Below are 55,173 nucleotides of genomic sequence, written 5' to 3'. Positions count from 1 at the left end.
ATCGCGGTAGGTCTCGTCCACGATCAGCGCCAGGCCATGGGCGCGGGCCAGGTCGAAGAAGGCGCGCAACGTTTCCGCGGGGTATTCGACGCCGCCGGGGTTGTTGGGGCTGACCAGCACGATGGCCCGGGTGCGGCCGGTGATCCGGGCCGCGGCCGCCGTCGCCTCGGGGATCAGGCCGTCGCCCGTCGGCAGGGGCACCAGGCGCACCCCGGCCATGTCGAGCCACATCGCGTGGTTGAAGTAGTAGGGCACCGGAACGATCACCTCGTCGCCCTCGCCGCAAAGGCTGGCAACGGCGGCGGTGAAGGCCTGGTTGCAGCCGCTTGTAATGGCGACGTTTTCCGGCGCGATCCCCCCGCCGTAACCCGCCGCCCACTGGCGTGCGACCTCGGCGCGCAAGTCGGGCAGGCCCAGCACCGGGCCATAGAGATGGCTGCCCGGGTCCTCGACCACGAGGCGGGCCATTTCCCGGCGCAGCGCGTCCGGCGGCGGGGCGACCGGCGCGGCCTGGCTGACGTTGATCAGGGGGCGGTCGTCGGGGAAGGTCACGCCATGGGTCCAGCGGCGCGCCTCCATCACTGGGGGCGGGAAGGTGGCGTCGGTTCGCGCCGCGCTCAATCGCGGCCCCGGTAGGGTTCGACGTATTGCAGCGCCATGTCCCAGGGAAAGAAGATCCAGGTGTCTTGGCTGACCCCGGTTATGAAGGTCTCGACCTGCGGCTCGCCCTCGGGCTTGGCATAGACGGTGGCGAAATGCGCCTTGGGATACATCTGGCGGACCAGTTCCAGCGTCTTGCCGGTATCGACCAGGTCGTCGACGATCAGAACGCCCTCGCCGTCGCCCATCATCGCCGCGTCGGGGCTCTTGAGCACCTGCGCCTCGCGGCGCTGGTCGGCCTTGCCACCGCCCGAGAGGTAGGACTTGACCGAGATCGTGTCGACGGTGCGGATGTCCAGCTCGCGCGCCACGATCATCGCCGGGGCCATGCCGCCGCGGGTGATCGCCACGACCGCCCGCCAGGACCCGGCGTCCGGGCCGTAGCCATCGAGCCGCCAGGCCAGCGCGCGGCTGTCGCGGTGCAGCTGGTCCCAGCTGACGTGAAATCCTTTCTCGTGGGGCAGGCGGTTGTCGGCCATGGCTCAGCTCTTGTCGATGTCGGGGGCGTCGACGGCCTTCATGCCGACGACATGATAGCCGGCGTCGACGTGGTGCACCTCCCCGGTGACGCCGCCGGCCAGGTCGCTGAGCAGGTAGAGCGCCGCGCCGCCGACCTCGTCGATGGTGACGTTCTTGCGCAGGGGCGAGTTCAGCTCGTTCCACTTGAGGATATAGCGGAAATCGCCGATGCCGCTGGCCGCCAGCGTCTTGATCGGCCCGGCCGAGACGGCGTTGACGCGGATACCGTCCTTGCCCAGGTCCTCGGCCATGTAGCGCACCGACGCCTCCAGCGCGGCCTTGGCAACGCCCATGACGTTGTAGTGCGGCATGACCTGTTCGGCGCCGTAATAGGTCATGGTCAGGGCGCTGCCGCCCTGCGTCATCATCTTCTCGGCGCGCTGCATCACGGCGGTGAAGGAATAGACCGAGATGTCCATGGACATGGCGAAATTGGCGCGGCTGGTGTCCACGTAGCGGCCGCGCAGCTCGCCCTTGTCGGAATAGCCGATGGCGTGGACGACGAAATCGAGGCTGTCCCAGTGCTGGCGCAGCCCGTCAAACAGCGCGTCGATCGAGGCTTCGTCGCCGACATCGCAGGGCAGCACGATGTCCGAGCCAAGCTCTGCGGCCAGCGGGCCGACGCGTTTTTTCAGCGCCTCGCCCTGATAGGAAAACGCAAGCTCCGCCCCGGCGCCGGCCAGCGCTCTGGCGATGCCCCAGGCGATCGACTTGTCATTGGCCAGCCCCATGACAAGCCCGCGTTTTCCTTGCATCAGGTTCGAAGACATCCTTAACTCCCGCCGCGTCGCCCTTTGATGCGCTTGGTGTAAGCCAAGCGTCACAGCGCATCAAGCCGCCTTTGACAGGGACCGCGCCGTGCTATGTTCCGCGCCGGACGGCCCCGTGTGCGAGGGCCGAGAACAGGCAGGAGACCGACATGACCGACCGCACAGGCATATTCGCGGGCGATGACCCGTTCGAGATCGCCCGGCGCTGGCTGGCCGAGGCCGAGAAGACCGAAGTCAACGACCCCAACGCCATCGCCCTTGCCACGACCGACGCCGAGGGGATGCCCGATGCGCGCATGGTTCTGCTCAAGGATATCGAGGACGACGCCTTCATCTTCTACACCAACTACGGTTCGGCCAAGGCCGCCGCGATCGAGGCGACGGGCAAGGCGGCCTTCGTGATGCACTGGAAAAGCCTGCGCCGCCAGATCCGCGTGCGCGGCACGATTACGCGCGAGGCGGGCGCAAAGGCTGATGCTTATTACCGCAGCCGCAGCCTGAAAAGCCGGCTGGGCGCCTGGGCCTCGCAGCAATCGCAGCCGTTGTCCTCGCGCAGCGCTCTGCTGGCCGATGTGGCGCGGATCACCGCCGAGAAGGGCACCGATCCCGAGCGGCCCCCGTTCTGGGGCGGCTACCGCATTGCGCCTGTGCAAATCGAGTTTTGGGCCGACGGTGCCTTTCGCCTGCACGACCGGTTCCAGTGGACGCGGGACGGCGAAAAAGAGTGGACTGTTCAGAGGCTTAATCCCTGACGGAAGGTGAAACCCGCGCCGGAAATGGCCCGCGGCGCTGCATTTTCGACAAAAGAACTGGGTTGAAACTGCGCGGGCCACAATGCACGTGATACCGCGTGAGCCCGCGGAAACTGGGGTCCGGCGGGCCGGGGACCTGTAGCAATGACTGAAGACAACACCAGCGGGCGCCTGTGTCGGGGCCATGTGAAGTGGTTCGATCCGGGTAAGGGGTTCGGTTTTGTCGTCTCCGAGGAAGGCGGCCCGGACATTCTGCTGCACGCCAACGTGCTGCGCAATTTCGGGCAGAGCTCGGTCGCCGACGGGGCCGAGATCGAGCTTGTCGTGCTGGAGACAGAGCGCGGCCTGCAGGCCGCCGAAGTGCGCGACATCCGGGTACCCGACACCGTGATCGGCGGTGGGCTGAGCGATTTCGCCGAGATGAGCGCCGCGGAGCTGGCCGGTGCGCCCATGCAGCCGGCGCGGGTCAAGTGGTTCGACAAGGTCAAGGGCTTCGGGTTCGCCAATATCTTCGGGGTCGAGGACGATGTCTTTGTCCATATCGAGGTCTTGCGCCGGTCCGGGCTTGCTGATCTGATCCCCGGCGAGGCCATCGGGCTGCGCGCGGTCGAAGGGGCGCGCGGCCTCATGGCGACGGAGGTTCTGCCATGGGAAGCCGGTCTGCGCGAGGACGCCGAGGACACCGAGGATTTCGAGGACTGACAGCGGCGCTGGCGCTGGGCCTGTCAGTGCTGGGCGCGGCCGTCGCGGCGGCCTGCGCGCCCGATGAGGTCACCCTGCGCGGCGACTGGGGGCAGGCGCGGTTCTCGGTCGAGGTGGCCGACACCCCCGAAACCCGCGCGCGCGGGCTTATGTTCGTGGAAGAGATGCCGACGCTCTCGGGCATGCTCTTCGTTTATCCCAGCCCGCAACCGGTCAGCTTCTGGATGCGAAACACGCTGATCCCGTTGGACATGCTGTTCTTCGATGACACCGGCCGCCTGACCCGTCTGCATCGCATGGCTCGGCCGCGCGACGAGACGGCGATCCCCGGCGGCGATGCGGTGCAGTTCGTGCTCGAGATCAACGGCGGTATGGCCGCACGGCTGGGCATCACCGAGGGCGACGTGATGCGCCACCCCGCCATCGGCGCGGACGCCGCCTGGCCCTGTCCGGCCGATTAGGGCTTTTCAAGCGCCCGCCGGGCAAGTAGATCGGCGGCCGTGGTCCGGGGCGTGGCGCAGTCTGGTAGCGCACCTGTTTTGGGTACAGGGGGTCGTGAGTTCGAATCTCGCCGCCCCGACCACCTTCCGACTGACCGCCGGACCGGCCGCGTGGCGTCGCGGTGACACCCTTGAGCATCGAGGGCGGCCCGGCGCGGATCTTCATGCGGATCGTGAGGTTTCCGTGACAGGCTTCTGAGGGGGCGGCGGAATTTTTCGACCCGCGCGTCACCCCTTTTGTGCACAAGCCGGTGGAGGAATCGTGCCGGCTGCCAGATGCCGCCACGGTCAAGTCGAAAATCCCTCATCTTGTGTTAAAATCAAGTTGACCCCCCACCTGTAGATTTGCCATCTTGTGCGAGCCGGTCGGACAAACACTACATTTAGTGTCAGAGCGGCAGGGACACAGACCCTGAAAATAAGCAGCGCGACAGGCGCGCGCGCCCGTGGAAGGGGGCGCGGCAGGAGAGTTCGTCCTGTGAACGGAACGGCGCCGGGGCCTGCGCGCCCCACGGGATTAACGCAATGGTCGCAACGACGACCACGAACAAGAGGCACGAGGGACAACAATGAAGATCGAACGCAGCTTCACCAAGGCCGGGCAGGACGCTTACGCGGACATCGAGTTCAAGACCACGACGTCGGAGATCCGCAATCCCGACGGCACCACCGTCTTCAAGCTGGAAGACTGCGAAATTCCCGCCCGCTGGAGCCAGGTCGCCAGCGACGTGATCGCCCAGAAGTACTTCCGCAAGGCGGGCGTGCCGGACAAGCTGCGCCGGATCCAGGAAAAGGGCGTGCCGGAATTCCTGTGGCGCTCCGAGCCCGCCAAGGGCGCGACCCTGACCGGCGAGACCAGCGCCAAGCAGGTCTTCGACCGCATGGCCGGCGCCTGGACCTACTGGGGCTGGAAGGGCGGCTATTTCTCCTCCGAGGAGGACGCGCGCGCCTACTTCGACGAGATGCGTTACATGCTGGCCACCCAGCGCGCCGCGCCGAACTCGCCGCAGTGGTTCAACACCGGGTTGCACTGGGCCTATGGCATCGACGGCCCCAGCCAGGGGCACCACTACGTCGATCACCGCACCGGCGCGGTGGCCGCCTCGCAGAGCGCCTATGAACACCCCCAGCCGCACGCCTGCTTTATCCAGGGCTGCCGTGACGACCTGGTCAACGAGGGCGGCATCATGGACCTCTGGGTGCGCGAGGCGCGGCTGTTCAAGTACGGCTCGGGCACCGGCACCAACTTCAGCCACCTGCGCGGCGAGGGCGAGCCGCTCTCGGGCGGGGGCAAGTCCAGCGGCCTGATGGGCTTTCTCAAGATCGGCGACCGCGCCGCGGGCGCCATCAAGTCGGGCGGCACCACGCGCCGCGCCGCCAAGATGGTGATCGTGGACGCCGACCACCCCGACATCGAGGACTTCATCGACTGGAAGGTGCTGGAGGAACAGAAGGTCGCCAGCATCGTCGCCGGCTCCAAGATGCACGAGGCCGGGCTCAACAAGATCTTCGCCGCCATCAAGGCCTGGGACGGCGCGGCCGAGGACGCCTGCGACCCCAAGGTCAATGCCGGCCTCAAGGCCGCGATCCGCGAGGCAAAGAAGGTCGCGGTCCCCGAAACCTACGTCAAGCGGGTGCTGGACTATGCCAAGCAGGGCTACGACAGCATCGAGTTTCCCACCTACGACACCGACTGGGACAGCGAGGCCTACAACTCGGTCTCGGGGCAGAACTCGAACAACTCGATCCGCGTGACGGATGCCTTCCTCAAGGCCGTGCGCGAGGATGCGGACTGGGACCTGATCAACCGCACCAACGGCGAGGTCGCCCGCACCGTCAAGGCCCGCGATTTGTGGGAAAAGGTCGGCCACGCCGCCTGGGCCTGCGCCGATCCGGGCATCCAGTATCACGACACGGTCAACGCCTGGCACACCTGTCCCGAGGACGGCGAGATCCGCGGCTCGAACCCGTGCTCGGAATACATGTTCCTTGATGACACGGCCTGCAACCTGGCCTCGATGAACCTGCTGACCTTCTACCGCGACGGCGTGTTCGACGCGGAAGGCTACATGCACGCCACGCGGCTGTGGACGCTGACGCTGGAAATCTCGGTGATGATGGCGCAGTTCCCCTCGCAGGAGATTGCGCGGCTGTCCTACGACTTCCGCACGCTGGGCCTCGGGTATGCCAACATAGGCGGGCTGCTGATGAACATGGGGCTGGGCTATGACAGTGACGCGGGCCGCGCGCTGGCGGGGGCGCTGACCGCGATCATGACCGGCGTGTCCTACGCCACCAGCGCCGAGATCGCGGGCGAGCTCGGCCCCTTCGCCAAGTTCGAGAAGAACCGCGACCACATGCTGCGGGTCATCCGCAACCACCGCAATGCCGCCTACGGCGCGAGCGAGGGCTACGAGGGCCTGGAGGTCACGCCGGTGCCGCTGGACCACGCCAATTGCCCCGATGCCCGCCTGGTGGACCTGGCCATGTCGGCCTGGGACGAGGCGCTCAGCCTGGGCGAGGCAAACGGCTACCGCAACGCGCAGGCCACGGTCATCGCGCCCACGGGCACGATCGGGCTGGTCATGGACTGCGATACCACCGGGATCGAACCGGACTTCGCGCTGGTCAAGTTCAAGAAGCTCGCCGGCGGCGGCTACTTCAAGATCATCAACCAGTCGGTGCCCGCGGCGCTGGAAAAGCTGGGCTACGGCCCCGCGCAGATCGAGGAGATCGTCGCCTACGCCGTGGGCCACGGCACCCTGGGCAATGCGCCCGGCATCAACCACACCGCGCTGGTCGGGCACGGTTTCGGCGAGGCCGAGATCGCCAAGATCGAGGCGGCATTGCCGAGCGCCTTCGACATCCGCTTCGTCTTCAACCAGTGGACGCTGGGGGCGGAGTTCTGCCAGAAGACGCTGGGCATCCCGGCCGAGCGGCTCAACGATCCGACCTTCGACCTGCTGGCGCACCTGGGCTTCAACAAGGCCGATATCGAGGCCGCCAACGACCACGTCTGCGGGACCATGACGCTGGAGGGCGCGCCTTACCTGCGCGAGGAACACTATAACGTCTTCGACTGCGCCAACCCCTGTGGCAAGAAGGGCACGCGCTACCTCGGCGTCACCAGCCACATCGACATGATGGCCGCGGCGCAGAGCTTCATCTCGGGGGCGATCTCCAAGACCATCAACATGCCCAACGACGCCACCATCGCCGATTGCCAGGCCGCTTACGAGCGCAGCTGGTCCATGGGCGTGAAGGCCAACGCGCTCTACCGTGACGGCTCCAAGCTGTCGCAGCCCCTGGCCGCCGCGCTGGTCGAGGATGACGACGAGGCGCAGGAGGCCCTGGAAAGCGGCTCGACCCGGGAGAAGGCCACGGTGCTGGCCGAGAAGGTGGTCGAGAAGGTCGTCGTCAAGGAACTGGTGCGTAACCACCGCGAAAAGATGCCCGAACGCCGCAAGGGCTACACCCAGAAGGCCATCGTCGGCGGGCACAAGGTCTACCTGCGCACCGGCGAATACGAGGACGGCAACCTGGGCGAGATCTTCATCGACATGCACAAGGAGGGTGCCGGCTTCCGCGCGATGATGAACAACTTCGCCATCGCCGTGTCCGTGGGCCTGCAGTACGGCGTGCCGCTGGAGGAATTCGTCGACGCCTTCACCTTCACCAAGTTCGAGCCCGCGGGCATGGTGCAGGGCAACGACAGCATCAAGAACGCCACGTCGATCCTCGACTACATCTTCCGCGAACTGGCCGTCAGCTACCTCGACCGCACCGACCTGGCGCACGTCAAGCCCGAGGGCGCGTCGTTCGACGACCTCGGCCGGGGCGAGGAAGAGGGCGTGTCCAACATCAAGGAGATGTCGGAGAGCGCCAGTTCGCGCAGCCTGGAAGTGCTCAAGCAGATCAGCTCGACCGGCTATCTGCGCAAGCGCGTGCCGCAGGACCTGGTGGTGCTGCAGGGCGGGGCCGGGGGCCTCGACGGCGCGGCGGAGGTGCAGGCCGGGCTGGACACCATGATGCCCGTGGTCGCCGAGGGCGGCGGCATGGCCCGGGCCACCGGGGCGGCGTCGATCACCGCGCGCGACAAGGCCCGGATGCAGGGCTACGAGGGCGAGGCCTGCGGCGACTGCGGCAACTACACGCTGGTGCGCAATGGCACCTGCATGAAGTGCAACACCTGCGGCGGAACCAGCGGGTGCAGCTGAGACAGGCGGCGGGGCGGATCGCAATCCGCCCCGCCAGAGCGCCAGGGGCGCTCCAAGGGGGCACGGCGCGGGTGCGCTCGCGCTGCCGACGTTCAGGCCGCAGGCAGAAACCGGGCGGTGCAAGGAACTGAGCCTGAACGGCGAAACTCAAACGGGGGCTTCGGTCCCCGTTTTTTCGTCTCGGGCTGCGCCCGCGCCGACCGGGAAGGGGCGCTGCCCCTCTTGGCCTGTCGGCCAATTCACCCCGGGATATTTCCGGTCCAAAGAAAACGGTAAGAGTTCCTTAACCGGAATCGGAAAACCTGTAAAAGCGGTACAGGCGGGGACGCCGATGACCGCGTCCGGAGAAAGCTCCGGGCCCCGGCACGGCACCTGGTGACCCTCTGCCGGGGCCTTTCTTTGGACCCAAAATATCCCGGGGGAGTCCCGCATCGCGGGACGGGGGCAGAGCCCCCATTCCTCGGCTCGGGTGGTGGCCGCGGCCCCGGCGGCCCCGCGCGCTGGGGCGGGTTCGGCATGTTGTGGTCCGATCGATGCCCGCCGCCGCTCGGCGCCTTCGGGTCGCGCAAGGCCCACAAGGGTCAGCGCGACACGGCGCGCCGCCTGACGAAGACAGGAACAAGAAGGCTGAGGGCGAACAGCCGAAAGACGTGATGCGCGGCTACGAAGGCGGGTTCCAGTCGCGTTTCGACGGCAATCGCGGCCATGACCTCGACGCCGCCGGGGGCGAAGGCGAGCAGGAGGGCCCCGGGTGGCAGCCCCAGGACTTGCGACGCGAGCCAGGCGCCACCCGCGGCGACGGTGCATGCCACGCCGGTGGTGACGATCCCTGCGAGCAGGGCCTGGGACAAGCCGCGCCTGTCGACGCCGCTCAGCCGGGTTCCGATCAGCGCGCCCATGCAGACGAAGGCGATCGTGGTCAACCATGGGGGCATCGCGCCCGGCGTCAGGTCCAGGCCATGACCCAGCGCGGAGATGCTCATCGCGCCCAGCAGGAGCGGCGCGGGAATCCCGAGCCTATTGAACAGCAGGCCCACGCCTAGCCCCAGCGGGACGAGGATCGCCAGCGCTGCGACCGAGATCGCGCCGCTTTCGGGCGGGGGCGCTGTGCCCTGAACACCCCAGAGCGCGATCAGCACCGGCACGAGGACCGTGAGCATCAAAACCCGTATGGTCTGGACCAGGGCAAGTTTCGCCACATCGACCCGCAGGTCGAGCGACAGCCCCAGCACATAGCTGAGATGGCCGGGCGTCGCGGCCAGCAGCGCCGTCATGCGGTCGTAGCCGAAGCCGCGCATCAGCACAATTCGGGCGATGAGCATGGTCAGGATCAGCGTAACCGCGAGCAGCGCCAATGAGAGGGGCCATGTCAGGGCGGTCGAGATCACCTCGGGGGTGACCGTGCTGCCGATCTGCAGCCCAAGGACAAGGAAGACCGCGTTCCTCAGCGGCCCCGGCACCGCCATCCGCCAGCCCATCACCGCGGCCAGCGACACGCTGACCGCAGGCCCGGTCAGGACCGCCGCCGGAAACCCGATCACCCAGAACAACAGCGCCCCGGCCGCCCCCACGAACAATGTCGGACCCGTCGCTCCGCCGGGGGGCTCAGTCGCTGTCATGGGTCCATCGGTAGCCCGGCGGGGTCGGGCCCTTGTTGCGGCCGCCCTGCTCGGTCTGTTCCCAGGCATGGGCGAGAATCCCCACGGAGCGCGACAGGCCGAAAAAGCCGCGCGCCAGGGCAGGGGGACAGCCCAGTTCCGCGTAGATGACGGCCGTGGCCCCGTCGATGTTCATCGGGACGGGCTTGCCGCGTTCGGATGCGAGGTGGGCCTCGATCGCGCGGCCGATCCCGGCATGGGTGCCCGAGACGGCGCCGGCCGCCGCCGCCCTGTCCACCAGGTCCAGCAGGCGGGGGGCGCGTGGGTCGACCGGCGTGTGAAAGCGATGCCCGAAGCCGGGCAGGAAGCGCCCGTGCTCGGCGCGCCAACTCTCCAGCGCAGCACCCAGTTGCCCGGGGCCGGCGGCCGCGCAGTGCCGGTAGAGGTCGATCGCCTGTTCGCCCGCGCCGCCATGCACGTCACCCAGCATGTTCAGCCCCGTCGCCATGGCCGATTGCAGGCCGATCCCGCAGGTGGCCGCCATCCGCGCCGCCGCGATCGACGGCGCTTGCGGGCCGTGATCGACGGCCGCCACCAGCGCGGCCTCGAACAGCTCGGCGCGGGGCCCGTCGATTTCGCTTCCCATCACCAGCAGCCAGATCATCCGGGCAAAGCCGATGTTTCCGATCAGCTTTTCGACGGGCTGGCCGCGCAGCCGGATGTGGCCCGGTTCCATGTCTATGATCCGGGTGCGCCACCAATCGCTGACATCGCCGGGTCCGGTCATGTGATCCCCTCGTCCCGCATCCGTTCGATGTCCTGGGCGGCATATCCCAGTTCTGCAAGCAGTCTTTCGCTGTCCTGGCCGAGGGTGGGCGGCGGGGCCGCGGCCACCGGGCGTCGGCCATCCAGCATCGCCCCGATCGATGCGAGCGTGACGGGCCGGTCAACGCCCGCGACATCCTCGAAGAGCGCCAGGAAGTCACGATCGCGCACCTGGGCGTGGGCCAGAACCTCGGGCACCGACAGGACCGCGCCCGCGGGAACGCCGATCGCGGTCAGCTCGCGCGCCCAGTCGCGCGCGGGCCGCGTGGTCAGGACGGTTTCGAGTTCGGCCTTGAGCTGAAGCCGGTGCGCCTTGCGGTCCTCGCGGGTCGCGAAGGCGGGCGCGCAGGTCAGGTCCTCGCGGCCCAGGTGCCGCGCTAGCAGGACCCACTGCGCGTCCTTGTTGGCGGCGATGTTGATCAGCCCGTCGGCGCATTGAAAGGCGCCCGATGGCGCGGAGGTCGGGTTCTCGTTGCCCTGCGGCTGCGGTTCCACGCCCCCCACCAGGTAGTTGGACAGCACCCAGCCCATTGTCGTCAGAAGCGAGTCCAGCATGGACACGTCGATGAAGGTGCCGCGCGGGCTGGCGTTGAGGGCGGCGCTGACCGCCATGGCGGCGGTCAGGCCACCGACCGTGTCGGCAAGCGGAAAGCCGGCGCGTAGCGGCGCCGTGTCGCCATCGCCGGTGATCGACATCGCGCCCGAGGCGCCCTGAACGATCTGGTCATAGGCGGGCCTGTCCGCCCAGGGCCCGGTCTGGCCGAACCCGGAAATCGCGCAATAGATCAGGGCGGGCCGGATCGCTTTCAGCGTCTCGTAGCCCAGGCCCAGCCTGTCCATGACACCGGGCCGGAAGTTCTCGACAAGAACGTCCGCCGTTGCGACGAGGCGGGTCAGGGCCTCCTTGCCCCCGGGGGTTTTCAGGTTCAGCGTCAGCGAGGCCTTGCCGGCATTCTGCGCCAGAAAGCTGATCCCCATGCCCCGCGCGGACAGATCGGGGTCGGCGCCGAGATTGCGGGCCAGGTCGCCTTGCCCGACGGCCTCGACCTTGATGACCTCGGCGCCGAGGTGCACCAGCTGGTGACAGGCGAAGGGGCCGGCCAGGACATTCGTCAGGTCAAGCACCCGGACCCCGGCAAGGGGACCGGCCCGGTGGTCAGTCGCCATCGGCCACACCTTCGGCCCGTTTGCGCGCGCGGCGGGCGCGATAGCTCGGCAGCACGACGAGGATCAGCGCCAGCGCCAGCAGGCCAAGCGTCATGGGCCGTTCAAGTATGAAGTCGGGACCCCGGTAGAGTTGCATCGACCGGGCGAAGTTGTCTTCCATCATCCGCCCCAGAATGAAGCCGATCAGAAGCGGCGCCAGCGGATAATCGGCAAAGCGGAAGATTATCGCCATCACCCCCAGCCCGACCAGCATCAGGAGCTCGGTCGCGTTGTTCTGGCCGATGTAGGCTCCCATCAGGGTGAAGAACAGGATGAACGGGATCAGGTAGTTGCGCGGGATCGAGAGGATCTTGGCGATATAGGGGATCAGCGGCAGGTTCAGGATCAGAAGGACGACATTGCCGATGAACATCGACATGATGACCGCCCAGAAAATCTCGGGCGTGTCGGTCATCAGCCGCGGGCCGGGCGTCACGTTGAGCGCGATAAGCGCGCCCAGCAGGATTGCCGTCGTGCCCGAGCCGGGGATACCCAGCGTCAGCAGCGGCACGAAAGAACCCGTGCAGGCCGCGTTGTTGGCCGTTTCGGGCGCGGCCAGGCCCTTGACCGACCCGTGGCCGAACTCGGCCTGGTCGTCGCCCTTGGCGATGTTGCGCTCCACCGCGTAGCCAAGGAAAGAGGCCAGCGTTGCCCCTGCGCCCGGCAGCACGCCGATGAAGAAGCCCTGCACCGACTGGCGCCCGATCACGGGAACCATCGCCCGGCCTTCCGCGCGCGAGAACCGTAAGCCAGTGATCTTTCTCGATCCGTCCTGCCCGCCGGCGCTGCCCGCCGGGTTGAGCACCAGGAACACCGCCTCGGGCAGGGCGAACATGGCCATGGCGAGCGTGATGAAGGAGATCCCCGATTGCAGGTCCATGATCCCCAGCGTGAAGCGCGGCATGTTGAACAGCGCACCTTCGCCCACCGTGGCCAGGATCAGGCCGAGGAGGGTCATCATCAATGCCTTGGTGACCTGCCCGGTGCCCGCGAAGGCGGCGATGGCCGATAGCCCTACGACCATCAGCGCGAAGTATTCCGCCGAGTGGAACAGCAAAGCGACCGAACTCAGCGCCGGGGCGAAGATCATCAACAGGACAACGCCGATCATGCCACCGGCGAAACTCGACACCGCGGCGATGGTCAACGCCTTGCCGGCCTGACCGTTGCGCGCCATGGGGTAACCGTCGAAACTGGTCGCGACGGTTCCGGCGATGCCCGGCGCGTTGAGCAGGATCGACGAGGTCGAACCCCCGAAGATGGCCCCGTAATAGACCCCCGCGAGCAGGATCAGCGCCGCCGCCGGATCGCCCAGCGTGATCGCCACCGGGATCATGATCGCGATGATCGACATCGGCCCGAGCCCGGGCAGCATGCCGATGAAGGTACCTATCAGACAGCCGGCGACGACCAGCAGCAGGTTCTGGATCGAGAATGCGGCCTCCAGGCCGATCATGATGCCTTCAAGCATGGCTCAATGTCCCAAAAAGAACGGCAGGGGCCGCAAGAAGATGCCCAGCACCTGCTGGACGAGATACCACACGAAGCCGGCAGCGATCAGCGAAACCGGAATCATCACGTGGAACTTGCGCTCGCCCAGAACGGTGCTGCCCGCAACAAGGAAGATCACGGTCGCGATGATGAAACCGGCGGGGCGAAGCAGCAGCGCATAGGCCACCATCAGCCCCAGCAGCGCCAGCGCCTGGCCCAGCTTGTATTCGTGCAGGCGGCGATAGTTGATGTCGGTGGCCGAGGGCTCCTTTTCGGCATCGGGCTTTTCCAGACCGAGCAGCACGACAAGCCCGACGATGACCCCCAGCACCGCGAGGACCTTGGGAAAGGTCGACGGCCAGACGGGGTTGCTCTGCATGAAGGGCGGCACGTCCTGATCCATGGTGAAGAAGGCCAGGTAGCCGTAGGTGCAGCAGAACAGGATGAAGATAAGCGCGATCCAGCGATCCAACGCCATGGTCGGTCCCTCCCCAAGTCGCATCCGGGTTGCAGGACACCGCCCGCGGCCGGGCGGTGTCGGCTGTCAGGCCCCGGCCCGCCCGCGCCCGGAGGCGCGGGCGGGCCGGGGGCCGGGCCCTCAGAGGAAACCCAGTTCCGTCATCAGGTCGCCGATGACCTTTTCCTGGTCCTCCAGGAAGCTGCGGAAATCCGCGCCGGGGTTGTAGATGTTCACCCAGCCGTTGCGCGCGCGCACCTCTTCCCAAGCGTCGGTCTCGTACATGGCATCAAGCGCCGAGGTATACTGCGCCACCTTCTCGTCCGAGGCGCCAGGCGCGGCGAAGAACCCGCGCCAATTCACAAAGGAGGTGTCGATCCCCTGCTCCATGAAGGTCGGGGCGGAATCATAGGCCGGCACGCGCTCTTCGGCGGTCACGCCGAGGATGCGCACCTCGCCCTGTTCGGCAAGGGCGATCGCCTCGGAAAAGCCCGTCGAGAGCGCGTCGATCTCGCCCGAGAGCATGCCGGCCATGGCCTTGCCGCCCGCGTCGTAGGGGATGTAGTTGAGCGCGGTGGGGTCCTCGCCCGCGGCCTGCATCACCATCGCGGCAACGAGGTGGTCCATGCCACCGGGCACCGAGCCGCCGCCGACGGCGAAGTCCGGGCCCTGGTCGGCGTAGGCGGCGAGCAGGCCGTCCATGCCCTCGATATCGCTGTCGGCCGGCACCACGATGGCCGCGTAGTCCCCGATCGTGCCCGCCACCAGCGTCAGATCGCGGAAGCTCTGCGGGAAAACCCCGGTCAGCGACCGGATGACGATCGGCGTGGAGTTCACCATCAGCGTGTTGTCCAGGCTTTCGGCGTTCTCGATCATGTAGCCGATGGCCTTGCCGCCGCCGCCGCCGGACATGTTCTCGTAGCTGGCCGAGCCGACAAGGCCGGACTTCGTCAGCGCCTCGCCGGTGCCGCGCGCGGTGCCGTCCCAGCCGCCGCCGGCGCCGCCGGGAATGATGAAGTGCAACTCCTCGAGAACCTGGTGATCATCGGCTTGCGCGGTGCCGGAGAAGGCCAGCGTTGCCGCGGCCGCGGTCATGACGACCCGGCGGGTCATGGTCATTTTCATGGTATTTCCTCCCATTTGACAGGCGGTCCTCCGCCGCCCATGGTGGAGTGTGACCACAAAAAGCTGACAGAAGCCTGACACGGCACCAACGGGGGGACATCGGGTGCGCTATCTGCTGGTCGAGGACAATCTCGAACTGGCCGAGGCCGTCACAAAGCGCTTGGCGCTGGACGGTCACGCGGTCGATCACGCGGCCAGCCTCGCAGATGCCGAGGACTGCCTTGCCGTGGGTCGCTACGACCTGATCCTGCTTGATGTGATGCTGCCCGACGGCGACGGCCGGGCGTTTCTGGCGCGACGGCGCGCCCATCTCGAAACGCCGGTCATCGTGCTGACGGCGCGGTCGCGGGTCTCCGACCGGGTCGGGGCGCTCGACCAGGGTGCTGACGATTACATCACTAAGCCTTTCGACTTTTCCGAGCTCGAGGCGCGCTGTCGCGCGGTCCTGCGCCGCCGCGGCGGGGCCGCGCGCAACCAGATTGCCCTCGGGGCCGCGACGTTCGATCCGCTCGCGGGGACATTGCGCCACGCGGACCGCACGCTCGACCTGCGCAACCGCGAAATCCGTCTGCTCGAGGTCTTTGCCCGGTTCCCCGGCCAGATCCTGTCGAAGGGCCAGTTGATGGACCGGCTGTTTTCGCATGATGCGGACGTGACCGAAAACGCCATCGAGGTCTATGTCGGCCGCCTGCGCCGGCGGATCGAGAACATGGGCCTGCGGATAGAGACCGTCCGGGGCCTGGGCTACCGGATGGACCTGGACGGGACGTGACCGTCACCGGCTCCATCGGACGTCGGCTGACGGGCCTTCTGGCCGGGGTCGCCGCGCTGCTGTCGGTGCTCAGCTGGTGGATGGTGTCGGAACTGGCCCGTGAAGCGGCGGAGCGGACGCAGGACAACGTGCTTGCCGCTTCGGCGACCGCGATCGCGGAGGCCCTGCGCTCGGAGCAGGGCGAGGTGCGGCTCGAACTGCCGTATTCGGCCTTTTCCATGCTGGGTGCGATCGGCGAGGACCGGGTTTTCTACAGGGTCACGGCCGGGGCCGACCTGCTGACCGGCTATGCGGACCTGCCGGTGATCCCGGCTCCGGCCGTCACCGGGCGGGTCGTGTTCGACACCGGCTCTTTCGACGCCGAGCCGATCCGGATGGCGTCGGTCTCGCGGGCGGTCCTCGCCGGTACCGAACCGGTTCCCGTCACGGTCACGGTGGCCCAGACCCGCAACGGGGTCGGGCGGATCGCGGCCGGGCTGTCGCGCCTGGCCGCGGTCCTGTCCGTCGCTTTCTTCGCCATCGCGGCGATCCTGTCGGCCATCGCCGCGCGGGCCTCGCTCAGGCCGCTGCACGAGATCGCGGCGGCGGTCTCGCGGCGCGGACCCTCCGATCTGCGCCGCGTCGAGCACAACGCGCCCGAGGAGCTGGCCCCTCTCATGGCGTCCCTCAACAGCCTGATGGAACGGCTGGGGCAATCCATCCGCCGGTCCGAGGATTTCATTGCCGAGGCGGCGCACCGTGTGCGGACGCCGCTGGCCACCGTCCGCACGCAGGCCGATATCGCCCTGCGCACGGTCGAGGATGACGCGGAGAAACGCCGGCTGCGGGCCATGATCCGAGCCGTCGACGAAAGCTCGCGCTCGGCCGGACAGCTGCTGGATCACGCGGCGGTGGCCTATCGCGCCGATGATCTCGCCCGGCGACCGGTCGATCTCTCCGACCTCGCGGCGCAGACGGTTGCGGCGCTGGAGCCTGCGGCCGCGATGAAGGACATAACCCTCGGCCTCGACGCCGACGCGGTGCAGGTCCGGGGCGATCCGGTCCTGCTGGAAAATGCCTTTCGGAATGTTCTCGACAACGCGATCAAGTATTCCCCCGAGGATACGTCGGTGCACATCCACATCACCGAGACCGGCGGCGAGGCCCACATCACCGTGACCGACGAGGGCCCCGGCCTCGGGGGCGGCCCGGTCGCGGCCCTGACCGAGCGTTTTCGCCGAGGCAGCAACACCGAATGCATCGTCGGGTCCGGCCTGGGCCTGACGATCGTCGAGGATGTCGTGACGGCCCATGGCGGGCGGGTCCAGCTGGGGGCCGGAAAAGAAGGAGTCGGCGCATGCGTCTTGCTTGTCTTGCCCTTGTGACCGTGGCCTGGGCCACGCTTTCGAGCGCCTTGACCATCGAGAACCACAAGCATTACCCGGGCACCGGGGATCAGGTTCTGCGCATCCTGTCCACGGCCGATCTGGAGGTTTTCGAACCCTATCTGCAGGCCTTCCGGGACAGCCGTCCGGCGCTGTCGATCGACTACACCGTGGTCTCGTCGGCGGAGCTCTACCGCGCGATCCGGCAGGGCGCGGCCTTCGACCTGGCGCTTTCCTCGGCGATGGACCTGCAGTTCCGTCTGGCCAACGACGGCTTTGCCCGGCGCTATCGCTCGGATGCGACGACGGCGCTGCCCCAGTGGGCGCGCTGGCGGGGCCTGATCTTTGCCTTTACCGCCGAACCGGCCGTGGTGGTGCTCTCGACGGACCGGCTCGAGGGGCTGGAGATGCCCACGACCCGGCAGGAGTTGATCAATCTGCTACGCGAAAACCCCGATGTGTTCGGCGGCGCGGTCGGCACCTATGACGTCCGCGAAAGCGGGTTGGGGTATCTCTATGCCACGCAGGAATCCCGCTCGACCGATGCCTACTGGCGCCTGACCGAGGTCATGGGGCGGCTCGACCCGCAGCTTTACTGCTGCTCGGGCCGGATGATCGACGATGTTCGCGCGGGCCGGCTCGCGCTGGCCTATAACGTGCTGGGCTCCTATGCCGCGGAACGCATGGCGCGCTACAGCGGCGGCCGGTTGCAGATCCTGCGCATGCAGGATTTCTCGAACGTCATGCTGCGCACCGCGATCATTCCCAAGACCGCCGACCAGCCCGAGGCGGCCGGGGCGATGATCGACATGCTGGCCCGGCTCGGCCTGCGCGAGACGCCGGGCGAATGGCACCTGCCGCCGCTGATTTCCTCGGACATGGGAGACGCCGCCGGGTTCGGGCCGATCCGCCTCGGGCCCGGGCTCATGGTCTATCTCGACCCGCTCAATCGCCGGGCGTTCCTGTCGGAATGGAAGGACGCCATGGAGCAACCCTGACCCGCCCGCGATGGCCCACAGGCCGGGCCTAGACGGTCGCCGCGCCCGCTCAGCGCCAGGTCAGCACCACCTTGCCCGACCGGCCCGATTTCATGGCCTCGAAGCCGTCGGCGAATTCCTCCGCCGGCATCCGGTGCGTGATCACACGGCTGACATCCAGCCCGTTCTGCAGCATGGCGATCATCTTGTACCAGGTCTCGAACATCTCGCGCCCGTAGACGCCCTTGAGGGTGATCGCCTTGAACACGATACGGGACCAGTCGACCGGCGAGGTGCCCGGCGGAATGCCCAGCAGGGCGATCTTGCCGCCCATGATCAGGCTTTCGACCATCTGGTCGAGGGCCTGCTGGCTGCCCGACATTTCCAGCCCGACGTCGAAGCCCTGTTTCATGCCCAGTGCGTCCATGACCTCGCGCAGGTCCTGCTTGGTCACGTCCACGGCCCGCAGGTTGGGGCAGACGTGTTCGGCCAGCCGCAAGCGATCCGGGTTGATATCGGTGATCACCACGTGGCGCGCCCCGGCGTGCCGTGCCACGGCCGCGGCCATGATCCCGATCGGCCCCGCGCCGGTGATCAGCACGTCCTCGCCCAGCAGATCGAAACTGAGCGCGGTGTGCACCGCGTTTCCCAGCGGGTCGAGGATCGCGCCGATCCCGTCGGGGATGTCGTCGGGCAGGGGGATCACGTTGAACGCGGGCAGCGCGAGGTAGTCCGCAAAGGCCCCCGGAACGTTCACCCCGATGCCGCGCGTGCCGGGGTCGAGGTGGAACCGGCCCGACCGGCTCTGGCGGCTTTCGGTGCCGACGACATGCCCCTCGCCCGAACAGCGCTGGCCGATTTCCAGCCCGGTCACGTTGCGGCCCAGATCGACGATCTCACCGGCGAATTCATGGCCCGTGATCATCGGCAGCGACACGGTGTGCGCCGCCCAGGCGTCCCAGTTCCAGATATGGACGTCGGTGCCGCAGATCCCGGTTTTGTTGACGCGGATCAGTACCTCGTCGGGGCCGATCTCGGGCACCGGCGCCTGCACCATGCTCAACCCTTCGCCCGGGTGCGCCTTTTCCAGCGCCTTCATCGTGGCGGGCCGGCTCACGGGATCACGCCCAGGTCGCGGCCGACTTTGCCGAAGGCGGCCAGCGCACGGTCCAGTTGCCCCATGGTCAGCCCCGCGTTCATCTGGGTGCGGATGCGGGCCTGGCCATGCGGGACGACCGGAAAGAAGAAGCCCGAGACGTAGACGCCCTCCTCGAACAGGGCGGCGGCCATCTTCTGCGCCAGAGGGGCGTCGCCCAGCATCACCGGGATGATGGGATGTTCGCCGTCGAGAAGCTCGAATCCCAGCTCCGCAAGGCCCGCGCGCCAATACCGCGCGTTGTCGAACAGCCTCTTGCGCAGGTCCGGCTGCTGCTCGACCAGGCGGATCGCTTCCAGCCCGGCGGCGACGATCGGCGGCGGCAGCGCGTTCGAGAACAGGTAGGGCCGCGCGCGCTGGCGCAACAGGTCGATCACCGGCTGCGGCCCGGCGATGTAGCCGCCCAGCGCACCGCCCAATGCCTTGCCCAGCGTCCCGGTCAGGATGTCGACATCGACGCCGAAGTGATCGGGCGTTCCTGCCCCGCGCGTGCCCATCACGCCCGTGGCATGGCAATCGTCCACCATCACCAGCGCGTCGTGTTCCCTGGCCAGCCGCGTGATCGCGGGCAGATCGGCGAGATAGCCGTCCATGGAAAACACGCCGTCGGTCGCGATCATCACGTGCCGCGCGCCCGCGTTGCGCGCGGCCTTCAGCTTGGCCTCAAGGTCGGCCATGTCATTGTTGGCGTAGCGATAGCGCCGGGCCTTGCACAGACGAATCCCGTCGATGATCGAGGCATGGTTGAGACTGTCCGAGACGACCGCATCCTCGGGGCCCAGAAGCGGCTCGAACAGCCCGCCGTTGGCATCGAAACAGGCGGCGAAAAGGATCGAGTCGTCGGTTTTCAGGAACTGCGCCAGTTTCGTCTCGAGCTGGCGGTGCAGGTTCTGCGTGCCACAGATGAACCGGACCGAGGCCATCCCGAAGCCGTGGTCTTCCATGGCGTGGCGCGCCGCGCCGATCAGGTCGGGATGATCGGCCAGCCCCAGGTAGTTGTTGGCACAGAGGTTTATGACTTCGCGCCCGCCCACCGCGACCTCGGCCGCCTGCGGCGAGGTCATCAGACGCTCGCGTTTCATCAGGCCGTCGGCCTCAATCCGGTCGAGCGTGGTCTTGATATCGGTGATGAAGTGATCGGACACGGCGCGGTCCTCCCGGGTGATGCAGATGGCGTTAATCTATCATATCGGAATTTTTCCGCAATAATGGAATTTAGGGCTCGGCTCAGGCTGCGGCGCAATCAACCGCCCTTCACCACGAGAAAGGCGCGGGCACGGTCCTCGGCTTCCAGTCGGTGGGGCACATCCGCGGCGTAGCGCGCGGTTTCGCCCGTCGCGAGCCGTTCCGTGGCCTCGCCGCTGGTCACGATCAGGCTGCCCTCGATCAGGGTCAGGTTCTCGGTCGTCCCGCGAACGTGCGGCGCCGAATCCAGGACGCCGCCCGCGGAAAAGAGCAGCTCGTAGACCTCGTGGCGCTCGGCATCCTCGGGCGGTGACAGAATACGGATCGTGCAGCCTGCACCATGGGTCTCTATGCGCGGCACCTCGGGCGCGCGCAGGACCTCGATCCGGCTGGTCTCCCGGTCGTCCAGCAGGCCCGCGAAATCGACCTGCAGGGCGCGCGTCAGGTTCCAAAGCGTCGAAACGGTGGGCGAGGATTCGCCGCGTTCGATCTGGCTGACCATGCTGCGCGACACGCCCGACAGCCTGGCGACGGCGTCGAGCGACAGACCCTGCGCTTGGCGCACCTGTCGCAGGCGTGCGGGAAGCCGGGAGAGGATGGCGTGCGGATCGTCCATGCCAGTGGAATGTATCCGTCATGACGGAGCCTTGCCAGCCGAAATGCGGATCACGCCAGCCGTGTCCCGAGGGGATCGGCCAAGTGGTCCATCCCCGCCGGCACGGTGACGCGGACTGCCCTGCCGTGGCGCCTGTTAGGATCGGCAATGTGCCGCCGCGACTTTGATGTTGCAGCGTCGGGGCAACCCGGTGCAACCAGACCCAGGGGCCAACGGCAGGAGGACACATGACCGAAATCGGTATCGGCGTCATCGGCGGCGGCTACATGGGCAAGGCGCATTCCGTGGCCATGGCCGCGGTCGGCGCCGTCTTTGAAACCCGGTTGCGGCCGCGGCTGGAAATGATCGCTGCCTCCAGCCTTGAGAGCGCCGAGCGGTATCGCGCCGCCTTCGGGTTTGCCCGCGCCGCGCCGGACTGGCGGGCGCTGGTCGATGATCCGCGCGTCGAGGCCGTTATCATCGCCTCGCCGCAGGAGACCCACCGCGAGATCGCCGAGGCGGCATTTGCCCGGGGCAAGGCGGTGCTTTGCGAAAAGCCGCTGGCCGACACCGTCGCCAATGCCCTCGCGATGGTCGCGGCGGCCGAGGCGGCGGGCCTGCCCAACATGACGGGCTTCAACTATTCCCGCACGCCGGCCACGCAGTTCGCCCGGCAGCTGATCGCGCAAGGAACGCTGGGCGATGTCACCTGGCTGCGGCTCGAGCATACCGAGGATTTCCTGTCCGACCCGGCCGCGCCTTTCAACTGGCGCTGCACCGGGCCGGCCAACGGCAATATGGGCGACCTGGCCCCGCATCCGATCAACGCGGCGCTGGCGCTGATGGGGCCGATCGCCCGGGTTTCGGCCGATATGGAAACCGTTCACGCGGACCGCCCCGGCGGCCGGGTGGACAACGACGACCACGCCCAGATCATGTGCCGCTTTGCCAACGGGGCCATGGGCCACATATATTCCAGCCGCATCGCCACGGGGCGCAAGATGGGCTATGCCTACGAGGTCACGGGCACCCGGGGTGCCATCCGCTTCGACCAGGAGGACCAGAACGCGCTCTGGCTCTACCTCGCCGAGGGGCCCGAGGCGACGCGCGGCTTTCGCAAGATCCTGACCGGCCCCGCGCACCCCGACTATGCCGCCTTTTGCCAGAGGCCGGGCCACGGCACCGGTTACCAGGACCAGATCATCATCGAGGCCCGGGATTTCCTGCAGGCCATCGAGACCGGCGAGCCGGTCTGGCCGACCTTCCGGGACGGCCTCGCGGTGGCCGAGGTGATCGAAGCCGCCATGACCTCGGCCGAAACCGGACACTGGACCAAGGTCGGCGCATGACCATCGAGATCGGCAACGCGCCCTGTTCCGGGGGCGTGGAATTCGCGGGCGATCCGCGCAATCCGCCGTGCTGCGCGACTGCGCGGCGGCGCACTGTCGCGGGACCGAGCTTGGCCCCGTGGGCGACATGCCCGAGGCCGCGGTGGACCTGCGCGAGGCATTGGTCGGGATCGACGACGCGCTGCCTAAGACCTGCCTCGCCATAAGCCACCGGTCCTGGGCCCGATTAGACCCGGTTCATGAAACGGCACGCGGGCCGGATTCTGACACGCGTTCCAAGCAGATCGCCCCTGCGGTGGGGAAGTGGTGGTCGCCGACCGCTTTGATTTCGTCACTGGTTTCCGGTGGTGTGTGTTATCGAGGTCGGCTTCGACGGCTGGTGCACGGTCGAACAGGACATCGACCCTGCGCTGGACGCGAGGTCGGCTGAGGATGCCCAATGCGAAACGCGCCGGTCTGCGGTCATCGGTATCGCGTGACGGTGGCAACGACGTGACGAAACGGCGCGGGGTGCCCTGAGCATCCCCAGGCCGACCGCACGACCGCGTCACCATCGGCCATGCCGATCGGATGCCGCTGGCCTTGGCCAATCTCTGCGCCGACCTGCCTGAGGCGCTCCAGGCCGAGACGGAAGGCCGCGCGATTGACCCGGCCGCGAACCTATATCACCGGTCCGAGGACGGTCTGCGCTCCATGGCGGCAGTTCATGCCGTGGCGGACAGCGGCAAGGCCGACGGCGCCTGGACCGAGGCCCGCCCACCGATTTTGCGCGAGCCGGATGCGCGCCGCTCAGCCTGCTTGGTCTCGCGCGGGGCAAGTTGGCGGTCTTCGTGGGTGGCAACCTGTGGCACGCTCAAGATCTGCGCCAGGGCGTTTTCCGCGCCTTGGCGCGCGAACGCGCCCCGGCCTTTCCGGTGCTGGACGCGCTTGTGAACCTGGAAACCCGGCAACTGACTGACGCGGCAACGCTGGACCCGCGTATCATCCTGCCGAAGATTGCCGGAGCACCGCGGGTGATGACGAACAAACTTCAGTTTGCCTGTGCGGAAAACGTGATGAACGAGTCAAAATGGGATGAATATACGTAGCCTCAGGAGCCATTGACCCCTGTCGGGTGGCGTGGGTCCCGGGTCCGAAGACGAGCGGTGAACATGTCTGATCTCTTCCGGCTGACCGGCGCGCAGATCGCGCGTCCTGAGCCCTGTTTTCTGCAGTCCCACGGCAAGCCGCGCGTCGATGACCGGCGGTTGTTGAGCGGGATTATCTTCGTCAATCGCAATGGCTTGCGCTGGAGGGATGGGGAGAATCCGAACGCCATCGGCCCGAGCGAGCATTCGAACGCGGACCACGGGCCGCACAAACCGCTCCACAACCGCTGGAAGCGGTGGAAGTGAGTGGCTGAACGCCAATGGTTCAAGACAGGCCGCGAACAGGCTATCTTCGCGCAGATCATGGCCGAACCGGCCGCCGAACACGGCGAGGAGAAGACGGTCATGATTGAGGTGCGCACGCGACGGCCATGCGTTCGGGTGAGCGTGCGCAAGTACCTGACGGCACACCCCCGCTCGTGACATTGCTGTGCAATGCACTGTCGGGCAGTGGACAAGCGCCGATACAAGCGGCGCAACCGCATAGAAATCATGTTCGGCAGGCTGAGAGACTAGAAACGCGTGGCGACCCGATACGACAGGTGTTCGAAGGTCTTCCTTTCCGCAATCGCCCGCGCAGCAACTGTCATCCATCGGTCATCGGCCCTGACCCTAAGATTGCACCGAAAGCCGTCTCGTGACCGAGGTCTTCATGCCCGAGGGCAACTGATCCTCCTATTGTGGCAACCGCCACGACAAGGATGATTCCCCCGCATCAGCTGCTTCGAGAAAACCAACTACCTCCGCCTGAAACCCGCAGAAGGTTTCGGTCTGCAGGTGGTCTATACCTGGGACGGAAGGCTGGACGACGCGGTGGCGGTGTCGGATGGCGATGTGCGGCTGGTGCCCCGCGGGCACCATCCCTGCGGCGCGCGCTGCAGAGTCGATATATTACCATGAACGTCATGGCCGGCCCGCTGCGCAAGTGGCGCTTCCAGGCCGACCCGGCGGTCAAGTGGATCATGGACCGCGATGACCGAGCGCTGCGGGCGCGGGCGGCGCTGATCGCCGCCCGCGCACCCATTACAGGCAGTCGGCGAGGGTGCCGGCCAGGTTGCGCAGCATCTGCGGGTAGAGGTCCGGCCCCGGTGCGAGGTCGGAGCCCAGCGGGTCGAGCACGCCGGTGCGCGCCTCGGTCCCTTCCATGACGGCTGTCACGATGCCGGGGTCGAACTGCGGCTCGGCCAGAACACAGGTCACGCCCTGCTCGGCGACGCGGGTCCGGACCTCAGCGATGCGCGCCGGGCTGGGGTCCGTCGCATCCGAGATCGAGATCGCCCCGGCGGCGGGCAGGTCGAAGGCGGCCTCGAAATACTGGTAGGCGTCGTGGAAGACGATGAAGCGGCCATCGCGCACCGGGTCGAGCGTGGCGTCGATCTCGTCCGAGAGGGTCTCGAGCTCGGCGCGGGCCTCGGTCGCATTGGCGTAATAGGCCCCGGCGTTGTCGGGGTCGGCCTGCGAGAGCCCGGCCGCGATGGTGGTCAGCCAGACGGCGGCATTGTCGGGCGAGAGCCAGGCATGCGGGTCATGCGCGCCGTGATCATGATCGCCGTGGTCGCGATCCGCGTGGTCATGTTCATCATGGCCCGCTTCGTCATGCGCATCATCCTCGCCACGATCCTCATGTGCGTGATCTTCGCCATGATCGTCGTGCGCGTCGTCATCATGGCCGTGGTCGTCATGCCCTTCGCTGTCATGATCCCCATGCGCATGATCCTCGCCATGATCCTCATGCGCATGATCCTCCGCGTCATGCCCGTCCTGCGCCGCCTCGGACGCGCCGTGGTCGTGGGCGTGCGCCTCGAACAGGGCGCCCTCGCGGATCGGCAGACGGGTCACGCCCTCGACCTCCAGCAGAGCGGTCGCCTCGGCCCCGGTGGCGACGGTGTCGATGGCATCGGCCAGCCAGGGCGTCAGGTTCGGCCCCACCCAGAACACCAGCTCGGCCTCCTGCAGCGCGGCGGCCTCGGAGGGGCGCAGGCTGTATTCATGCGGGCTGGCCCCCGGCGCGACGATCAGGTCCGGGGTGCCAACACCCTCCATCACGCGCGCCACGAGCGAATGCACCGGCGCGATATCGACGGCCACGTCGGGCACATCGGCCATGGCCGTTCCGGCCATCAGCGTGGCCGCGACAGAGAGGGGCAGGCGGGTTATGGACATCGGGTCCTCCGTGTGATTTCGTAACATCCGACGTCGTTTAAATGATATAAGATAACATGACAAGCCCGGATATGACCCAGACGCCCAGTGCCGACGCGCCCGCCGATCCGGTCGGGTTCGGACGCCACGATCACGCCAGCTGCATCGCCGACGGCCTGGCCGAGGCCGAGGCCCGTTGCGCCGCGAAGGGCCTGCGCCTGACGCCTGTCCGCCGCAAGGCGCTGGAAATCCTGTTGCAGGAACACCGCGCGCTGGGCGCCTACGACATGCTGGACCGGCTGCGCGCCGCCGGCTTCGGATCGCAGCCGCCGGTGGCCTACCGCGCGCTCGATTTCCTCGTTGCAGGCGGCTTCGCGCACAAGATCGAATGCCTCAACGCCTTCATCGCCTGCGCCCATCCGGGCGCGCGGCACACGCCCGCCTTCATGATCTGCCGCACCTGCGAAGCCGTGGCCGAGGCGCAGGCGGCGCCGGCGCGCGGCAGCCTCGGCAAGGCCGCGCGGGCCTCGGGCTTTGCCATCGAGCGCACCGTGGTCGAGGCCGAGGGCCTGTGCCCCGCCTGCCAAGGCGGAGCCGAGGGCGGGGCCGGGGACGGGGCCGGCGCATGAGCTTGATCGCGGCCGAGAGCCTCAGCGCGGGCTACGGCGCCGAGCCGGTGTTGCGCGACGTGTCTTTCACCATCGCGCCGGGCGAGATCGTCACCGTGGTCGGCCCCAACGGGTCGGGCAAGACGACGCTGCTGCGCGCGCTGATCGGGGCGCTGCGCCCCGCGGCGGGGCGCATCCGGCGCAAACCCGGCTTGCGCGTCGGCTACGTGCCGCAGACGCTGCACATCGACCCGACCCTGCCGATGACCGTCGATCGCTTCTTGCGCCTGCCGGGCCGCAGTTCGCGGGCCGCCTGCGCTGCGGCACTCGAAAGCGCCGGCGTGCCGGACCTGCTGCAGCGCCAGATGGCGGGCCTGTCGGGCGGGCAGTTCCAGCGCGTGCTGCTGGCGCGCGCCCTGATCGAGACGCCCGACCTGTTGCTGCTCGACGAGGCGACGCAGGGGCTGGACCAGCCCGGATCGGCGGCCTTCTATACCCGGATCGACCAGGTGCGCCACGACACCGGCTGCGCGGTGCTGATGATCAGCCACGAATTGCACGTCGTCATGAGCGCCTCGGACCGGGTGATCTGCCTGAACGGCCACGTCTGCTGCCAGGGCACGCCGGCGGTGGTCTCGGCGGCGCCGGAATACCGCGCGCTCTTCGGGTCGGGTACGGGCGGGGCGCTGGCGCTTTACCGGCACGACCATGACCATGACCACGACGACCCCGCCACGGAGGCGGCCGAGTGATGCTCGCTGATTTCATGACCCGCGCGGTGCTGGCCGGGGTCGGCGTGGCGCTCGCCGCCGCCCCGCTGGGCAGCTTCGTCGTTTGGCGGCGAATGGCCTATTTCGGCGATGCCACCGCCCATGCGGCGATCCTGGGCGTGGCGCTGTCGCTGGCGCTGCAGGTGTCGATCTTTGCCGGGGCCATGGCGGTTGCGCTGGTCATGGCGTTGACCGTCACGGTGCTGTCGGGGCGCGGCTATGCCATGGACACGCTGCTGGGGGTGCTCGCGCATTCGGCGCTGGCCTTCGGGCTGGTCGCGGTATCCTTCCTGTCGGGCATCCGCATCGACCTGATGGCCTATCTCTTTGGCGACATCCTTGCGGTGTCGCGCGGCGACCTGGCGGTGATCTGGGGCGGGGCGGCGCTGGTCGTGGGACTGATCGGCTGGCGCTGGTCGGCGCTGCTGACGGCGACGCTCAACGCCGAGCTGGCCCATGCCAGCGGCATCGACCCGCGCCGCGAACAGCTGGTGCTGACGCTGGCACTGGCGATCACAGTGGCGGTGGCGATCAAGGTGGTCGGCGTGCTGCTGATCGCGGCCATGCTGATCATCCCGGCCGCCGCCGCGCGGCCCCTGGCGCGCACGCCCGAGCAGATGGCGCTGACCGCGGCGGTGCTGGGCAGCGGGTCGGCCATCGCGGGGCTGCGCGCGGCCTATGTCTTCGACACCCCGGCGGGGCCGTCGATCGTCTGCGTCGCTGCGCTGGTTTTTCTTGCCACCAGCCTGCTGGACGGGCTGAGGTCGGGTCAGTCGCGCTGAGGCCCCCGGGCGGTTGGCGTGCCGCCCGTATGATCTGGATCAATCAAGACCGGCGCGGAATATGTGACAAATCGGCCCAACGCCTGCACGACAACAGCCGATGGACCCATGCCATGCGCCTGACGACCCGGACCAACCTCGCCGCGCGCGTGCTGATGTTCTGCGCGGTCAACGAGGGCCGGCTGGTGCGGACGGGCGAGGTCGCCGAGAGCTGCAATGCCTCGGCCAACCATGTCGCGCGGGTGGTCAACCTGCTCCATGCCGGCGGCTTCATCGAAACGGTGCGCGGCCGCACCGGGGGGCTGCGGCTGGCCGCCCCGGCCGAGCGAATCTGTATCGGCGCGGTGTTTCGCGTCTTCGAGGCCGACATCCCCTTCGCGGAGTGCTTTGCGCCGGAGACGAACACCTGTCCGCTGATCGGCACTTGCCGGTTGCGCACCGCCCTGACGCGGGCGCTCGCGGCCTTCTACGATGAGCTTGACAGCGTGACCCTCGCCGATCTGGTTACAGGCAACTGCGGGCTGCACGGGCTGCTCGCGCTGCCCGAGGCCATGGGCGAGGCCTGCCCGGCGCCGGGTTGAACTGGTCCCAGGATGTAAACCTGCTGTTAACCTTGACGCCGCATGGTCACGGTTAAGAATTCGGTTGAAATGTTCCCGTTTTGGCCTCATACCCGAGAACAAGACGCGAACAACGCACCAATTGCTGCCCGCTTGCGGGTATGGAATAAGGGTTTCACACATGGCAACGGCAGATCTCCTGGATATGACAGACAAAGCAGCGGCAGATAAGCAGAAGGCCCTCGATTCCGCCCTGGCGCAGATCGAGCGTCAGTTCGGCAAGGGCTCCATCATGAAGATGGGCGGCGACAACGCCATGCGCGACATCGAGGCGACCTCGACCGGGTCGCTGGGCCTCGACATCGCGCTGGGCATCGGCGGCCTGCCCAAGGGCCGCATCATCGAGATCTACGGCCCCGAATCCTCGGGCAAGACCACGCTGACCCTGCACGCCGTCGCCGAGGAACAGAAAAAGGGCGGCGTCTGCGCCTTCGTGGATGCCGAACACGCGCTGGACCCCCAATACGCCAAGAAACTGGGTGTCGATCTTGACGAGTTGCTGATCTCGCAGCCGGATACCGGCGAACAGGCGTTGGAGATTACCGACACGCTGGTGCGCTCGGGCGCGGTCAACATGGTGGTGGTCGACTCGGTCGCCGCGCTGACCCCCAAGTCCGAGCTCGAGGGCGACATGGGCGACAGCAGCGTCGGCGTCCAGGCCCGGCTGATGAGCCAGGCGATGCGCAAGCTGACGGGTTCCATGAGTCGATCCAACTGCATGGTCGTCTTCATCAACCAGATCCGCATGAAGATCGGCGTCATGTTCGGCAGCCCCGAGACGACGACGGGGGGCAACGCGCTGAAATTCTATTCCTCGGTGCGGCTCGACATCCGCCGCATCGGCGCGGTCAAGGACCGCGACGAGGTCGTGGGCAACGCCACCCGCGTCAAGGTCGTCAAGAACAAGGTCGCGCCGCCCTTCAAGCAGGTGGAGTTTGACATCATGTATGGCGAGGGCATCTCCAAGACCGGCGAGCTTCTCGACCTCGGCGTCAAGGCCGGCGTGGTCGAGAAATCCGGCGCCTGGTTCAGCTACGGGGACGAGCGCATCGGCCAGGGCCGCGAGAACGCCAAGACCTTCCTCAAGGAGCATCCCGAGACCCGCAACGCGATCGAGGACAAGATTCGCGCGGCCCACGGGCTGGATTTCGACGCGCCGCCGGGCGGCGATGACGACACGCTTGTCGAGGGCTGAACGCCGCGCGACGGCACGCAATCGCACCAAGGGGGCTCCGGCCGCGCGGCCGGTGCCCCTTTCGCATCCGCCCCCTGTGGACAGTCGTGCGGCCCGCGGCTATCCCGGGTTGGCCAGAAATTCCGGGATGCGATCATGACCAGCCTTGCCGATATCCGCAGCACCTTCCTCGACTATTTCAAGCGCCAAGGCCACGCGGTCGTGTCCAGTTCGCCGCTGGTGCCGCGCAACGACCCCACGCTGATGTTCACCAACTCGGGCATGGTGCAGTTCAAGAACCTGTTCACCGGGCTGGAACACCGCGACTACCAGCGTGCCGTGACCTCGCAGAAATGTGTGCGCGCGGGGGGCAAGCACAATGACCTGGACAATGTCGGTTATACCGCCCGGCACCATACCTTCTTTGAAATGCTCGGAAATTTCAGTTTCGGCGACTATTTCAAGGCCGAGGCCATCCCCTTTGCATGGGAACTTCTGACTGGCGAATTCGGCATCGACCCGGCGCGGCTGCTGGCGACGATCTACCACACCGACGACGAGGCGCATGCGCTGTGGCGCAAGATCGGCCTGCCCGAGGACCGGATTATCCGCATCGATACCGCCGACAACTTCTGGCAGATGGGCCCGACCGGCCCCTGCGGCCCCTGCACGGAAATCTTCTACGATCACGGCGAGCACATCCCCGGCGGCCCCCCGGGCAGCCCCGACGAGGACGGTGACCGTTTCATCGAGATCTGGAACATCGTCTTCATGCAGAACGAGCAGTTCGAGGATGGCTCGATGACCGCGCTGGACATGCAGTCCATCGACACCGGCATGGGGCTGGAACGCATCGGCGCGCTGCTGCAGGGCAAGCACGACAACTACGACACCGACCTGATGCGTGCCCTGATCGAGGCCAGCGCGAACGCCACCAGCGCCGACCCCGACGGTGACGGCAACGTGCATCACCGGGTGATCGCGGACCATCTGCGCTCGACCTCCTTCCTGATCGCCGAGGGCGTGCTGCCCGGCAGCGAGGGGCGCGGCTACGTGCTGCGCCGGATCATGCGCCGGGCCATGCGCCACGCGCACCTGCTGGGGGCCAAGGACCCGGTGATGCACCGGCTAGTGCCGGAACTCGTCAAGCAGATGGGCGGACACTACCCCGAGTTGAGCGAACGCCAGGCCACCATCGAGGAAACCTTGCTGGGCGAGGAGCAGCGCTTCCGCCAGACCCTTGACCGGGGTCTGAAACTGCTGGCCGAGGAGACGCGCGGCATGGCGGACGGCCAGGCGCTTGCCGGCGAGACCGCCTTCAAGCTCTACGATACCTACGGCTTCCCGCTGGACCTGACGCAGGATGCGCTGCGCGAAAAGGGCATGAGCGTGGACACCGATGGATTTGACGCGGCCATGGCCGAACAAAAGGCCAAGGCGCGCGCCGCCTGGGCCGGCTCGGGCGAGGCGGCCGACGCCGCCGTGTGGTTCGACATCGCCGACGAACACGGCGCGACCGATTTCCTTGGCTATGATACTGAGAAGGCCGAGGGCCAGATCGTCGCCGTCGTCAGCGGCGCGGCCCGAGTCGATGCGGCCGAGGTGGGCGACACCGTGCAGGTCGTCTGCAACCAGACGCCCTTTTACGCCGAGGCCGGCGGCCAGGTCGGCGACACCGGCACGCTGACCACCGACACCGGCACGGCCCGGATCACCGACACGAAAAAGGCCGCCGGGGTCTTCATCCATTTCGCGCAGGTGACCGAGGGCGAGATCACCACGGGCCAGGGCGCCGAACTGGAAGTGGATCACGACCGGCGCGGCACGATCCGGGCCAACCATTCGGCCACGCACTTGCTGCACGAAGCCCTGCGCGAGGCGTTGGGGGATCATGTCGCGCAGCGCGGCTCGCTCAACGCGCCTGACCGGCTGCGCTTCGACTTCAGCCATGGCACGCCGATCCCGGCCGAGGAGATTCGCGCGATCGAACAGCGCGTAAACGCCATGATCCGCCAGAACAGCGCCGTGACGACCCGCATCATGACGCCCGACGATGCCCGGGCCCTCGGCGCGCAGGCGCTTTTCGGTGAGAAATACGGCGACGAGGTGCGCGTGGTCTCGATGGGCAAGGCCGACACGGGCAAGGGGCTGGACGGGAAGACCTGGTCGATCGAGCTCTGCGGCGGCACCCACGTGCGCCAGACCGGCGACATCGGCGCCTTCGTCTGCCTGTCCGACAGTGCCTCCAGCGCTGGGGTCCGGCGCATCGAGGCGCTGACCGGGCAGGCCGCCTTGGACCATCTGGCCGACCGGGATCACCGGCTGGCCGAGGCCGCGCAGGTGCTGAAGGTGCAGGCGGCGGATGTGCCCGAGCGCATCCGCACGGTCATGGAGGAGCGGCGCGTGCTTCAGAACGAGGTTGCCCAGCTGCGCCGCGAACTGGCCATGGGCGGTGGCGGCACCGACCGGCCCGAGGCCAGGGAAATCAACGGGATACCCTTCGATGCACAGGTTCTTTCGGGAGTGACGGGCAAGGATCTGCCCGGCCTCATCGACGAGATGAAGGGCCGGATGGGCCGTGGCGCGGTCCTGCTCATCGCCGAGGCGGGCGGCAAGGCGGCGGTGGCGGCCGGGGTCACGGAGGATCTGACCGAAAAGGTGAGCGCCGTGGACCTTGTACGGGCCGCCGTCGTCGAACTGGGCGGCAAGGGCGGCGGTGGCCGTCCGGACATGGCCCAGGGCGGTGGCAAGGATGCGGCCAACGCCGAGGCGGCCATCGCCGCGGCGGAACAGGTGCTGGGATGAGCGCCTACGTGATCGCCCGGATCGCGGTGACGGACCCCGACGACTACGCGACCTATGCCGCGCAGACGGTGGCCCTGGCCGAGCAATGGGGCGGGCGGTTCCTCGTCAAGGGCGGGGCGCAGCACGTCGTGGAGGGCGCCGCGCCGGAGCGGCACGTGGTCGTCGAGTTTCCCGACAGGGCCACGGCGCAGGCCTGGTACGACAGTGCGGCGTATCGCGAGATCCTGCCCATCGCCCGGCGCGCCGCGCGCCGCGATGTGGTCATCGTGGAGGGCATCTGATGCCCGCGCTCTGGATTGCCCGCGTGACCGTCACCGACCCGGACGCCTATGCCGAATACGCCAGGCTGGCCGGGCCGGCGATAACCGCGCATGGCGGGGCGTTCCTGGCCCGCGGCGGGCGTTTCGTGCAACTGGAAGGGCAGGAACGCCCGCGCAACGTGGTGGCCCGCTTCCCCTCGGTCGAGGCGGCGGTGGCCTGTTACAACAGCGCCGACTATCAGCAGGCGCTGGCCCATGCGCGCGACGCGGCGGAGCGCGACCTGATGGTCATCGAGATCGACGACTGAGCGTGTCGCGGCCGGTGGGCCGGGCTGAACAAAATTCCGGAATTTTGGTCAGCCCGCAGCCTTGGCGTGGCGCTTACGCTCGTTCGGGTCGAGATGGCGCTTGCGCAGGCGGATCGCGGTCGGTGTCACCTCGACCAGTTCGTCATCGTCGATGTAGGCGATGGCCTCTTCCAGCGAAAGCGTGACCGGCGGGGTCAGCCGGACCGCGTCATCCGAGCCCGAGGCGCGCACGTTGGTGAGCTTCTTGCCCTTGAGCGGATTGACCTCGAGGTCGTTGTCGCGGGCGTGCTCGCCGATGATCATGCCCTGGTAGACATCCGTCTGCGCCCCGATGAACATCTTGCCGCGCTCTTCGAGGTTCCACAGGGCGAAGGCCACGGACTGGCCGTTCTCCATCGAGATCAGCACGCCCTGACGGCGGCCGGGAATCGGCCCCTTGTGTGGGGTCCAGCCGTGGAACATGCGGTTGAGCACGCCGGTGCCGCGCGTGTCGGTCAGGAACTCGCCGTGATAGCCGATCAGCCCGCGGGCGGGCACATGCGCGACGATCCGCGTCTTGCCCGCGCCGGCGGGCTTCATCTCGACCAGGTCGCCCTTGCGCGGGCCGGTCAGTTTCTCGATCACGGCGCCGGAATGCTCGTCGTCGACGTCGATGGTGACTTCCTCGACGGGTTCCATGCGCTGGCCGTCGTGGTCCTGGAACAGGACGCGGGGGCGCGAGATCGACAGCTCGAAGCCCTCGCGGCGCATGTTCTCGATCAGCACGCCCATCTGCAATTCGCCGCGGCCCGAAACATCGAAGGCCTCGCCGCCCGGCGTGTCCGCGACCTTGATGGCGACATTGGTCTCGGCCTCTTTCATCAGCCGTTCGCGGATCACGCGCGACTGGACCTTCTTGCCGTCGCGGCCGGCCAGCGGGCTGTCGTTGATGCCGAAGGTCACGCTGATGGTGGGCGGGTCAATGGGCTGGGCCGGGATCGGGGCCGTCACCTCGGGGGCGCAGATGGTGTCGGCCACGGTGGCCTTGCTCATGCCGGCGATGCTGACGATGTCCCCGGCATGGGCCTCGTCTATGGGCTGCTGGCCCAGGCCGCGGAAGGCCAGCACCTTGGACACCCGGAAGGTTTCGATCTTGTCGCCCTCGCGCGACAGTGCCTGCACATTGGCCCCGGCCCGGAGGGTGCCGCTTTCCACCCGCCCGGTCAGCAGACGGCCGATGAAAGGATCGGCGCCCAGCGTGACCGCCAGCATGGAAAACGGCGCGTCCTGCGCGGCTGTCTGCTTGGGCGCGGGGACACGTGCGACGATCATCTCGAACAGCGCGGTCAGGTCTTTTTGCGGGCCGTCAAGCTCGGCATCAGCCCAACCCGCGCGGCCGGAAGCGTAGAGATAGGGGAAATCCAGCTGATCCTCGTCGGCGTCCAGCGCCGAGAAGAGGTCGAAGACCTCGTCGAGGGCGCGGTCGGGCTCGGCATCGGGCTTGTCGACCTTGTTGAGCACGACGATGGGGCGCAGCCCCAGCGCCAGCGCCTTGGAGGTGACGAACTTGGTCTGCGGCATCGGCCCCTCGGCAGCGTCGACCAGCAGCACGACACCGTCGACCATGGACAGGATGCGCTCGACCTCGCCGCCGAAGTCGGCGTGGCCGGGGGTATCGACGATATTGATCCGCTTGTCGCCCCATTCGAGGCTGGTGGCCTTGGCGAGGATGGTAATGCCGCGCTCGCGCTCCAGGTCGTTGGAGTCCATGGCGCGTTCGGCCACGGCCTGGTTTTCGCGGAAGACCCCAGACTGCTTGAGCAGTTCGTCCACCAGCGTGGTCTTGCCGTGGTCGACGTGGGCGATGATGGCGATGTTGCGCAGGTCCATTCGGATGTCCTCAGAGAAGCGTTGGCCAGCCCATAACGCGGGGCCGGGCAAAAGGGTAGGGGGCCTTTGCGAATTGTCTGCTGCGCAGGACGTCTTCGCGTGATGGGGGCGCTGCCCGTCGGCGGTCTCGGCAAGACCAATGGCGCACCACTGGCGACCCCCGGGATATTTCCGGTCCTGGCTCGGCTAGTGCCTGGCGGTGTTCGAGAAGAGCTGGATGACAACGATACCGGCGAGGATCAGCGTGATGCCGATCACGGCGGGCAGGTCCAGGCTCTGGCGGAAGACCAACCAGCCGATCAGCGCGATGAAGATGATGCCGAGGCCCGACCACATGGCGTACATGATGCCCACCGGCATGTATTTCAGCGTCAGCGACAGCATGTAGAAGCTGATCGCGTAGGCGACCACGACCAGGACCGAGGGCCCGACCCGGGTGAACTGCTGGCTGGCCTGCAGCGCGGAGGTGCCGATGGTTTCGGCGGCGACGGCGAGCATGAGGTAGAGGTAGTGCAGCGGCATCCGGTCAGCGTCCCGTGTAGCGGTCGTGGCGGTGGTTTGTGGCGGTGATCAGGTTGGCGACGACTGCCCCGGCCAGCGAGAACAGCACCAGCCGCGGCGGCATGACCGTCAGGGCGACGGCGAAGAGCGTCACGTCGAAGGCCAGCTGGACATAACCCGCCCGGAACCCGGTGCGGTCCTGGATCACCAGCCCCAGCACGCCCACCCCGCCCAGCGAGGCCCCGTGGCGGAAGATCGCGATCAGGCCCAGCCCGGTGACCCCGCCGATGAGCAGTGCGCCGAGCACTGGGTCGAGCCGCTCGAACCGGATAAGGGTCGGGAAGGTCTCGGCCATGACCGACAGCAGGGTGACGCAGATCAGGCTTTTCACCACGAAGACCCGGCCCAGCCGCACCCAGCCCAGCCAGTAGAACGGCAGGTTCAGCACGAAAAAGATCGGCCCGAAGGACCAGCCGGTGACATAGGAGAGCAGCACCGCCAGCCCAGCCGTCTGCCCGGTGATGAGTCCCAGGTGTGTCAGCATGGTGATGCCCAGGGCGCACATGGCCGTTCCCAGGGCAAAGGCCTGCGCATCCTCCGGCGGGGAGTGCGGTGTGGTGGGGATGTCCTGTGCCATGGGACCCGCGCTAGGGCAGGCCCGTCATGGTGTCAAAGCGAAAAGGGCCGGGGCGCGGGGCACGCCCGCCGAAGATCAGCCCGCCAGCGCCGTGTTCAGGTTTTCATCTATCTTCTCGAGGAAGCCTTCGGTCGTCAGCCAGTGCTGATCCGGGCCGACCAGCAGCGCCAGGTCCTTGGTCATGTGGCCGCTTTCCACGGTGTCCACGACGACCTTTTCCAGCGTCTCGGCAAAGGTCCTCAGCCGGGCGTTGTCATCGAGTTTGGCGCGGTGCTTGAGCCCGCCGGTCCAGGCGAAGATCGAGGCGACGGAGTTGGTCGAGGTCGACTCGCCCCTCTGGTGCTGGCGGTAGTGGCGGGTGACGGTGCCATGGGCGGCCTCGGCCTCCATGATCATGCCGTCCGGCGTGAGCAGTTGCGAGGTCATCAGCCCGAGCGAGCCGAAGCCCTGCGCCACGGTGTCGGACTGCACGTCGCCGTCGTAGTTCTTGCAGGCCCAGACGAAACCGCCGTTCCATTTCATGGCGCAGGCGACCATGTCGTCGATCAGGCGGTGCTGGTACTCGATGCCCGCGGCCTCGAACCTGTCCTTGAATTCTTCGTCATAGACCGCCTGAAACAGTTCCATGAAGCGGCCATCGTACTGTTTCAGGATGGTGTTCTTGGTCGACAGATAGAGCGGCCAGCCCATGTTCAGCGCGTAATTCATCGAGGCGCGGGCGAAGTCGCGGATGCTGTCGTCGCGGTTGTACATGCCCATGAACACGCCTGAGGACGGGGCGTCGTAGACCTCTTCCTCGATCACCGTGCCGTCCTCGCCGACGAATTTCATCGACAGCTTGCCGGGGCCGGGAAACTTCATGTCGGTCGCGCGGTACTGGTCGCCGAAGGCGTGGCGGCCGATCACGATGGGCCGCGTCCAGCCGGGCACGAGGCGGGGCACGTTGCGGCAGATGATGGGCGCGCGGAACACCACGCCGCCGAGGATGTTGCGGATGGTCCCGTTGGGGCTGCGCCACATCTTTTTCAGGCCGAATTCCTCGACCCGGCCCTCGTCGGGGGTGATGGTGGCGCATTTGACGGCGACGCCAACCTCGCGGGCTTTTTCGGCGGCTTCGACGGTGACCCGGTCCTCGGTGCGGTCGCGTTCTTCCAGCCCCAGATCGTAATAGAGCAGGTCGATATCGAGGTATGGCAGGATCAGCTTGTCCTTGATGAACTGCCAGATGATGCGGGTCATCTCGTCGCCGTCCATTTCGACGACTGGATTGTCGACCTTGATCTTCGACATGGGAGTCTCCTGCTTGAGATGGGCCGCGCGGTCGTCCCGTCAGCCGATGATGGCGTTGAGCGCCGCGCTGGGGCGCATCACCTGCGCCAGCTTGGCGTCGTCGTTGCGGTAATAGCCGCCGGTATCGGCCGGCTGCCCCTGCGCCGCCGCCAGGTCGCCGGTGATCTGCGCCTCGCCCTCGGCCAGGGCGCGGGCCAGCGGCGCGAAGGCGTCCGCCAATTCGGCGTCGTCGGATTGTTCGGCCAATGCCTCGGCCCAGTAGCGGGCGAACCAGTAGTGGCTGTCGCGGTTGTCGGGGTCGCCCACCTTGCGGCTGGGGCTGCGGTCGTGGTCCAGCACGCCCTGCGTGGCCGCCTCGACCGCCTCGCCGAGCACGCGGGCCTTGGCATTGCCGCTCTGATCGGCGAGGAACTTGAAGCTTTCACCCAGGGCGCAGAATTCGCCGAGGCTGTCCCAGCGCAGGTGGTTTTCCTCGTGAAACTGCTGGACGTGCTTGGGCGCCGAGCCACCCGCGCCCGTCTCGAACAGGCCGCCACCGTTCATCAGCTTGACGATGGAGAGCATCTTGGCACTGGTCGCGAGTTCCAGGATCGGGAACAGGTCGGTCAGGTAATCGCGCAGAACGTTGCCGGTGATGGCGATGGTGTTCTGGCCCTTTGTGATCGTCTCGAGGCTGGCGCGGGTCGCTGCGCGCGGGGCCATGATCTCGAATTTGTCCTCCACGCCAGCGGCTTGCAGGACGGGTTTGACGTATCGGATCAACTCGGCGTCATGGGCGCGGGCCTCGTCCAGCCAGAAGATCGCGCGATAGCCCGTCGCGCGCTGCCGGTCGATGGCCAGCTGGACCCAGTCCTCGATGGGGGCCTTGCGGGCGCTGGCCGAGCGCCAGATGTCGCCCGCCTGCACCTGATGCTCGTGCAGCACGGTGCCGTCGTCCAGCACTATCTTGACCGTGCCGGCCTGCGGGATCTCGAAGGTGGTGGGGTGGCTGCCGTATTCTTCGGCCTTCTGGGCCATCAGGCCGATGTTCTGCACGGTGCCGGCAGTGGCCGGGTCCAGCTTGCCGTTTTCCTTGAAGAAGCGAATCGTCTCGTCATAGACCGGCGCGTAGGAGCTGTCGGGGATCACGCAGTTGGTGTCATGCTGGGCGTCATCGGGGCCCCAGCCCTTGCCGCCGGCCTTGATCAGCGCCGGCATCGAGGCGTCGATGATGACGTCGCTGGGTACGTGCAGGTTGGTGATACCCTTGCCGGAATCGACCATGTACATGGCGGGGCGCTCGGCCATCACCCGCTCGATCTCGGCCAGGATCTCGGGCTTGTCGGAGACCCGGTCGAGCAGGGCGCCCAGCCCGGCGTTGGGGTCCACGCCCGCCGCTGTCATCGCGTCGCCGTGCTTGTCGAAGACCGGCGCCAGGAACTGCCGCACCGCGTGGCCGAAGATGATCGGGTCGGAGACCTTCATCATGGTTGCCTTCATGTGCAGCGAGAACAGCGTGCCCTCTTGCTTGGTCTTCTCGATCTCCTCGGCGAGGAAGGCGTCGAGGGCCGCGGCGCTCATGTAGGTGGCATCGACGACGGTGCCCGCTGGGTAGGAAACCCCCTCTTTCAGCACGGTTTCGCCCAGGGCGGTTTCCAGCACGATTCTGGCTGTCGCGGCGCGGTCCAGCGTGGCCGAAACCTCGTTTGAGAAGAAATCGCCGCCCTGCATCGAGGCCACGCGCGTCTTGCTGGCGGCATCCCAGTCGCCCATGCGGTGCGGGTTGTCCTGCGCGAACTTCTTGACGGCGGCGGCGGCGCGGCGGTCGGAGTTGCCCTCGCGCAGCACCGGGTTCACGGCCGAACCCTTGATCGTGTCGTACTTGGCGCGCACGGCCTTCTCGGCCTCGGTCTGCGGCGCATAAGGATAGTCGGGCAGGGCGAAGCCCTTGTCCTGCAACTCCTTGACGGCGGCGACCAGCTGCGGCTCGGAGGCAGATATATTGGGCAGTTTGATGACATTGGCATGGGGCTGCTTGACCAGCGCACCCAGCGCGGCGAGGTCGTCGGGCAGGCGCTGATCCTCGGGCAGGTCATCCGAGAAGGTGGCGACGATGCGTCCGGCCAGCGAGATGTCCCGGCTGCCCACGCTTATACCCGCTTCGCGGGCAAAGCGCTGGATGATCGGCAAGAGCGAGGCGCTGGCCAGCTCGGGGGCCTCGTCGACCTTGGTGTAGATGATGTCGGGGGTCTCGGGGTCGGACATGGGATCGCCTTCTCGCTTCACTCGGGATGGCGCGCGCGGGGGCGCGCGGCCGGTTGCCTGTCGTTTAGCGGAAATCGTGCCCCGTGGGAAGATGGTATGCGACAGTATACCAGATTCGGCGCAGACCTGCCTCAGCTGCCGGACCGGCCTTTCAACTCGGCCTCGATCTGGTGCAAGCGGTCCTTTAGGAAGGCGCGGGCCTTGCGCTCGGCCATGCGGATGCGGACCTGGGTGAGAAAGGCTTCTTCCAGGGTCTGCGAGGCGGCGCCGATCACGTCGCCCACCTCGACGAAGAGGCGGTCCTCGCCGGTCGCGTCCTGAACCTCGATCACGTCCTCGGCGAGCTTGGCGGCCAGATCGTCGATCTTTTCGGTCATCAGCGCGTGGGCTCGGTCAGCCGGTGCGAGACGTAGTCGGAGATGGTCTCGATCATGGTGTCCATGTGCGCGTCCTCGAAGAAGTGCCCGGCGCCGGGGACCACTTCATGCGTGACGGTGATGCCCTTCTGCTCGTGCAGCTTGCTCACCAGCGCGGTGGTATCGGCGGGCGGGGCCACGCGGTCGGCCGCGCCGTTGATGACCAGCCCCGAGGACGGGCAGGGGGCCAGGAACGAGAAGTCGTACATGTTGGCCGGCGGGCTGACCGAGACGAAGCCGCTGATTTCGGGGCGGCGCATGAGCAGCTGCATCCCGATCCAGGCCCCGAAGGAGAACCCGGCGACCCAGCAATGCTTGGCGTTCTGGTTCATCGACTGCAGGTAATCCAGCGCCGAGGTTGCATCGGCGAGTTCGCCCACCCCCTGGTCGTATTCGCCCTGGCTGCGGCCCACCCCGCGAAAGTTGAAGCGCAGCACGTTGAAGCCCAGATTGTAGAAGGCATAGTGCAGGTTGTAGACCACGCGGTTGTTCATCGTCCCGCCGAACTGCGGGTGCGGATGCAGGATGATGGCGATGGGTGAGTCGCGTTCCCTGCGCGGGTGGTAGCGTCCTTCGAGGCGTCCTTCGGGTCCTGGGAAGATGACTTCGGGCATTTGGGTCCGTTCATGTCCGGGGCAGGGCTTTCTTGACGGAAACGCTCGGCCACCTTAGAAGTGTTCTAAACCGGCGCGCGCGCACCGGCCATACTGCACTACTGGGGTGCTGCGCTTTCGTCAACTGACCGGCGCGGCGACACGCGGGGAAAGACCATGAAACTCAGCACCAAGGGACGTTACGCGATGGTGGCGCTGGCCGATATCGCCCTGCAGCCCGAGGGATCGCTGACCTCGCTGGCCGAACTGGCCCGGCGGCAGAACATTTCCCTTCCCTACCTGGAGCAGCTCTTCGTCAAGCTGCGCCGGGCGAAGCTGGTCGAGAGCGTGCGCGGCCCCGGCGGCGGCTATCGCCTGGCCCGGCCCGCGACCGAGGTGCGCGTGGTCGATGTGCTGGCGGCGGTGGACGAGACGGTGGATGCCATGCACACCGGCGCCGGCGCCTCGGGCGGGTTGTCGGGATCGCGGGCGCAGTCGCTGACCAACCGGCTGTGGGAGGGCATGTCGGCGCATGTCTATGTCTTCCTGCATCAGACCCGCCTGTCCGACGTGGTGGGCAATTCGCTCGCCCCCTGTCCGGCGGTGCCGTCGCTCTTCGAGATGGTGGACGAATGACCGGGCGTGTCTACCTCGACCACAACGCCACTGCGCCGCTGCGCCCTGAGGCGCGCGCGGCCATGGCGGCGGCCTTCGACGTCGTGGGCAACCCCTCGAGCGTGCACACCGAGGGGCGCGCGGCCAAGGCGCTGCTGGAAAAGGCGCGCGGGCAGGTGGCCGAGGCGCTGGGCGCGAACGGGGCCGATATCGTCTTTACCTCCGGGGCGAGCGAGGCGGCGGCGCTTGCGCTGGCCGGGCGCGGGCTGGCGGGCGCGGACATCGAACATGACGCGGTCTGGTCCTGGGTCGACCCGGTGTTGCCGGTGGACGGGCAGGGGCGCGTCACCCTGGCGGACCCAGGCGCCAGCGCGTTGCAACTGGCCAATTCCGAAACGGGCGTGGTCCAGGACCTGCCGACCGGCCTCGCGGTGACCGATATCACCCAGGCGGTGGGGCGCCTTCCTTACGCCCACGACTGGGCGGGCGTGGGGATGGCGATCCTGTCGGCGCACAAGTTCGGCGGGCCAAAGGGCGTGGGCGCGCTGGTTCTGCCGCAGGACAGTGACCTGGCTGCCCGCATCCGCGGCGGCGGGCAGGAGATGGGGCGCCGCTCGGGCACCGAGAACCTGCCGGCCATCGCGGGCATGGGCGCGGCGATCACCGCCGCCGTCGCCGAGCTTGCGGAGGGCCGCTGGGAGGCCGTTGCACAGTTTAGAAATATTCTAGAAGATGCTCTTGAGGCCGCCTCAAGGGAGACTATTTTTGTCGGGCAAGAGGCGCACAGGCTGCCCAACACGACCTGCTTTGTCACGCCCGGCTGGAAGGGCGAGACGCAGGTCATGGCCATGGACCTTGCCGGGTTCGCGATCAGCGCCGGATCGGCCTGTTCGAGCGGCAAGGTCAAGGAAAGCCGGGTGCTGCGTGCGCTCGGCTTCGACGCCGGGGCAGCCGGATGCGCCACGCGGGTCTCTCTGGGGCCCGATACGACGCGAGAGGACGTTCTGCGCTTTGCGGACGTCTGGGCAGAAAAGCTGAGCAAGCACCGCGCCCGTGCGGCGTAGGGTGTGCAACGAAAGGGGAATAGGGAATGGCCGCGATGGACAATCTGGACGTGGACGTCAAGGAAGGGGTCGATCAGGACACCGTGGATGCGGTCAAGTCCCTGGGCAAGTACAAGTACGGCTGGGAAACCGACATCGAGATGGAGTTCGCCCCCAAGGGGCTGAGCGAGGACATCGTGCGCCTGATCTCGGAGCGCAACGGCGAACCTGAATGGATGACCGAGTGGCGCCTGGAGGCGTTCCGCCGCTGGCAGACCATGGAAGAGCCGGACTGGGCCATGCTGGAAATCGACCCGATCGATTACCAGGAACAGTATTACTATGCCAAGCCGGCCAGCATGACAGAAAAGCCCAAGTCGCTTGACGATGTCGACCCCAAGCTGCTGGCGACCTACGAAAAGCTGGGCATCCCGCTGTCCGAGCAGAAGGTCCTGGCCGGCGTCGAGGAGGCAAGCCCCGCCGAGGCGCGCGACGGCGAGCGCAAGGTCGCCGTGGACGCCGTGTTCGACAGCGTGTCGGTCGGCACGACCTTCCAGAAGGAGCTTGAACAGGCCGGCGTGATCTTCTGCTCGATCTCCGAGGCGATCGAGAACCACCCCGAGCTGGTGAAAAAGTATCTCGGGTCGGTCATCCCGAACAGCGACAACATCTTCGCCACCTTGAACGCGGCCGTGTTTTCCGACGGGTCCTTCGTCTATGTGCCGCCGGGTGTGCGCTGCCCGATGGAGCTGTCGACCTACTTCCGCATCAACGCCGAGAACACCGGCCAGTTCGAGCGCACGCTGATCATCGCCGACAAGGGCTCTTACGTGTCCTACCTGGAAGGCTGCACCGCGCCGCAACGCAACGAGAGCCAGCTGCACGCCGCCTGCGTCGAGCTGATCGCGCTGGAGGATGCCGAAATCAAGTACTCCACCGTGCAGAACTGGTTCCCCGGGGACGAGGACGGCCGGGGTGGTATCTACAACTTCGTCACCAAGCGCGCCGATTGCCGCGGGGCCCGCTCCAAGGTGAGCTGGACTCAGGTCGAGACCGGCTCGGCGATCACGTGGAAGTATCCCTCCTGCATCCTGCGCGGCGACGACAGCCAGGGCGAGTTCTATTCGATCGCCATCACCAACAACTGGCAGCAGGCCGACACCGGCACCAAGATGGTGCACCTGGGCAAGAACACCAAGTCGCGCATCGTCTCCAAGGGGATCAGTGCGGGCAATGCCCAGAACACCTATCGCGGGCTTGTGTCCATGCACCCCAAGGCGAAGGACAGCCGCAACTTCACCCAGTGCGACAGCCTGCTGATCGGCGATACCTGCGGGGCGCACACCGTTCCCTACATCGAGGTGAAGAACAATTCCTCGCGGGTGGAACACGAGGCCACGACCAGCAAGATCGACGAGGACCAGATGTTCTACGCCCGCAGCCGCGGCATGGACGAGGAAGAGGCCGTCGCCCTGATCGTCAACGGCTTTGCCAAGGACGTGCTGCAGGCCCTTCCCATGGAGTTCGCCATGGAAGCACAGCAACTGGTCGCGATCTCGCTGGAAGGGAGCGTCGGCTGATGCACACTGCCAAGCGCGGTCGCCTTCTGATCGTCCAGGTCGAACTGTCGGCCCGCCGGGCCGTTGGCTGAACCCGATGTCCCGGCTCGAGGTCCTGTCCCGCCACCTGGCGCCGTCGCGCGCCATGCGCATCTGCGACGTTGGCGCCAACCCCTTGGGCGCACCGCCGTACCAGCCCCTGCTGGAGGCGGCGCTATGCGAGGTCTACGGTTTCGAGCCGCACGCGGAGGCCTTTGCCAAGCTGCAGCAGACCAAGTCCGACCGAGAGACCTATTTCCCGGTGGCCATTGGCCGTCCGGGCGAGCGTGTGCTGCATGTGCATCCCAACTCGGGGTTCACGTCGCTCTTTCCCTTCGATGCGCGGGCGCTGGTCCAGTTGGGCAAGGAAAAGTGGAAGTCCCCGCGGCGCCCGATCGAGACGGTGCCCATGCGCACCATCGGGTTGGACGAGGTAACGGGCCTGCCGGGTATCGACGTGCTCAAGATGGACTTGCAGGGCGCCGAGGGCGAGGTGATCGAGACCGGCCAGCGGACCCTGTCCGACACCGTAGCCGTTCTTACCGAGGTTCGGTTCCACCGCATCTACGACGGGGAACCGGTATTCGGCGACCTAGATGCGATGCTGCGGGTCAACGGCTTCAAGTTGCACAAGTTCCTTTTCACCAAGTCCGTGATGCTGCCGCATCGCCACGAGGACCTTGTCCACCGCCCCGCGATGACCAGCCAATTGCTGGACGGCGATGCCGTTTACCTGCGTGATGTGCCTGGCCCCGATGCCCTTTCCGACGACCAGCTGGCGCATCTGGCGCTGGCCGCTGATACGGTGTTCGACAGCCCGGATATAGCGTTGCAGGCGCTGGGTACGCTGGCAGACCGGGGGCGCGTGGCAGCCGGTGCCGCCCCGGCCTATGCCGATACGCTGGAGCCGCGCCGCAAGGCGCGCAACAAGCGCTCGACGCAACAGGCATGAACATGGCTCGGATGCATAGCGACCATATTGACACGACCGCGGGGTACAGGAGGTGTCTCGCAGCGCGGTCACGGATCGTGGCCCGCCAGTGCCGGTAACCAAATCTAGTCGGGGCCCAACCCGCCCCGATCCACAGAAAAAGAGGTAGAAATGCTGAATATCAAAAACCTGCACGTCAAGCTCGAGGAAGAGGACAAGCAGATCCTCAAGGGGGTCGACCTGGAGGTCGAAGCCGGCAAGGTCCATGCCATCATGGGGCCGAACGGCTCGGGCAAGTCGACGCTGTCCTATGTCCTGTCGGGGCGCGAGGGCTACGAGGTGACCGACGGCACCGTCCACCTGGAAGGCGAGGACGTGCTGGCGCTGGAGCCCGAGGAGCGCGCCGCGCTGGGCATCTTCCTGGCCTTTCAGTACCCGGTCGAGATCCCGGGCGTGGGCAACATGACCTTCCTGCGCACCGCGCTCAACGCCCAACGGAAGGCCAAGGGCGAGGACGAGATGAGCGCCGCCGACTTCCTCAAGCTGATCCGGGCGCGGGCCAAGGACCTCAAGATCGATGCCGACATGCTTAAGCGGCCGGTCAACGTGGGCTTCTCTGGCGGCGAGAAAAAGCGCAACGAGATCCTGCAGATGGCCGTGCTGGAGCCGAAGATGTGCATCCTCGACGAGACCGATTCGGGGCTGGACGTGGACGCCATGAAACTGGTGGCCGACGGTGTGAACGCGCTGCGCCAAGAGGGCCGCGGCTTCCTCGTGATCACGCACTACCAGCGCCTGCTGGACCATATCGTGCCGGACGTCGTGCACATCATGGTCGACGGCCAGATCGTCAAGAGCGGCGGGCCGGAGCTTGCCCAGGAAGTCGAGAAGAACGGCTATGCCGACATCATGGCGGAGGTGGCCTGATGCCGGCGATTGCCAGAGAAAAACTCGCGCAGCTCAAGCGCGACACCACCGAGGCGCGGCTCGCGGAGATGACCCTGCCGGACGGGGCGGGCTGGGCGGCCGAGGCGCGCGCCGCGGCCCGCGCCCGGGTGCGTGACTTGGGGCTGCCGCACCCGCGCGATGAATACTGGAAGTTCACCCGCCCGGATACGCTGGTCCAGCCCGAAGCGCCGCGCGCGGCGCTTTTCGAGGCGGGCGAGCCGCATCTGTTTCATGACCGTGACCGGCTGCACCTGGTGTTCCGTGACGGGGTTCTGGACGAGTCCGCCTCGGACGCGCAGGCGCTCGAGGGCATCGAGATCGAGCGGCTGGGGTCGGCGCTGGCCACCGACATCCACTGGACGCGCGATCTCTACGGCGTGCTCGAGGAGGCGGGCCAGTCCCCGGTGCCGCGTCCGCTGGCCGCGCTGAACACCGCCTATGCCACCGACGGTCTGGTGATCCGGGTGACCGGCACGCCGGCCAAGCCGGTCTGCCTGACCTACCTGCACGCGGATGAGTTCTCGGACGGGATGCTGCACCACGTCATCCGTGTCGAGCCGGACGCCGAGATGACCCTGCTGGAGACCGGCCCGGGTGCGGCGCGTATCAACCAGGTCATGGAGGTGGACGTCGCCGACCGCGGCCGCCTGCACCACGTCCGCGCGCAGGGCCGCGACCACGAACGCCGCGCGGTGACGGGCACGTTTGCCCGTCTGGGGTCCGAGAGTACATTCAAGTCCTTCACCATGACCGTCAACGGCGTGATGACGCGCAACGAATGCGTCGTCACCCTGACGGGCGACGATGCCGTGGCGCATCTGGCCGGGGTCTGCGTGGGCGATGGCACGGACTTTCACCAGGACGACACGGTCTTCGTCACCCATGACGCGGCGAATTGCGAAAGCCGCCAGGTCTTCAAGAAGGTGCTGCGCAACGGCGCGACCGGGGTGTTTCAGGGCAAGATCCTCGTCAAGGACGGCGCGCAGAAAACCGACGGCTACCAGATCAGCCAGTCGCTGCTGCTGGACGACGACAGCCAGTTCCAGGCCAAGCCCGAGCTGGAGATCTACGCCGACGACGTGGCCTGTTCGCACGGCTCGACCTCGGGCGCGATCGACGAGACGGCGCTGTTCTACCTGCGCTCGCGCGGGGTGCCCGAGGCCGAGGCGACCGACCTTCTGGTGCTGGCCTTCCTGGCCGAGGCGCTGCAAGAGATCGAGGACGACGACATCGCCGAGGAAATGGTGAACCGGCTGAGCGGCTGGCTGGAGCGGCGCGCCGCCTGATGCCTGTCTCGACAGACATCCTGCGCACCTACAGGGCCCCCCGCCGCGTGGTGCGGGGCCTTCTGGACACCGGCCCGCGCGAGGACCGCGCGATCATGTGGCTCATGGTGGGCTGCCTGATCGTCTTCGTCTCGCGCCTGCCGGCGCTGCAGCGGCGGGAGGTTCTCGGCGATGGTGACTTTACCCGCGACGCGGCCTATGCCTTTTTCGGGCTCATGATGGTTGCACCTCTGCTGTTCTACCTGATGGCTTTCCTCGGCCGCGCCGGGGCTTATGTATTCGGGGGACGGCCCGGCGGCTACGGCTCCCGCGTTGCCCTGTTCTGGAGCTGGTTGGCGGCGGCGCCGCTGGCGCTGTTCTACGGGTTGCTCGTGGGGTTGAACGGGGCCGCGGCCCCGGCCACGCAGATGGTCGGCGGGCTGTGGCTGCTGGTGCTGCTGGCGTTCTGGATATCCGGCCTCGTCGAGGCCTCCAAGGGGAAAGACGACCTTGATAACTGAAGCCGATCTCAAGGCGCTTTTGCGCCAGACAGTCACCTCCCCCGCCGCGGCCGGAGCCTATCTGCGCGATCTGGACCTGCCGCGCGAGGCCGGCTGGATGGCGCTGATCCTCGCCGGGGTCGTCTCGGCGCTGCTGACCGGGCTGTCGGACCTGATCGTGCCGGCCCAGCCCGTCACGCTCGAATCCGGCGAAACGGTGGCCGCGCCGCGGATGTCGCCCATCCTGTGGGGGCTGATCTCGACGGCCAGCGCCGCGCTTCTGACGGTGGCGCTCTGGCGCGTCGGGGCCATGATGGGCGGGCAGGGCGATTTCACGCTGATGCTGGTCCTCATGGCCTGGCTGCACGTCTTTACCGTGGTGGTGCAGACGCTGCAGGTGGTCACGCTGCTGCTGCTGCCGGTGCTGGCGACGCTCCTGCTGATCGCCGGGTGGGTCATATCGCTGCGGGCGATGGCGCATTTCGTCTCGCTCGCCCACGGGTTTGACAGCCTCGGCCGCGCCGCCGGGGTGATCGCCGTGTCATTCGTCGCCATCTCTGTCGCGCTGCTGCTCTTCCTCGGCGCGACCGGGATCGGCGCAACCGGAGGTCAGCCATGAGCTATGATGTCGCAAAGGTCCGGGCCGATTTCCCGATCCTGAGCCGCGAGGTGAACGGCAAGCCGCTGGTCTATCTCGACAACGGGGCCAGTGCGCAAAAACCGCAGGTGGTCATCGACACGATCACCCGCGCCTACGCGCAGGAATATTCCAACGTGCACCGCGGGCTGCACTACCTGTCCAACGTCATGACCGAACAGTACGAGGGCGTGCGCGGCACAATCGCGCGGTTCCTCGGCGTGTCGGACGAGCGTCAGATCATCATGAATTCCGGCACCACCGAGGGCATCAACACGGTGGCCCAGGGCTGGGCCATGCCGCGGATGCAGCCGGGCGACGAGATCGTCCTGTCGGTCATGGAACACCACGCCAATATCGTGCCCTGGCATTTCCTGCGCGAGAAGCTGGGCGTGAAGCTGGTCTGGGTCGACGTGGACGCCAACGGCGACCTCGACCCTGAAAAGGTGCTGAGCGCCATCACCGACCGGACCCGGTTGATTGCCGTGACGCATCTGTCCAACGTTCTGGGCACGGTTGTCGACGTGAAATCCATCTGCGAAGGCGCGCGCGAGCGCGGCGTGCCGGTGCTGGTAGACGGCTCACAGGCGGCGGTGCACCTGCCGGTGAACCTCGACGAGATCGGTTGCGACTTCTACGCCATCACCGGCCATAAGCTCTACGGCCCCAGCGGGTCGGGCGCGCTTTTCGTCCATCACGACCGCATGGCCGAGATGGAGCCTTTCATGGGCGGCGGCGACATGATCCGAGAGGTCCACAAGGACACGGTCACCTACAACGACCCGCCGATGAAGTTCGAGGCGGGCACGCCCGGCATTGTCCAGATGATCGGGCTAGGCGCGGCGCTGGACTACATGATGGGCCTCGGGATGACCGAAATCGCCGCCCATGAACGCGGCCTGCGCGACTATGCCCGCGAGCGGCTCGATGGGCTCAACTGGCTGAACGTGCAGGGTAAATCCGCCAGCAAGGCGGCGATCTTTTCCTTCACGCTGGACGGTGCGGCGCATGCCCACGACATCTCGACCATCCTCGACAAGAAAGGCGTGGCGGTGCGCGCCGGCCAGCATTGCACCGGGCCCTTGATGGATCATCTCGGCGTCTCGGCGACCTGCCGGGCGTCTTTCGGGCTCTATAATACCACGCAAGAGGTCGACGCGCTCGTGGATGCGCTGGAACTCTGTCACAAGTTGCTCGACTGACCCAGCCGCGGCCCGGCCGGGCTTGGCCGAAAGTGGTTGCGCACGGGGACGTGGCACGGTAATCCGCATACATCGTCGGACGCGGTGCAGCGCAAATTTCACCGGACGGCGGGTACAACATGGGCACCCGTAGCTCAGCTGGATAGAGCGCCGCCCTCCGAAGGCGGAGGCCATAGGTTCGAATCCTATCGGGTGCGCCATTTTCCGTTTCTTCGCGTGTGGAAAACCCAGGTGTCGTGGCGTTGGGCGGCTCTCGCCGGCCGGGCCTTAATTGTCCCGCGTTGACGCGCGAAAATGCTTGGACAGTTTCAGCCCCTGGCCCTGGTAATTCGACTTGATCGCCTGGCCGTAGAGGGCGGCGGGCCGCGCCGACATGCGTTCGTAGACCAGCCGACCCACGACCTGGCCGTGTTCCAGTACGAAGGGTGCCTCGTGGCAGCGCACTTCCAGCACCCCGCGTGACCCCGCCCCGCCGGCGCCGTCCCAGCCGAAGCCGGGGTCGAAAAAGCCCGCGTAGTGCACCCGGAACTCGCCCACCATGGCCAGGTAGGGGGCCATTTCGGCGGCGTGGTCGGGGGGGATGCTGATCGCCTCGCGGCTGACCAGGATGTAGAAGGCACCGGGGTCGAGGATGATGCGACCCTGCGTGGTGCGCACCTCTTCCCAATAGTCCTCGGGCGGGTGGTGGTCGACCCGCGCGAGGTCCACCAAGCCGCTATGCCGCTTGGCGCGATACCCCACGAGGTCGCCGTTGCCGGGGCGCAGGTCCACCGAGAAGCCCAGCCCCTCGGAAATCACCGGCGCGCCATTGACTACGGGGGTTTTGGCATGAACCGCGGCCAGCTCATCATCGCTGAGAAAGGTGTGGCCCTGCCGGAAGATCACCTGGTTGAGCGACTGGCCCGGCTGGGCCAGCACCGAAAAGCTCTGCGGGCAGATCTCGGCATAGAGCGGGCCGTCGTAGCCCTCGGGGACGCGGTCGAACTCAACGCCGTCATCGGTGATGACCCGGGTCATGAGGTCCAGCCGGCCGGTGGAGCTCTTGGCGCTGGCCGCAGCCGTCATGCCCGCGGGCAGGCTCAGCCTTTCCATCAGCGGGATCACGTAGACGCAGCCCTTTTCCAGCACCGCGCCACCGGTGAGGGTGATGCGGTGCATGGTCAGGTCGTCGAGCCGCTGCATCACCGTGCGGTCCTTGCCCGCCAGGAACGAGGCCCGGACCCGGTAGGCCGTATCGCCCAGCCGTAGGTCGAGCGAGGCCGGCTGGACCTGCGCGTTGAGGATGGGTGCCTCGGCGGTGATGCGCGCCTCGGCGATCAACGCTTCGATCTGGTGGTCGGCCAGAACGCCGGTTGCCCGTGCCGTTGTCATGCCGCCCCTCCCTCGCAGGCCCGCCGGATGCAAAAACGCCCGCCGCGCGGATGCGCCGACGGGCGGTTTTGTTGGTCGGGCTAGCAGGATTCGAACCTGCGACCTTCCGTCCCCCAGACGGACGCGCTACCAAGCTGCGCCATAGCCCGACTACGCTCGCTACATACTAAATCGGCCCCGCGCCGCAAGGGCGAATTGCCGTTTTGCTCTGGCATCGCGCCCGTCAACGCTGATCAAGGCGGTCGCGCAGGGTCTGCAGCCGGTCCAGCAGGGGCGCGATCTCGGCAGCGCGGGCCTGCAATTGGCGCTCGGGCTCGGGGATACGGCGCAGCAGGTGCATGATCCGCGGCCGCGCCTTCGCATCGGAGTCGGCCGGGTCGTCGGGAATCCCGTCCAGCGACGCGGCAGCGGGGGGCTCCTCGGGTGCGTCGCTGTCGGTATCGTCCGCCGCCGGGGTCGGGTCGGACGTTTCCGGTGCGGACGTGAGTGGCACCACATTGTCCGGCCCGGGCGCGTGGACGGGATCGACATGCGGGGGCGTGACCTCGGCCGGCGGCGGAACGCCGGGACCGGTCGCCGTGGCGGGCGCCGCTTCCGGGGGCGCGACCGGCGCGTTGTCCTGCACCGTCGCGGGTTCCGCCTCTAGGGCCGGGGCCGATCCAAGCCCGTCATTACCCTCCAGCGAGCGGCCCATTGCTGACACGTGCTTGATCCCCTTTTCGCGCAGCAGCTTTTGCGCGCCCTTGATGGTCATCCCGTCGTCATGCAGCAAGGCCTTGATTCCGGCCAGCAATTCCATGTCTTGGGGGCGATAGTAGCGCCGCCCGCCGGCCCGCTTGACCGGCTTGACCTGCGTGAACTTGCTTTCCCAGAACCTTAGTACATGCGCCGGGGTGTCCAGCCACTCGGCCACCTCGGAAATGGTGCGAAAGGCGTCGCGGGACTTGGTCATCCCCTCGTGCCCCTAGCGCTTGTTGCCATGCGCGACGCGGTCTTTCATCAGATGGCTCGGCCGGAAGCTGAGCACCCTGCGGGGCGAGATCGGCACCTCTTCGCCGGTCTTGGGATTGCGCCCCATGCGCGCGGCCTTGTCGCGGATCGAGAAGGTGCCGAAGGACGATATCTTGACGTTCTCGCCCCTCACGAGGGCGTCGGACATGTGCTGCAGGACCGTTTCGACCAGCTCGGCGCTTTCGTTGCGCGACAGGCCGACTTCCTCGTGAACGGCCTCGGCCAGGTCCATCCGTGTGAGCGTCTTTTCCGACATGCCGTCCCCCTGCTTTTCAGCGACTTTAGGCGCGTGTCAAAAAGAGAGTCAATAACAGGCACTTGGGCGATGGACTTGATGGGCGGTTTTCGCCTACCAGCGCAGCACCACCGCGCCCCAGGCGAGACCGCCGCCGATGGCCTCGGTCACGATCAGGTCGCCGCGCTTGATCTGCCCGCGCTGCACCCCGACAGACAGCGCCAGCGGGATCGAGGCCGCCGAGGTGTTGCCGTGATCCTGAACCGTGACCACGACGCGCGCCATGGGCAGGTCCAGTTTCCGGGCCGTGGCCTCGATGATGCGGATGTTGGCCTGGTGCGGCACCACCCAGTCCACCTCGTCATGGGTCAGCCCGGCGCGCGTCAGCGCGGTTTCGGCCGTCGTCGCCAACTTGTCGACGGCGTGGCGAAAGACCTCCTTGCCCTGCATCCGCAGCACGCCCGCGTTGCCCGTGGACACCCCGCCGTCGACATAGAGCAGATCGCGAAAGCGCCCGTCGGAATTCAGGTCGGTGGCCAGGATACCGCGGTCGGCAGGGGTGCTAGCGACCTCGGAGGCCTCAAGCACCAGCGCGCCCGCGCCGTCACCGAAGAGCACGCAGGTGCCGCGGTCGGTCCAGTCCATGATCCGGCTGAAGGTCTCGGCCCCGATGACCAGCACGCGCTCGGCCTGGCCCGAGGCGATCAGCGCGTCGGCATTGGCCAGCGCATAGACGAACCCGGCACAGACCGCCTGCACGTCGAAGGCAAAGCCGGTTGTGTTGCCGATGGCCTCCTGCACCATGGTCGCGGCCGAGGGGAAGGTCAGGTCGGCGGTCGAGGTGGCCAGGATCACCGCGTCTATCTCGGTGCCGGCCATGTCTGCATTGGCCAGCGCGGCTTGCGCGGCGCGGGTGGCCAGGTCCGACGTGGTCTGGCCCGGGGCGGCGAAATGGCGCCGCTCGATGCCCGACCGGCTGCGGATCCACGCATCTGTCGTGTCCAGCGTCTTTTCGAAGTCGGAATTCGGGACGACGCGCTCGGGCAGGTAGTGCCCGATGCCCCGTACGACTGCCCGGCGTGTCATGTGCTGTTGTGGTCCTTTGCCGTCGGCGCGCCGGGTGACGGGAGGGTCACATCCGCCAGCAGGGGCGCGCCAGCTTCTGCGCCATCCTGCGCAAGCGCCGCGGCGGATGCAACCCGCGCTGCCAGCCGGTGCGAGAAGCCCGAGGCCGCCAGTTGATAGGCCATGTCCACCGCCGCCCGAACGCCGGTGGAATCGGCGGACCCGTGGCTTTTTATCACGGTGCCGTTGAGGCCGAGGAAGACCCCGCCGTTGACCCGGCGCGGGTCGATCCGCTTGCTCAGCCGGCGCAGCGAGGTCGCCGCCAGCAACGCCGCGATGCGTGACAGCGGCGTCTTGCGAAAGGCCTCGCGCAGGCGCTGCGAGATCATGTTGGCGGTGCCTTCGCCTGTCTTGAGCGCGACGTTGCCGGTAAACCCGTCGGTGACCACGACATCGACCCGGTCGGAGGGCAGGTCGCCCCCCTCGACGAAGCCGACATAGTCGTATTCGCCGCGCTCGGCGGCCTTCGCGATCAGATCTTGGGCGACCTTGAGCTCGGCCCGGCCCTTGTGGTCCTCGACACCGACGTTTAGCAGCCCGACACGCGGCCGCGTCAGCCCCATGGAGTTGCGCGCGTAGGACGCCCCCATGAGGGCATACATCAGCAAATCATCCTGGTCGGCGCGGATGTCAGCGCCCGCGTCGAGCATGATGTTGAAACCGCTGGCATTTCCCGAGGGCCAGAGGCAGGCGATGGCCGGCCGGTTCACGCCGTCGACCTTGCGCAGCCGCACCATGGAAATCGCCATGAGCGCGCCGGTGTTGCCGCAACTGACACAGACCTGCGCCTCGCCCGCGCGCACCGCCTCGATGGCCGACCACATCGAACTGTTGCGGCCCTGGCGCATCACGTTGCTGGGCTTGTCGGCCATAGCCACGACGTCGGGGGCGTGGCGGACGGTGACGTAGTCTCCGATCCGGCGCTTGCGCACCAGATCGCGCAACTGCGCCTCGTCCCCGTGCAGGATGATCCGTGCCTCGGGCCGCTTTTTCAGGAAACGCGCAAGACCGGCCACGATGGGGGACGGCCCCTTGTCGCCGCCCATGGCATCAATGGACAGGACGATGTCCCCGGACGGGATGCCCTCGGCGCCGGTCTGCTTGGACGGTCCTGCCGTGGTCATGGCATCCGATCCGGGCAGCAGCTCAGGCCGCGTCGTCGTCCAGATCGATCTCGTCGGCCTGGGCGATCACTTCGCGATCGGCGTAGTGGCCGCAGGCGGGGCAGACGTGATGCGGGCGCTTGAGTTCGCCGCACGACGGGCATTCGTTAGGGTTGGCGCCGTCCAGCGCGTGATGGGACCGGCGGTTGTTCCGGCGCGACTTGGACACCTTGTTCTGATGGACAGCCATGTCTCGACCTCTGCTTGGCTTGGGCCCGCGTGCGGCGGGACCGGCGTGAATTCTGATCCGGTGACGGGTCTCGGGCGGGGTCTAGTGCAAACGCCCCGGCCTGTCGAGCCGCGATCCGTCAAGAGCGCGCGAAAATACTGCGCTCGCGCGGTTTGGCAAGCCCTTTTCGGCGCTGGTCTGCGGGTCGGGGTCAGTCCGCCTCGCCCGGGGGGTCGTCAGGGTCCTCGGCGGCGCCCGCATCGAGCGCATCGCGCAGTCCGGACAGCCCGGCAAAGGGCTGCAGGTCGGCGTCGCGCAAGGGCGTCTTCCCCGGCTCCGTGAAGACCGCCTCGCCGGTTTCGGCGCCTGGCGCACGGGGGTAGGGCGGCAAGGCCAGCGCAAGCGCCTCGATCATGACCTGCGCGAGGTCGAGCGCCGCGGGCAGCGGTTCGGCGGACTCATCCTCGGGCATCTCGACCTCGGGGCCCTCGGGCGGGGCGAAGTCGGCGCGATAGGCGCGGGTGACCTCTTCGTCGATGCGGGTGGTGACGGGCTCCAGCGTGACCACACAGTCCTGGACCACGGTCGCGCCCAGACCCGCTCGCAGCCGCCAGTCGCGGCTGCCGTCAGGCGCCAGATCGCCGGCGAAGCGCAGCTTGCGCACTCCGCGAATCCCCAGGGCCTCGGCCACGGCCGCGCAGGCCTCGGGGGCGGGCTCCAGCGCAAAGCGGTGCGGCTTGCGTGCGGGCAACTCGGAAAACCGGACGATCTGTTCGGGCAGGGTGGCGGGATCGGGCATGGCGGGGTAAGCCTTGAACAGGGCAGAGGGTGTGGTGTATCCGCGTTAAAAGCCACGGCCGCGGGACGCAAGTCCGGGTCCGCCCGACCGGCGGGCCGAAACCGACAGGGGAGCCAGCATGATCAGCACGGGACGGGGAATCAGGACGGCGTTCCTGCTGGTGGCTCTCGGTGC

At 67.3% G+C, this 55,173-nt stretch carries 54 protein-coding genes, 3 tRNA genes and 3 pseudogenes (2 of these 60 running past the window's edge); 32 read left to right on the top strand and 28 right to left on the bottom strand.

Going from position 1 to position 55,173, the window contains the following annotated elements:
- The 3 genes in view from BU124_RS07310 to fabI are tightly spaced (at most 38 nt apart) and all read right to left on the bottom strand, a layout consistent with a single transcriptional unit that may run on beyond the window.
- Nucleotides 1-579, bottom strand: partial view of an aminotransferase gene (locus BU124_RS07310; RefSeq protein ID WP_245831641.1) — the 5' portion only. 555 nt of this gene lie to the left of the window's left edge; 579 of the gene's 1,134 nt are visible here — the first part of the coding sequence; the start codon lies at nucleotides 577-579; the stop codon falls past the left edge of the window.
- A gap of 38 nt (nucleotides 580-617) precedes the next feature.
- A complete protein-coding gene (gpt, locus tag BU124_RS07305) occupies nucleotides 618-1,139 on the bottom strand; it encodes a xanthine phosphoribosyltransferase (protein WP_084862181.1) in 522 nt (173 codons plus the stop codon).
- Between the two features lie 3 nt (nucleotides 1,140-1,142).
- A complete protein-coding gene (gene fabI / locus BU124_RS07300; protein ID WP_084862179.1) occupies nucleotides 1,143-1,949 on the bottom strand; it encodes an enoyl-ACP reductase FabI in 807 nt (268 codons plus the stop codon).
- A 71-nt stretch (nucleotides 1,950-2,020) separates the two neighbouring features.
- Between fabI and pdxH the strand changes: the two genes are divergently transcribed.
- From pdxH to BU124_RS07275, 5 genes are all read left to right on the top strand, one after another.
- Nucleotides 2,021-2,701 (top strand): pyridoxamine 5'-phosphate oxidase, encoded by a 681-nt coding sequence (gene pdxH, locus BU124_RS07295; protein WP_281250897.1) that lies wholly within the window; start codon nucleotides 2,021-2,023, stop codon nucleotides 2,699-2,701.
- Nucleotides 2,702-2,845: 144 nt separating this feature from the next.
- Nucleotides 2,846-3,403: a cold-shock protein gene (locus tag BU124_RS07290; RefSeq protein ID WP_084862175.1), complete on the top strand. Its 558-nt coding sequence runs from the start codon at nucleotides 2,846-2,848 to the stop codon at nucleotides 3,401-3,403.
- Nucleotides 3,349-3,864, top strand: coding sequence for a DUF192 domain-containing protein (locus tag BU124_RS07285; protein WP_084862172.1), 516 nt, complete (start codon nucleotides 3,349-3,351; stop codon nucleotides 3,862-3,864). Before BU124_RS07290 ends, BU124_RS07285 begins: the two co-directional genes overlap by 55 nt.
- A gap of 45 nt (nucleotides 3,865-3,909) precedes the next feature.
- Nucleotides 3,910-3,986: transfer RNA gene (locus BU124_RS07280), tRNA-Pro, on the top strand.
- A 486-nt stretch (nucleotides 3,987-4,472) separates the two neighbouring features.
- Nucleotides 4,473-8,120, top strand: a complete 3,648-nt coding sequence (locus tag BU124_RS07275; RefSeq protein WP_084862170.1) for a vitamin B12-dependent ribonucleotide reductase — start codon at nucleotides 4,473-4,475, stop codon at nucleotides 8,118-8,120.
- 581 nt (nucleotides 8,121-8,701) lie between these two features.
- Here the strand turns inward: BU124_RS07275 and BU124_RS07270 are convergent.
- The 6 genes from BU124_RS07270 to BU124_RS07245 all read right to left on the bottom strand — a co-directional run bounded on the left by BU124_RS07270 (nucleotide 8,702) and on the right by BU124_RS07245 (nucleotide 14,822).
- Nucleotides 8,702-9,739, bottom strand: a complete 1,038-nt coding sequence (locus BU124_RS07270; RefSeq protein WP_179141880.1) for an AbrB family transcriptional regulator — start codon at nucleotides 9,737-9,739, stop codon at nucleotides 8,702-8,704.
- Nucleotides 9,726-10,505: a citryl-CoA lyase gene (locus BU124_RS07265; RefSeq protein ID WP_084862168.1), complete on the bottom strand. Its 780-nt coding sequence runs from the start codon at nucleotides 10,503-10,505 to the stop codon at nucleotides 9,726-9,728. The genes BU124_RS07270 and BU124_RS07265 overlap by 14 nt, the downstream gene beginning before the upstream one ends.
- Nucleotides 10,502-11,710, bottom strand: a complete 1,209-nt coding sequence (locus tag BU124_RS07260; RefSeq protein ID WP_084862344.1) for a CaiB/BaiF CoA transferase family protein — start codon at nucleotides 11,708-11,710, stop codon at nucleotides 10,502-10,504. The genes BU124_RS07265 and BU124_RS07260 overlap by 4 nt, the downstream gene beginning before the upstream one ends.
- The gene (locus BU124_RS07255; protein WP_084862166.1) at nucleotides 11,700-13,220 is read right to left on the bottom strand and encodes a tripartite tricarboxylate transporter permease; all 1,521 of its coding nucleotides are present in this window, start codon (nucleotides 13,218-13,220) and stop codon (nucleotides 11,700-11,702) included. Before BU124_RS07255 ends, BU124_RS07260 begins: the two co-directional genes overlap by 11 nt.
- A gap of 3 nt (nucleotides 13,221-13,223) precedes the next feature.
- On the bottom strand, nucleotides 13,224-13,718 hold the full coding sequence (locus BU124_RS07250; RefSeq protein ID WP_084862164.1) for a tripartite tricarboxylate transporter TctB family protein: 495 nt from the start codon (nucleotides 13,716-13,718) through the stop codon (nucleotides 13,224-13,226).
- A gap of 120 nt (nucleotides 13,719-13,838) precedes the next feature.
- On the bottom strand, nucleotides 13,839-14,822 hold the full coding sequence (locus BU124_RS07245; RefSeq protein ID WP_084862162.1) for a Bug family tripartite tricarboxylate transporter substrate binding protein: 984 nt from the start codon (nucleotides 14,820-14,822) through the stop codon (nucleotides 13,839-13,841).
- A 103-nt stretch (nucleotides 14,823-14,925) separates the two neighbouring features.
- Here BU124_RS07245 and BU124_RS07240 point away from each other — a divergent pair, with 103 nt between their 5' ends.
- From BU124_RS07240 to BU124_RS07230, 3 genes are read left to right on the top strand one after another with little or no spacing between them, the layout of a single operon-like run.
- Complete coding sequence (locus tag BU124_RS07240) at nucleotides 14,926-15,594, top strand: response regulator transcription factor (protein WP_084862160.1); 669 nt, start codon at nucleotides 14,926-14,928, stop codon at nucleotides 15,592-15,594.
- The gene (locus BU124_RS07235; protein WP_084862158.1) at nucleotides 15,591-16,958 is read left to right on the top strand and encodes a sensor histidine kinase; all 1,368 of its coding nucleotides are present in this window, start codon (nucleotides 15,591-15,593) and stop codon (nucleotides 16,956-16,958) included. Before BU124_RS07240 ends, BU124_RS07235 begins: the two co-directional genes overlap by 4 nt.
- On the top strand, nucleotides 16,931-17,956 hold the full coding sequence (locus BU124_RS07230) for a type 2 periplasmic-binding domain-containing protein (RefSeq protein WP_084862155.1): 1,026 nt from the start codon (nucleotides 16,931-16,933) through the stop codon (nucleotides 17,954-17,956). The genes BU124_RS07235 and BU124_RS07230 overlap by 28 nt, the downstream gene beginning before the upstream one ends.
- Nucleotides 17,957-18,005: 49 nt before the next feature.
- On the opposite strand, the gene tdh is transcribed toward BU124_RS07230, so the two are convergent.
- The 3 genes from tdh to BU124_RS07215 form a co-directional block, all read right to left on the bottom strand.
- Nucleotides 18,006-19,034, bottom strand: a complete 1,029-nt coding sequence (gene tdh, locus BU124_RS07225; protein WP_084862153.1) for an L-threonine 3-dehydrogenase — start codon at nucleotides 19,032-19,034, stop codon at nucleotides 18,006-18,008.
- A 14-nt stretch (nucleotides 19,035-19,048) separates the two neighbouring features.
- Nucleotides 19,049-20,236 (bottom strand): glycine C-acetyltransferase, encoded by a 1,188-nt coding sequence (locus BU124_RS07220; protein ID WP_084862150.1) that lies wholly within the window; start codon nucleotides 20,234-20,236, stop codon nucleotides 19,049-19,051.
- A gap of 98 nt (nucleotides 20,237-20,334) precedes the next feature.
- Nucleotides 20,335-20,892, bottom strand: a complete 558-nt coding sequence (locus BU124_RS07215) for a helix-turn-helix domain-containing protein (protein WP_084862148.1) — start codon at nucleotides 20,890-20,892, stop codon at nucleotides 20,335-20,337.
- Nucleotides 20,893-21,119: 227 nt separating this feature from the next.
- Between BU124_RS07215 and BU124_RS07210 the strand changes: the two genes are divergently transcribed.
- From BU124_RS07210 to BU124_RS07185, 5 genes and pseudogenes are all read left to right on the top strand, one after another.
- Entirely contained in the window at nucleotides 21,120-22,220 is a 1,101-nt protein-coding gene (locus BU124_RS07210) for a Gfo/Idh/MocA family protein (RefSeq protein WP_084862140.1), read from the top strand.
- A pseudogene (locus BU124_RS15185) lies at nucleotides 22,217-22,395 on the top strand (myo-inositol catabolism protein); the annotation flags it as partial. The gene BU124_RS07210 and the pseudogene BU124_RS15185, both read left to right, overlap by 4 nt.
- A gap of 643 nt (nucleotides 22,396-23,038) precedes the next feature.
- Nucleotides 23,039-23,308 (top strand): hypothetical protein, encoded by a 270-nt coding sequence (locus BU124_RS07195; RefSeq protein WP_143529912.1) that lies wholly within the window; start codon nucleotides 23,039-23,041, stop codon nucleotides 23,306-23,308.
- Between the two features lie 63 nt (nucleotides 23,309-23,371).
- Nucleotides 23,372-23,959: pseudogene (locus BU124_RS07190) on the top strand (transposase family protein); the annotation flags it as partial.
- Nucleotides 23,960-23,984: 25 nt separating this feature from the next.
- Nucleotides 23,985-24,342 (top strand): annotated as a pseudogene (locus tag BU124_RS07185) (5-deoxy-glucuronate isomerase); the annotation flags it as partial.
- A gap of 49 nt (nucleotides 24,343-24,391) precedes the next feature.
- Here the strand turns inward: BU124_RS07185 and BU124_RS07180 are convergent.
- The gene (locus BU124_RS07180; protein ID WP_084862137.1) at nucleotides 24,392-25,531 is read right to left on the bottom strand and encodes a zinc ABC transporter substrate-binding protein; all 1,140 of its coding nucleotides are present in this window, start codon (nucleotides 25,529-25,531) and stop codon (nucleotides 24,392-24,394) included.
- Between the two features lie 71 nt (nucleotides 25,532-25,602).
- Between BU124_RS07180 and BU124_RS07175 the strand changes: the two genes are divergently transcribed.
- From BU124_RS07175 to BU124_RS07140, 8 genes are all read left to right on the top strand, one after another.
- Nucleotides 25,603-26,139, top strand: coding sequence for a helix-turn-helix domain-containing protein (locus BU124_RS07175; protein WP_245831635.1), 537 nt, complete (start codon nucleotides 25,603-25,605; stop codon nucleotides 26,137-26,139).
- The gene (locus BU124_RS07170) at nucleotides 26,136-26,870 is read left to right on the top strand and encodes an ATP-binding cassette domain-containing protein (protein ID WP_084862133.1); all 735 of its coding nucleotides are present in this window, start codon (nucleotides 26,136-26,138) and stop codon (nucleotides 26,868-26,870) included. The genes BU124_RS07175 and BU124_RS07170 overlap by 4 nt, the downstream gene beginning before the upstream one ends.
- Complete coding sequence (locus BU124_RS07165; protein WP_084862131.1) at nucleotides 26,870-27,670, top strand: metal ABC transporter permease; 801 nt, start codon at nucleotides 26,870-26,872, stop codon at nucleotides 27,668-27,670. The genes BU124_RS07170 and BU124_RS07165 overlap by 1 nt, the downstream gene beginning before the upstream one ends.
- Before the next feature lie 113 nt (nucleotides 27,671-27,783).
- Complete coding sequence (locus BU124_RS07160; protein ID WP_084862342.1) at nucleotides 27,784-28,251, top strand: RrF2 family transcriptional regulator; 468 nt, start codon at nucleotides 27,784-27,786, stop codon at nucleotides 28,249-28,251.
- Nucleotides 28,252-28,411: 160 nt separating this feature from the next.
- A complete protein-coding gene (gene recA, locus BU124_RS07155) occupies nucleotides 28,412-29,485 on the top strand; it encodes a recombinase RecA (RefSeq protein WP_084862129.1) in 1,074 nt (357 codons plus the stop codon).
- 135 nt (nucleotides 29,486-29,620) lie between these two features.
- Nucleotides 29,621-32,269, top strand: a complete 2,649-nt coding sequence (gene alaS / locus BU124_RS07150; protein WP_084862127.1) for an alanine--tRNA ligase — start codon at nucleotides 29,621-29,623, stop codon at nucleotides 32,267-32,269.
- On the top strand, nucleotides 32,266-32,550 hold the full coding sequence (locus tag BU124_RS07145; protein WP_084862125.1) for a DUF1330 domain-containing protein: 285 nt from the start codon (nucleotides 32,266-32,268) through the stop codon (nucleotides 32,548-32,550). Before alaS ends, BU124_RS07145 begins: the two co-directional genes overlap by 4 nt.
- Nucleotides 32,550-32,837 (top strand): DUF1330 domain-containing protein, encoded by a 288-nt coding sequence (locus BU124_RS07140; RefSeq protein WP_084862122.1) that lies wholly within the window; start codon nucleotides 32,550-32,552, stop codon nucleotides 32,835-32,837. The genes BU124_RS07145 and BU124_RS07140 overlap by 1 nt, the downstream gene beginning before the upstream one ends.
- Nucleotides 32,838-32,885: 48 nt before the next feature.
- On the opposite strand, the gene typA is transcribed toward BU124_RS07140, so the two are convergent.
- The 7 genes from typA to BU124_RS07105 all read right to left on the bottom strand — a co-directional run bounded on the left by typA (nucleotide 32,886) and on the right by BU124_RS07105 (nucleotide 40,408).
- Entirely contained in the window at nucleotides 32,886-34,706 is a 1,821-nt protein-coding gene (gene typA / locus BU124_RS07135) for a translational GTPase TypA (protein ID WP_084862121.1), read from the bottom strand.
- A 186-nt stretch (nucleotides 34,707-34,892) separates the two neighbouring features.
- The gene (locus BU124_RS07130) at nucleotides 34,893-35,204 is read right to left on the bottom strand and encodes a DMT family transporter (RefSeq protein ID WP_425442456.1); all 312 of its coding nucleotides are present in this window, start codon (nucleotides 35,202-35,204) and stop codon (nucleotides 34,893-34,895) included.
- Between the two features lie 28 nt (nucleotides 35,205-35,232).
- Nucleotides 35,233-35,844, bottom strand: coding sequence for a YitT family protein (locus BU124_RS07125; protein ID WP_084862117.1), 612 nt, complete (start codon nucleotides 35,842-35,844; stop codon nucleotides 35,233-35,235).
- Between the two features lie 75 nt (nucleotides 35,845-35,919).
- A complete protein-coding gene (locus tag BU124_RS07120) occupies nucleotides 35,920-37,134 on the bottom strand; it encodes an NADP-dependent isocitrate dehydrogenase (protein WP_084862115.1) in 1,215 nt (404 codons plus the stop codon).
- 39 nt (nucleotides 37,135-37,173) lie between these two features.
- Nucleotides 37,174-39,378: an NADP-dependent isocitrate dehydrogenase gene (locus tag BU124_RS07115; protein WP_084862113.1), complete on the bottom strand. Its 2,205-nt coding sequence runs from the start codon at nucleotides 39,376-39,378 to the stop codon at nucleotides 37,174-37,176.
- Between the two features lie 131 nt (nucleotides 39,379-39,509).
- Nucleotides 39,510-39,755 (bottom strand): hypothetical protein, encoded by a 246-nt coding sequence (locus BU124_RS07110; RefSeq protein WP_084862111.1) that lies wholly within the window; start codon nucleotides 39,753-39,755, stop codon nucleotides 39,510-39,512.
- A complete protein-coding gene (locus tag BU124_RS07105) occupies nucleotides 39,755-40,408 on the bottom strand; it encodes an alpha/beta hydrolase (protein ID WP_084862109.1) in 654 nt (217 codons plus the stop codon). Before BU124_RS07105 ends, BU124_RS07110 begins: the two co-directional genes overlap by 1 nt.
- 156 nt (nucleotides 40,409-40,564) lie before the next feature.
- Between BU124_RS07105 and iscR the strand changes: the two genes are divergently transcribed.
- The 10 genes from iscR to BU124_RS07055 all read left to right on the top strand — a co-directional run bounded on the left by iscR (nucleotide 40,565) and on the right by BU124_RS07055 (nucleotide 49,326).
- Nucleotides 40,565-41,023, top strand: coding sequence for a Fe-S cluster assembly transcriptional regulator IscR (iscR, locus tag BU124_RS07100; protein WP_084862107.1), 459 nt, complete (start codon nucleotides 40,565-40,567; stop codon nucleotides 41,021-41,023).
- A complete protein-coding gene (locus tag BU124_RS07095) occupies nucleotides 41,020-42,066 on the top strand; it encodes a cysteine desulfurase family protein (RefSeq protein ID WP_084862105.1) in 1,047 nt (348 codons plus the stop codon). The genes iscR and BU124_RS07095 overlap by 4 nt, the downstream gene beginning before the upstream one ends.
- Before the next feature lie 26 nt (nucleotides 42,067-42,092).
- Complete coding sequence (sufB, locus tag BU124_RS07090; RefSeq protein ID WP_084862103.1) at nucleotides 42,093-43,625, top strand: Fe-S cluster assembly protein SufB; 1,533 nt, start codon at nucleotides 42,093-42,095, stop codon at nucleotides 43,623-43,625.
- Nucleotides 43,626-43,701: 76 nt separating this feature from the next.
- Nucleotides 43,702-44,595: an FkbM family methyltransferase gene (locus tag BU124_RS07085; RefSeq protein WP_084862101.1), complete on the top strand. Its 894-nt coding sequence runs from the start codon at nucleotides 43,702-43,704 to the stop codon at nucleotides 44,593-44,595.
- A 150-nt stretch (nucleotides 44,596-44,745) separates the two neighbouring features.
- The gene (gene sufC, locus BU124_RS07080) at nucleotides 44,746-45,501 is read left to right on the top strand and encodes a Fe-S cluster assembly ATPase SufC (protein WP_084862099.1); all 756 of its coding nucleotides are present in this window, start codon (nucleotides 44,746-44,748) and stop codon (nucleotides 45,499-45,501) included.
- Complete coding sequence (locus tag BU124_RS07075) at nucleotides 45,501-46,808, top strand: SufB/SufD family protein (RefSeq protein WP_084862096.1); 1,308 nt, start codon at nucleotides 45,501-45,503, stop codon at nucleotides 46,806-46,808. Before sufC ends, BU124_RS07075 begins: the two co-directional genes overlap by 1 nt.
- Nucleotides 46,808-47,308 (top strand): hypothetical protein, encoded by a 501-nt coding sequence (locus BU124_RS07070; RefSeq protein WP_084862094.1) that lies wholly within the window; start codon nucleotides 46,808-46,810, stop codon nucleotides 47,306-47,308. The genes BU124_RS07075 and BU124_RS07070 overlap by 1 nt, the downstream gene beginning before the upstream one ends.
- Entirely contained in the window at nucleotides 47,298-47,906 is a 609-nt protein-coding gene (locus BU124_RS07065; RefSeq protein ID WP_084862092.1) for a YIP1 family protein, read from the top strand. The genes BU124_RS07070 and BU124_RS07065 overlap by 11 nt, the downstream gene beginning before the upstream one ends.
- On the top strand, nucleotides 47,903-49,126 hold the full coding sequence (locus tag BU124_RS07060) for a cysteine desulfurase (protein ID WP_084862091.1): 1,224 nt from the start codon (nucleotides 47,903-47,905) through the stop codon (nucleotides 49,124-49,126). Before BU124_RS07065 ends, BU124_RS07060 begins: the two co-directional genes overlap by 4 nt.
- Nucleotides 49,127-49,249: 123 nt before the next feature.
- Nucleotides 49,250-49,326: transfer RNA gene (locus BU124_RS07055), tRNA-Arg, on the top strand.
- A 67-nt stretch (nucleotides 49,327-49,393) separates the two neighbouring features.
- Here BU124_RS07055 and BU124_RS07050 read toward each other — a convergent pair.
- From BU124_RS07050 to BU124_RS07015, 8 genes are all read right to left on the bottom strand, one after another.
- Nucleotides 49,394-50,497, bottom strand: coding sequence for a 2'-deoxycytidine 5'-triphosphate deaminase (locus BU124_RS07050; protein ID WP_084862089.1), 1,104 nt, complete (start codon nucleotides 50,495-50,497; stop codon nucleotides 49,394-49,396).
- 72 nt (nucleotides 50,498-50,569) lie between these two features.
- Nucleotides 50,570-50,646 (bottom strand) — tRNA-Pro (locus tag BU124_RS07045).
- Between the two features lie 74 nt (nucleotides 50,647-50,720).
- Entirely contained in the window at nucleotides 50,721-51,449 is a 729-nt protein-coding gene (locus tag BU124_RS07040; RefSeq protein ID WP_084862087.1) for a MerR family transcriptional regulator, read from the bottom strand.
- Between the two features lie 12 nt (nucleotides 51,450-51,461).
- Complete coding sequence (gene ihfA, locus BU124_RS07035) at nucleotides 51,462-51,764, bottom strand: integration host factor subunit alpha (protein WP_084862085.1); 303 nt, start codon at nucleotides 51,762-51,764, stop codon at nucleotides 51,462-51,464.
- Between the two features lie 93 nt (nucleotides 51,765-51,857).
- Nucleotides 51,858-52,829 (bottom strand): beta-ketoacyl-ACP synthase III, encoded by a 972-nt coding sequence (locus BU124_RS07030; RefSeq protein WP_084862083.1) that lies wholly within the window; start codon nucleotides 52,827-52,829, stop codon nucleotides 51,858-51,860.
- Nucleotides 52,826-53,992, bottom strand: a complete 1,167-nt coding sequence (gene plsX / locus BU124_RS07025) for a phosphate acyltransferase PlsX (protein WP_084862080.1) — start codon at nucleotides 53,990-53,992, stop codon at nucleotides 52,826-52,828. Before plsX ends, BU124_RS07030 begins: the two co-directional genes overlap by 4 nt.
- Before the next feature lie 22 nt (nucleotides 53,993-54,014).
- Nucleotides 54,015-54,221, bottom strand: coding sequence for a 50S ribosomal protein L32 (gene rpmF / locus BU124_RS07020; protein WP_084862078.1), 207 nt, complete (start codon nucleotides 54,219-54,221; stop codon nucleotides 54,015-54,017).
- A 190-nt stretch (nucleotides 54,222-54,411) separates the two neighbouring features.
- Complete coding sequence (locus tag BU124_RS07015; protein WP_084862075.1) at nucleotides 54,412-54,999, bottom strand: YceD family protein; 588 nt, start codon at nucleotides 54,997-54,999, stop codon at nucleotides 54,412-54,414.
- A gap of 118 nt (nucleotides 55,000-55,117) precedes the next feature.
- Here BU124_RS07015 and BU124_RS07010 point away from each other — a divergent pair, with 118 nt between their 5' ends.
- A protein-coding gene (locus BU124_RS07010; RefSeq protein WP_084862072.1) for an outer membrane protein assembly factor BamE crosses the window boundary here: on the top strand, nucleotides 55,118-55,173 show its start. 412 nt of this gene lie beyond the right edge of the window; the window shows 56 of its 468 coding nt (coding positions 1-56); the start codon lies at nucleotides 55,118-55,120; its stop codon lies off the right edge, out of view.

It is taken from the genome of Salibaculum halophilum, from assembly GCF_002094885.1.
In the GTDB taxonomy this organism is placed as follows: domain Bacteria; phylum Pseudomonadota; class Alphaproteobacteria; order Rhodobacterales; family Rhodobacteraceae; genus Salibaculum; species Salibaculum halophilum.
This window is presented reverse-complemented; position numbering and strand designations above follow the sequence as displayed.

Bases quoted from the DNA above. Each gene is read 5' to 3' on its own strand.
- gpt (WP_084862181.1), bottom strand. From the start codon at position 1,139: ATGGCCGACAACCGCCTGCCCCACGAGAAAGGATTTCACGTCAGCTGG.
- fabI (WP_084862179.1), bottom strand. From the start codon at position 1,949: ATGTCTTCGAACCTGATGCAAGGAAAACGCGGGCTTGTCATGGGGCTG.
- BU124_RS07290 (WP_084862175.1), top strand. From the start codon at position 2,846: ATGACTGAAGACAACACCAGCGGGCGCCTGTGTCGGGGCCATGTGAAG.
- BU124_RS07285 (WP_084862172.1), top strand. From the start codon at position 3,349: ATGGGAAGCCGGTCTGCGCGAGGACGCCGAGGACACCGAGGATTTCGA.
- BU124_RS07275 (WP_084862170.1), top strand. From the start codon at position 4,473: ATGAAGATCGAACGCAGCTTCACCAAGGCCGGGCAGGACGCTTACGCG.
- BU124_RS07270 (WP_179141880.1), bottom strand. From the start codon at position 9,739: ATGACAGCGACTGAGCCCCCCGGCGGAGCGACGGGTCCGACATTGTTC.
- BU124_RS07265 (WP_084862168.1), bottom strand. From the start codon at position 10,505: ATGACCGGACCCGGCGATGTCAGCGATTGGTGGCGCACCCGGATCATA.
- BU124_RS07260 (WP_084862344.1), bottom strand. From the start codon at position 11,710: ATGGCGACTGACCACCGGGCCGGTCCCCTTGCCGGGGTCCGGGTGCTT.
- BU124_RS07255 (WP_084862166.1), bottom strand. From the start codon at position 13,220: ATGCTTGAAGGCATCATGATCGGCCTGGAGGCCGCATTCTCGATCCAG.
- BU124_RS07250 (WP_084862164.1), bottom strand. From the start codon at position 13,718: ATGGCGTTGGATCGCTGGATCGCGCTTATCTTCATCCTGTTCTGCTGC.
- BU124_RS07245 (WP_084862162.1), bottom strand. From the start codon at position 14,822: ATGAAAATGACCATGACCCGCCGGGTCGTCATGACCGCGGCCGCGGCA.
- BU124_RS07230 (WP_084862155.1), top strand. From the start codon at position 16,931: ATGCGTCTTGCTTGTCTTGCCCTTGTGACCGTGGCCTGGGCCACGCTT.
- tdh (WP_084862153.1), bottom strand. From the start codon at position 19,034: ATGAAGGCGCTGGAAAAGGCGCACCCGGGCGAAGGGTTGAGCATGGTG.
- BU124_RS07215 (WP_084862148.1), bottom strand. From the start codon at position 20,892: ATGGACGATCCGCACGCCATCCTCTCCCGGCTTCCCGCACGCCTGCGA.
- BU124_RS07210 (WP_084862140.1), top strand. From the start codon at position 21,120: ATGACCGAAATCGGTATCGGCGTCATCGGCGGCGGCTACATGGGCAAG.
- BU124_RS07180 (WP_084862137.1), bottom strand. From the start codon at position 25,531: ATGTCCATAACCCGCCTGCCCCTCTCTGTCGCGGCCACGCTGATGGCC.
- BU124_RS07175 (WP_245831635.1), top strand. From the start codon at position 25,603: ATGACCCAGACGCCCAGTGCCGACGCGCCCGCCGATCCGGTCGGGTTC.
- BU124_RS07170 (WP_084862133.1), top strand. From the start codon at position 26,136: ATGAGCTTGATCGCGGCCGAGAGCCTCAGCGCGGGCTACGGCGCCGAG.
- BU124_RS07165 (WP_084862131.1), top strand. From the start codon at position 26,870: ATGCTCGCTGATTTCATGACCCGCGCGGTGCTGGCCGGGGTCGGCGTG.
- BU124_RS07160 (WP_084862342.1), top strand. From the start codon at position 27,784: ATGCGCCTGACGACCCGGACCAACCTCGCCGCGCGCGTGCTGATGTTC.
- recA (WP_084862129.1), top strand. From the start codon at position 28,412: ATGGCAACGGCAGATCTCCTGGATATGACAGACAAAGCAGCGGCAGAT.
- alaS (WP_084862127.1), top strand. From the start codon at position 29,621: ATGACCAGCCTTGCCGATATCCGCAGCACCTTCCTCGACTATTTCAAG.
- BU124_RS07145 (WP_084862125.1), top strand. From the start codon at position 32,266: ATGAGCGCCTACGTGATCGCCCGGATCGCGGTGACGGACCCCGACGAC.
- BU124_RS07140 (WP_084862122.1), top strand. From the start codon at position 32,550: ATGCCCGCGCTCTGGATTGCCCGCGTGACCGTCACCGACCCGGACGCC.
- typA (WP_084862121.1), bottom strand. From the start codon at position 34,706: ATGGACCTGCGCAACATCGCCATCATCGCCCACGTCGACCACGGCAAG.
- BU124_RS07130 (WP_425442456.1), bottom strand. From the start codon at position 35,204: ATGCTCGCCGTCGCCGCCGAAACCATCGGCACCTCCGCGCTGCAGGCC.
- BU124_RS07125 (WP_084862117.1), bottom strand. From the start codon at position 35,844: ATGGCACAGGACATCCCCACCACACCGCACTCCCCGCCGGAGGATGCG.
- BU124_RS07120 (WP_084862115.1), bottom strand. From the start codon at position 37,134: ATGTCGAAGATCAAGGTCGACAATCCAGTCGTCGAAATGGACGGCGAC.
- BU124_RS07115 (WP_084862113.1), bottom strand. From the start codon at position 39,378: ATGTCCGACCCCGAGACCCCCGACATCATCTACACCAAGGTCGACGAG.
- BU124_RS07110 (WP_084862111.1), bottom strand. From the start codon at position 39,755: ATGACCGAAAAGATCGACGATCTGGCCGCCAAGCTCGCCGAGGACGTG.
- BU124_RS07105 (WP_084862109.1), bottom strand. From the start codon at position 40,408: ATGCCCGAAGTCATCTTCCCAGGACCCGAAGGACGCCTCGAAGGACGC.
- iscR (WP_084862107.1), top strand. From the start codon at position 40,565: ATGAAACTCAGCACCAAGGGACGTTACGCGATGGTGGCGCTGGCCGAT.
- BU124_RS07095 (WP_084862105.1), top strand. From the start codon at position 41,020: ATGACCGGGCGTGTCTACCTCGACCACAACGCCACTGCGCCGCTGCGC.
- sufB (WP_084862103.1), top strand. From the start codon at position 42,093: ATGGCCGCGATGGACAATCTGGACGTGGACGTCAAGGAAGGGGTCGAT.
- BU124_RS07085 (WP_084862101.1), top strand. From the start codon at position 43,702: ATGTCCCGGCTCGAGGTCCTGTCCCGCCACCTGGCGCCGTCGCGCGCC.
- sufC (WP_084862099.1), top strand. From the start codon at position 44,746: ATGCTGAATATCAAAAACCTGCACGTCAAGCTCGAGGAAGAGGACAAG.
- BU124_RS07075 (WP_084862096.1), top strand. From the start codon at position 45,501: ATGCCGGCGATTGCCAGAGAAAAACTCGCGCAGCTCAAGCGCGACACC.
- BU124_RS07070 (WP_084862094.1), top strand. From the start codon at position 46,808: ATGCCTGTCTCGACAGACATCCTGCGCACCTACAGGGCCCCCCGCCGC.
- BU124_RS07060 (WP_084862091.1), top strand. From the start codon at position 47,903: ATGAGCTATGATGTCGCAAAGGTCCGGGCCGATTTCCCGATCCTGAGC.
- BU124_RS07050 (WP_084862089.1), bottom strand. From the start codon at position 50,497: ATGACAACGGCACGGGCAACCGGCGTTCTGGCCGACCACCAGATCGAA.
- BU124_RS07040 (WP_084862087.1), bottom strand. From the start codon at position 51,449: ATGACCAAGTCCCGCGACGCCTTTCGCACCATTTCCGAGGTGGCCGAG.
- ihfA (WP_084862085.1), bottom strand. From the start codon at position 51,764: ATGTCGGAAAAGACGCTCACACGGATGGACCTGGCCGAGGCCGTTCAC.
- BU124_RS07030 (WP_084862083.1), bottom strand. From the start codon at position 52,829: ATGACACGCCGGGCAGTCGTACGGGGCATCGGGCACTACCTGCCCGAG.
- plsX (WP_084862080.1), bottom strand. From the start codon at position 53,992: ATGACCACGGCAGGACCGTCCAAGCAGACCGGCGCCGAGGGCATCCCG.
- rpmF (WP_084862078.1), bottom strand. From the start codon at position 54,221: ATGGCTGTCCATCAGAACAAGGTGTCCAAGTCGCGCCGGAACAACCGC.
- BU124_RS07015 (WP_084862075.1), bottom strand. From the start codon at position 54,999: ATGCCCGATCCCGCCACCCTGCCCGAACAGATCGTCCGGTTTTCCGAG.